This window comes from Pseudomonas sp. A-1, from assembly GCF_004801855.1.
Lineage (GTDB): Bacteria > Pseudomonadota > Gammaproteobacteria > Pseudomonadales > Pseudomonadaceae > Geopseudomonas.
This window is the reverse complement of the sequence record NZ_SSTC01000032.1, coordinates 1-46276: the sequence shown is the minus strand read 5'-3', so window position 1 is coordinate 46276 and position 46276 is coordinate 1. Positions and strand designations below refer to the sequence as shown.

The 46276-nt window shown below is 61.5% G+C and carries 35 protein-coding genes; 31 read left to right on the top strand and 4 right to left on the bottom strand.

The features are described from left to right. Positions 1–23 precede the first annotated feature (23 nt). The 9 genes from stbB (at position 24) to E5198_RS09480 (ending at position 5911) form a co-directional block, all read left to right on the top strand. Positions 24–797 carry a StbB family protein gene (gene stbB / locus E5198_RS09520; protein ID WP_168772506.1) on the top strand — a complete coding sequence of 258 codons (774 nt, stop codon included), beginning with the start codon at positions 24–26 and terminating at the stop codon, positions 795–797. Between the two features lie 5 nt (positions 798–802). Further along, on the top strand, positions 803–1351 hold the full coding sequence (locus E5198_RS09515) for a hypothetical protein (RefSeq protein ID WP_136489757.1): 549 nt from the start codon (positions 803–805) through the stop codon (positions 1349–1351). A 650-nt stretch (positions 1352–2001) separates the two neighbouring features. Then, positions 2002–2823: an exonuclease domain-containing protein gene (locus E5198_RS09510; RefSeq protein WP_136489756.1), complete on the top strand. Its 822-nt coding sequence runs from the start codon at positions 2002–2004 to the stop codon at positions 2821–2823. Beyond that, complete coding sequence (locus E5198_RS09505) at positions 2811–3233, top strand: hypothetical protein (RefSeq protein WP_136489755.1); 423 nt, start codon at positions 2811–2813, stop codon at positions 3231–3233. The genes E5198_RS09510 and E5198_RS09505 overlap by 13 nt, the downstream gene beginning before the upstream one ends. Continuing rightward, entirely contained in the window at positions 3233–3970 is a 738-nt protein-coding gene (locus E5198_RS21830) for a nucleotidyltransferase domain-containing protein (RefSeq protein WP_218569051.1), read from the top strand. Before E5198_RS09505 ends, E5198_RS21830 begins: the two co-directional genes overlap by 1 nt. Next, positions 3967–4191 (top strand): hypothetical protein, encoded by a 225-nt coding sequence (locus E5198_RS09495; RefSeq protein ID WP_090347565.1) that lies wholly within the window; start codon positions 3967–3969, stop codon positions 4189–4191. The genes E5198_RS21830 and E5198_RS09495 overlap by 4 nt, the downstream gene beginning before the upstream one ends. 4 nt (positions 4192–4195) lie before the next feature. Further along, positions 4196–4657, top strand: a complete 462-nt coding sequence (locus E5198_RS09490) for an HAD domain-containing protein (RefSeq protein ID WP_136489754.1) — start codon at positions 4196–4198, stop codon at positions 4655–4657. 5 nt (positions 4658–4662) lie between these two features. Next, on the top strand, positions 4663–5118 hold the full coding sequence (locus E5198_RS09485) for a hypothetical protein (protein ID WP_136489753.1): 456 nt from the start codon (positions 4663–4665) through the stop codon (positions 5116–5118). A 10-nt stretch (positions 5119–5128) separates the two neighbouring features. Next, entirely contained in the window at positions 5129–5911 is a 783-nt protein-coding gene (locus E5198_RS09480) for a metallophosphoesterase (protein ID WP_136489752.1), read from the top strand. A 26-nt stretch (positions 5912–5937) separates the two neighbouring features. Here E5198_RS09480 and E5198_RS21505 read toward each other — a convergent pair whose 3' ends face one another. Next, complete coding sequence (locus tag E5198_RS21505; protein ID WP_157719470.1) at positions 5938–6111, bottom strand: hypothetical protein; 174 nt, start codon at positions 6109–6111, stop codon at positions 5938–5940. A gap of 343 nt (positions 6112–6454) precedes the next feature. On the opposite strand from E5198_RS21505, the gene E5198_RS09475 reads away from it, so the two are divergent. Continuing rightward, the gene (locus E5198_RS09475; RefSeq protein WP_136489751.1) at positions 6455–10066 is read left to right on the top strand and encodes a hypothetical protein; all 3612 of its coding nucleotides are present in this window, start codon (positions 6455–6457) and stop codon (positions 10064–10066) included. After that, on the top strand, positions 10063–12141 hold the full coding sequence (locus tag E5198_RS09470; protein WP_136489750.1) for a hypothetical protein: 2079 nt from the start codon (positions 10063–10065) through the stop codon (positions 12139–12141). The genes E5198_RS09475 and E5198_RS09470 overlap by 4 nt, the downstream gene beginning before the upstream one ends. Here E5198_RS09470 and E5198_RS09465 read toward each other — a convergent pair. Both E5198_RS09465 and E5198_RS09460 read right to left on the bottom strand, forming a co-directional pair. Next, a complete protein-coding gene (locus E5198_RS09465) occupies positions 12108–13181 on the bottom strand; it encodes a YafY family protein (RefSeq protein ID WP_136489749.1) in 1074 nt (357 codons plus the stop codon). The two genes, E5198_RS09470 and E5198_RS09465, sit on opposite strands and share 34 nt — an antisense overlap. Positions 13182–13203: 22 nt before the next feature. Next, positions 13204–15441 carry a hypothetical protein gene (locus tag E5198_RS09460; protein ID WP_136489748.1) on the bottom strand — a complete coding sequence of 746 codons (2238 nt, stop codon included), beginning with the start codon at positions 15439–15441 and terminating at the stop codon, positions 13204–13206. A gap of 202 nt (positions 15442–15643) precedes the next feature. Between E5198_RS09460 and E5198_RS09455 the strand changes: the two genes are divergently transcribed. Beyond that, on the top strand, positions 15644–16702 hold the full coding sequence (locus E5198_RS09455; RefSeq protein WP_136489747.1) for an ADP-ribosylglycohydrolase family protein: 1059 nt from the start codon (positions 15644–15646) through the stop codon (positions 16700–16702). Between the two features lie 45 nt (positions 16703–16747). Here the strand turns inward: E5198_RS09455 and E5198_RS09450 are convergent, their stop codons facing one another. Further along, a complete protein-coding gene (locus E5198_RS09450; protein ID WP_136489746.1) occupies positions 16748–19468 on the bottom strand; it encodes an ankyrin repeat domain-containing protein in 2721 nt (906 codons plus the stop codon). 182 nt (positions 19469–19650) lie between these two features. Between E5198_RS09450 and E5198_RS09445 the strand changes: the two genes are divergently transcribed. The 19 genes from E5198_RS09445 (at position 19651) to E5198_RS22335 (ending at position 46211) form a co-directional block, all read left to right on the top strand. Further along, complete coding sequence (locus E5198_RS09445) at positions 19651–20568, top strand: viperin family antiviral radical SAM protein (protein ID WP_136489745.1); 918 nt, start codon at positions 19651–19653, stop codon at positions 20566–20568. After that, positions 20565–20888, top strand: coding sequence for a type II toxin-antitoxin system HicA family toxin (locus E5198_RS09440; RefSeq protein WP_136489744.1), 324 nt, complete (start codon positions 20565–20567; stop codon positions 20886–20888). The genes E5198_RS09445 and E5198_RS09440 overlap by 4 nt, the downstream gene beginning before the upstream one ends. Positions 20889–20971: 83 nt before the next feature. After that, positions 20972–21751, top strand: coding sequence for a hypothetical protein (locus E5198_RS09435; protein ID WP_136489743.1), 780 nt, complete (start codon positions 20972–20974; stop codon positions 21749–21751). Further along, on the top strand, positions 21744–22292 hold the full coding sequence (locus tag E5198_RS09430) for a DUF1788 domain-containing protein (protein ID WP_090347578.1): 549 nt from the start codon (positions 21744–21746) through the stop codon (positions 22290–22292). Before E5198_RS09435 ends, E5198_RS09430 begins: the two co-directional genes overlap by 8 nt. A gap of 53 nt (positions 22293–22345) precedes the next feature. Continuing rightward, the gene (brxC, locus tag E5198_RS09425; RefSeq protein ID WP_136489742.1) at positions 22346–25810 is read left to right on the top strand and encodes a BREX system P-loop protein BrxC; all 3465 of its coding nucleotides are present in this window, start codon (positions 22346–22348) and stop codon (positions 25808–25810) included. Between the two features lie 285 nt (positions 25811–26095). Next, the gene (locus E5198_RS09420; protein WP_136489741.1) at positions 26096–29473 is read left to right on the top strand and encodes an N-6 DNA methylase; all 3378 of its coding nucleotides are present in this window, start codon (positions 26096–26098) and stop codon (positions 29471–29473) included. Positions 29474–29543: 70 nt separating this feature from the next. Next, the gene (locus E5198_RS09415) at positions 29544–30050 is read left to right on the top strand and encodes an SMI1/KNR4 family protein (RefSeq protein WP_136489740.1); all 507 of its coding nucleotides are present in this window, start codon (positions 29544–29546) and stop codon (positions 30048–30050) included. Positions 30051–30068: 18 nt separating this feature from the next. Beyond that, positions 30069–31664 carry a hypothetical protein gene (locus E5198_RS09410; RefSeq protein WP_136489739.1) on the top strand — a complete coding sequence of 532 codons (1596 nt, stop codon included), beginning with the start codon at positions 30069–30071 and terminating at the stop codon, positions 31662–31664. Position 31665: 1 nt separating this feature from the next. Continuing rightward, complete coding sequence (locus E5198_RS09405) at positions 31666–32994, top strand: hypothetical protein (RefSeq protein ID WP_136489738.1); 1329 nt, start codon at positions 31666–31668, stop codon at positions 32992–32994. 147 nt (positions 32995–33141) lie between these two features. Further along, positions 33142–34245: a hypothetical protein gene (locus E5198_RS09400; protein ID WP_136489737.1), complete on the top strand. Its 1104-nt coding sequence runs from the start codon at positions 33142–33144 to the stop codon at positions 34243–34245. Continuing rightward, positions 34242–35459 carry a hypothetical protein gene (locus E5198_RS09395; RefSeq protein ID WP_136489736.1) on the top strand — a complete coding sequence of 406 codons (1218 nt, stop codon included), beginning with the start codon at positions 34242–34244 and terminating at the stop codon, positions 35457–35459. The genes E5198_RS09400 and E5198_RS09395 overlap by 4 nt, the downstream gene beginning before the upstream one ends. Before the next feature lie 5 nt (positions 35460–35464). Beyond that, positions 35465–37276 carry an Hsp70 family protein gene (locus E5198_RS09390; protein ID WP_136489735.1) on the top strand — a complete coding sequence of 604 codons (1812 nt, stop codon included), beginning with the start codon at positions 35465–35467 and terminating at the stop codon, positions 37274–37276. A 45-nt stretch (positions 37277–37321) separates the two neighbouring features. Then, the gene (locus tag E5198_RS09385) at positions 37322–38995 is read left to right on the top strand and encodes a DUF262 domain-containing protein (protein ID WP_136489734.1); all 1674 of its coding nucleotides are present in this window, start codon (positions 37322–37324) and stop codon (positions 38993–38995) included. Positions 38996–39082: 87 nt separating this feature from the next. Beyond that, positions 39083–40063 carry a hypothetical protein gene (locus tag E5198_RS09380; protein WP_136489733.1) on the top strand — a complete coding sequence of 327 codons (981 nt, stop codon included), beginning with the start codon at positions 39083–39085 and terminating at the stop codon, positions 40061–40063. Then, on the top strand, positions 40057–40818 hold the full coding sequence (locus E5198_RS09375) for a nucleotidyl transferase AbiEii/AbiGii toxin family protein (protein ID WP_256659020.1): 762 nt from the start codon (positions 40057–40059) through the stop codon (positions 40816–40818). Before E5198_RS09380 ends, E5198_RS09375 begins: the two co-directional genes overlap by 7 nt. 130 nt (positions 40819–40948) lie before the next feature. Beyond that, positions 40949–43267 carry a BREX-1 system phosphatase PglZ type B gene (pglZ, locus tag E5198_RS09370; RefSeq protein ID WP_136489731.1) on the top strand — a complete coding sequence of 773 codons (2319 nt, stop codon included), beginning with the start codon at positions 40949–40951 and terminating at the stop codon, positions 43265–43267. Then, on the top strand, positions 43267–45315 hold the full coding sequence (gene brxL / locus E5198_RS09365) for a protease Lon-related BREX system protein BrxL (RefSeq protein ID WP_136489759.1): 2049 nt from the start codon (positions 43267–43269) through the stop codon (positions 45313–45315). The genes pglZ and brxL overlap by 1 nt, the downstream gene beginning before the upstream one ends. Positions 45316–45352: 37 nt before the next feature. Further along, positions 45353–45937: a hypothetical protein gene (locus tag E5198_RS09360; RefSeq protein WP_136489730.1), complete on the top strand. Its 585-nt coding sequence runs from the start codon at positions 45353–45355 to the stop codon at positions 45935–45937. Beyond that, the gene (locus tag E5198_RS22335) at positions 45894–46211 is read left to right on the top strand and encodes a DUF6387 family protein (RefSeq protein ID WP_136489729.1); all 318 of its coding nucleotides are present in this window, start codon (positions 45894–45896) and stop codon (positions 46209–46211) included. Before E5198_RS09360 ends, E5198_RS22335 begins: the two co-directional genes overlap by 44 nt. Positions 46212–46276 lie beyond the last annotated feature (65 nt).

The following is a 46276-nucleotide window of genomic DNA, read 5'->3' as shown; positions in this document are numbered from 1 at the left end:
CAATGCTGAGTTCGTGGTAAGACATGGCAACACCGTACCGGAAAGGTCAGGTGTTGCACTCAGTTTTTGCCGCCGCCGGGTGTATGGCGAACTTGTGTCTCTTTAGCCTTGCGGGTAGCAATGGAAAATCAACGATCGCGGCACATGGCTGCTCCCCACGGATGCCGGGTGCCAGCTTCTTTGCGGTAGAAACGGTCAATGAGACCGCGGGATCCCTTGGGGTTGATGTAGAGAAGATTGATGGTGAGCGATTTTCGACCCTTTATAAGCAGCTGTTGGCCGCGGATGGCGCGATTATCGATGTCGGAGCATCGAATGCCGAAGAGTTTATGAATGGGCTTGTCAAGTTTGATGGTGTTCAGGCTGAGATTGATCGCTTTGTGATTCCGGTTTTGGCTGGAACGAGAGAGTTCAAGGAGGCGATCAGAGCCGTGCGTACTCTGGCCGGATTGGGTGTCTCACAGGATCGGATCCGCATCGTTTTCAATAGAGCTGGCGATGATGTTGAGGAGCAGTTCGCACCACTGGTTTCCTTCAGCCAAAAGGAGAGACTTTGTATGGCGAGCCCTCAGCTTGCCGTCTTCGAGAACGAAGTCTATGACATGTTGGCGGCGAAGAGGTTGACGATGGCGGCCGCCTTGGCAGACCAGCATGACTATCGTGCAGAACTGCGCAGCATGCGTCGTGAGGATGATCCGAAGCGTTATGCTCATGTGGGCGACATGCTGGTTATCCAGGCTCTGGCAAGAGCCGCCAACCGTAACCTGGATCGCGTTTTTGCATTGATCATGGAGTGAGCAAAATGGATCAGCGAGCACGCGCTGCGGTTTTCTATGAGTTTCTCCTGGGGGATGTGCATGAGCTCATGACTCGTACCGAGAAACTCATTGAAATCCTGGTAGGAGACCCCCAGCGTGCGAGTCCTGACGAGCCAGGGTTACTGAATCTGGTCACGCTGATCCAAGACTCTACCCGTGGAATGCTTCACGAGCTCATGCGTGACGATGGCGCGGTTGGCCTGAGCGTGCAGCGAATGAGGATGATCGGTTCGGATGTCGATGTGCTGTCCTCTCGGCTGGTAAGCCTGATAAACCAGGTCGAGGCTGCCGATGTGGCGAGAGGTGAGTTGAAGTCCCTCTTGCGTGCACAGGGAGAAGAGCTGAGTCAGCTGTCTCGGCGGCTTGAAGCCTTGCAGCGGCAGTCAGCAATGCTGGATGAGATTAGGCACGGCTTGTCGTGGTGGCCGCGCTACGGTGTACCTCTCGTACTGAACTTTGCAGTAATGACCATTTTTGTGATTGTGTTCGATTTTTCGGTGCGTAACTGGGTTATGGGTCTGTCAGGGTTTTGACTGCCTGGGAACAGGTGTTCCGATAGGGTGATCTTGTGGGGGATGTCATGGAAGGAATCGAGCTGAGATCTTGTGCTTTTCACGATGTGGATTAGTCGAACGCGGTTCCCTATGTAAAGATTGATATTGGTTTCAGTTGTGGGGCTGTCGTTCCATATATCATCACCACAACAGGTGAACACTACGAATTCAATTTTTACTCTGGGATTGGGTTTCCGTAAGAGGCTGGGGCTGGGCTTTCAGAGTTGAGTGAGGATGATCGTCAGCGGCGGGTTGGTGATGATCCTTTGGCTGGCTACGATCAGTTGTTGAACCAAATTCGCGAGGCATTTTGCGAAGAGATTCAACAAGCCGAGGATAGGATCGCCAATCTGTGGTTCGAACGTCATATCCCTGCTGGTGAGTGTTGAGGTCGGGGTCGAGGGTCTGGCGCGGCCCGCAGCCGAAGGTGAGGACTCGGGCCCTTGACGCCGTGCTCTTGAATACCCTGCCATTCCTCACCGGGGCTGATGTTTTCCATCAGCCCCGGTGAGGATGCCTTCCGGCGAGGGATTGAGCAGGTCCATCGGTCGTCACTCGTAATCGAACAGTCTGGGTATTGACCTGATATTGCAGCAGTACCTTGACGAACTGAGTTGGGAGTTTGATGAATGGCTCGGCTTAAACTCGACTGGACTGCGGTCCTGTCCCCTGCGGCACGTCATATGGTTTTAGTGGATATCGAGGCGACTACCAGTGGAGATCAACCTGCTGCCGATGAGCCGCTGATTACCGATGACAATCGCGAGATCATCGAGATCGGCGTGGTCGTGATTGATCTCGAAAGCGATCAGGAAGATCCGATTGCCAGTTTCTCGACGGTAGTTCGCCCGCTACTCAACCCGACTCTGACGCGGTTCTGTCTGGATTACACGGGTATCAGCCAGGCCGAGGTCAATGCGGGGGTGAGCTACCTCGAAGCCAGCACTGCGCTGACCAATTTCGTCGCTCAGCTCGACACGTTGCCCGGCGGGTGGTGTTGGGGAAGTTGGGGGGTGTCCGACCTCAAGCAGCTGGAGCAGAACGCAACACGCAGCGGCATCGCCAATCCGCTGCCGGCTGATCGCTATTTCGATCTGAAGGCCACATTTCAGGCCATGCGTGGGGAGCGAGGCGGAACCGGCCAGACGGATGCCCTGAAGCGTCTGGGTGTTGTGCAGCGAGCGAGAGCCCATCGAGCGCCAGGCGATGCGCTAAACCTGGCCGCCCTGTGCCGCGTGATGCGTCGCTACGCCATTGCCCAGGCTGCTGCAGCCGAGCATCTGGGCCTCGAAGCTGCGCAGGCCTGGATGCGCGAGGACAATCCCGATCTGGCTGGTCGGCGCCCGGCGGTCATGCTGCAAAACGACGACCAACTGGCTAAGGTGCTTGAGGTGCTCCAGAGCCTGGCGATCGGCGGGCCGGCTATGGAGCAGCCACCATGCAACTACTGAAAGCCTTCTGGTTTGGGGCCGGCCTCCTCGCTGGGCTCTCTACCCACCCATTGCTGATGGGCTACATCGCGATTGCCTCGACGGCGATCCCGATCCAGTACGCGCCGGATCTGGTCGGTAAGTTCTACGCGGTCACCTTGGTGCTGGCCGTCCTGAGCTCTGCGCTACTGACCGTGACAGCCTGGTGGCGATCTATTTATCGCAAGCGCTCGGCGGGGTTGCTGACGACGATCCTGACCGGCGTAGCCGCCTATCTGGTGGCTGAGGCTATTGGCAATGGCCACTTCGGAACAGCCTGGCTCGCCCTAGTGCTGATTTTCGTAGTGCTGTACGCCGGCATCGGCAGCACCCGAGAACTGGTGCGTGAGCTGAAGCCAAGCTCGACCCAAATGGAGGGGAGGGGCTTCTGATGTCGTTTCTGATCACGGCGACAGATCTGCCCGGGGCGAACCTGGTCGCTAACGTGCGCCTGTTGGCCGGTCGAGGTTGGCTATCGCTGGTGCGCGCAGCGTTGGCCGATTTGAGCGATCTGAAAATTATGGCTGTCCGCGAGGACGCTGGCGCCTTGGTCATCGACACGACCAGTGGCAGCGACGCCCAGCGCATGCGCCTGGCCGAGATTCGCGAGGCGTCGCTGCATGTCTGCGAGCTGTGCGGCCTACCCGGCGAGCTGGTCTTCGAGGGATTGATGGACGGCCGCCCGGCCGGCTGGCACCGCACCCGCTGCCCAGTACATCGAGATTGGCGTACCTGCCCGCCGTTTCCGCTTGGGCAGGCGAGAGGCCTGCTCGACAGGGAGACCGAAGCGGCAGCCCGCCGCTTCCTGAGCCTGATCGCAGACCGCTACGACATCGCGGGAGCGCTGCTGTACGGCAGCCGCGCACGCGGCACCCATCGACCCGATAGTGATGCTGACCTAGCCGTGATCCTGCCTGGCGAGCATCAACACTTCCTGTCCGCCAAGCTGGCCATGGCCGATGTCGCCTTCGATGTCCTGCTCGAAACCGGCATCCTCATCTCGCCGTTGCCGATCTGGCTCGACGAATGGAAGCATCCGGAGAACTACTCGAATCCCGCCTTGCTGCACACCATCGCAGCGGAAGGCATTCCGGTGCAGACCGAGCAGGGCAACGGAGGCACGCCATGACGGTTTCCGAACTGATCGAGCTGCTGCAACGCCTTTCGCCCGACCTTGACGTGATGGTCGAGGGATACGAGACGGGCTTCGATTCGATCCACGCGCTGGAGATCCGCGTGGTTGAGCGGAACGAGGCAGCTGATGATTGGGACGGCGAATTCGACGAGTCGCACGGCGCTGGCCGGCAGGCACTGCTGATCCTGGGGCGTCGCGGGCACCGGAGGGACTGAGATCATGATCCTATTTCTCGACTTCGACGGCGTGCTCCACCCACTGTTCACCCGTCCGGAATTGTCTCCGGAGGAATCCCGCCCGTTTTGTTACCTGCCGCGGTTCGCGGCGGTACTGCGCGACTACCCACACGTCGAGGTTGTGATCAGCAGTACCTGGCGGCTCAAGCGCGACCTCGAGCAGTTGCGTGAGCCGTTCCCGCATGACCTGCGTCTACGGGTGATTGGCGCAACGCTGCACCTTTTCGACGACGAGCGATTCGGAGCCCGGCAGCGCGAAGCGCTGCACTGGTTGGTACTTCATCGGCCAGGCTCTCCCTGGATTGCCCTGGACGACCTGACCACCTGCTGGCCTGAAATAGGGCGCCTCGTCTGGTGCGATGACGGTTTTCGCGAGCGTGAGGAAGCCGAGCTGCGTCGCCTGCTGGACGAGCTGCTTGCAGGCCCAATGGCACAACAGGAGTGAGCTGGATGCGTACCTATGAATCGCTTTTTGGCTGGGCTGATCACGATCTCATCGGCCACCCCGCCCGGGAAATCCTCGGCCTGGCCGAGCGACACGGCAGGCCACATGCATCGACCGGGATGCCGCTGGAGATCCCTGTCCCCTTCGAGCTGCCGGATCTAAACAAGCTGGTCGATCGGCCGGATGCATACATGTCCGCCGTGCAGTTGGAGGAGGCTATCCGTGTGCTGTACGGCGCCGTCGACTATCACTGGTTCCCGCATCGCCAGATTTTTGCCACGACCAGGCCGTTTGAGGTGCTTCCGGCCTGGGCCACTCCAGAGCATGGGCTCGTGATCGATCCGAACTGGCTGCCGTTCCAGCGCGAGGCGCTCGAAGTGGTGCAGCGCTTCGTGGACGAACTGGCCAGCCGTGACTTGGTTCGCTATGTCGCCCGTGAGGTGGGCAGCCTGACAGCATGAGGTAAGCTCGATGCGGATTCACCCCCTCTCTGACTTGCACAACGAATTCGCTCCCTTCACGCCGGAGGTGACGGACGCTGATGTCGTGATCCTAGCGGGCGATATCGACCTCGGCGTGCGGGGTATCGAGTGGGCCAGGCAGGCATTCGACTGCCCGGTGCTGTACGTGCCGGGCAACCATGAGTTCTATCGTGGTCACCTTGGCAAGGCGTTGCAGGCGATGCGGGCTGCCGGTGACGAGCGTGTGCACGTTCTGGACCGGGATGAAGTCGTAATCGGCGGCGTGCGTTTTCTCGGCGCGACGATGTGGACCGACTTCGCCGCCACCGGCAACCCGCCTCTGGCTGCGCTGAAGGCGCAGCAGGCGCTGAGCGATTTTCGCCAGATCCGCACGGACAACTACCGCCGCATCCGGCCGGCGGATCTGATCGAGCTGGCGGAAAAGACCCGCAACTGGCTGCGCAGCAAGCTCGCCGAGCCCAATGACGGGCCGACCGTGGTGATCACCCACCACGCCCCAACGCTGCGCTCCCTGGAGGAAAGCCCACACGCCGGCGGCCTGTTGGATGCGGCCTTCGCGAACGCTTGGGAGGACCTGATGGGGGCTGACCGTGTGGTTCTGTGGGTGCATGGTCACACGCATACCTCGGTCGACTTCGAGGTGGCCGGGACGAGGGTCATTGCCAATCAGCGGGGCTATCCAGGGGAGGAATCTGGGTTCCAGCCATCCCTGGTCATCGACCTCGAGGCCCTGCTGCCAGCGGACGATGAGCAATTATTGTCGGGGGAATAATTGCCAATAATCGAAGCGAATACAGCCTAGTCATCCCGCATCGGCGGCGGCGCCATGCGTTGTCGGCGGCCACCTTTCGATGCACGCATGACGGCCCTGATCTTCTCGGCTTCGGCCTCCAGCTCTTCGGGTGAGGCGGCTCGAATCGCATCGATCAGCTCCAGCTGCCGCCTGCGCTTGGCTTCCAGGATGTCTTTCATGGCGCCCCTTCCACGACCACAACGAAATCGGTATTTATTTCAAACTTGGCCTGCTATGCATCATGTATACAGAGGGGGATCATGTATGCAAAGGGAGGGGCTGCGGAGCTGTTGGGGCTGGAGTCAACCACCGTGGCATCGCGATTGAAGCGAATGGGCATTTCGGTCGACTGATGCTCAATCTGCGACTGTGGAGGCGCGGAAGTGGCTGCTGGTTGGAGACGGACCGCGAGGAACAGGCAGCGACGTAGATCGGGGGCTTTGTTCATGCGCGACATGAACTGTCGCACGGCCATGCCATCTTGGGCGCTCGTTTGCCTCCCCAACCCAAGGAGCGTTCGGCATGCCTACCGTCAATTCTGATGCGCAACCATCCGCCAATGCGGACAAGGTTCGCACCGTCTTTGCGAGTTTCGATTTTTCCAGGCAACCCGCCCCCACACCCCTCGACCAAGTCCTGCACGAGCTGCTGGCGCCTTGCCTCGCCAACGAGCCGGGACCGGATGCGTCTGGCTGCCTGGCCCTGCTGCCGGTGCAGACCGGCCTGGGCAAGACCCACAGCAGTCTGGGCCTGTTGATCGAGCAGATGCTGGCGCAGGTGCAGCGGCGTATCGAGGATCCCTCCGCATCTGTGTGGCGGCTGATCTACATCACCGACTCGATCGACAACACGCGGCATGCCCGCGACAAGCTGCTCGAGCTGATCGACGCTCAGACTGTCGACGGCCAGCTCCGCTTCAGCACAGAGCAGCGCGCTTGGCTTAAGGCGCAGGTGCTCTACCTGCCGAGCCAGGCCAACCAGCTGGAGAGCTGCAGCGACGAGCTGGTGCATGAGCTGGTCGAGCGTTTTGCTGGCGCAGACCGTAAGCTGCTGGCGCAGTGGGCGGAGTTCCGCCGACTCTCCCTAATGGCCAGGGAACGCCGCGAGCTGGCGAGTGCCTTGCGCGACAATCTGCAGGAACGGGCGCAGGCGATTCACAAGACCCTGCTCAAGGAGATCCAGACCTGCCTGCGCGAACGTCAGAGGCGTGGCGAGCCGCTGACCTCATCGAGGGAGCAGGCACTGCTCGACCAGTTCCTGCCCGCCGAGCGGCTGCGCCGTGGCGAGGCGCATGTGCTGTTCATGACCACCAGCAAGTACCTGCATGGCTGCGACCATGCGCTGGGCAAGTACCAGCCGCTGCTGGATCTGCAGGGCCAGTTGCTGCTGATCGACGAGATCGACCGCCAGAATGGCGAGATCCTCAAGCTACTGGTGCGGCGCAAGGCGGTGGACCTGATCGAGGTGATGCGTACCCTGCATGCCAACCTCGGCGTCCACCACCTGGACAACGGCCCTCTGTATCGCGACATCGCTCGCCGTTTCGACGAACTGGCTGCCGACCTGCGCGAATTCGCCGAAGAATGGCATCTCGACTGCGCCTACGACGTGGAAAACCTCGAGGAGCTCCAGGCCCCGCTGAGCCTGTTCTCCGACCGCAGCTACACCCATGTGCATTCGCTGCAGCACTGCTTCAGCCGGCTGGAGCATGACGAGGAACGCCAGAAGAACCTGATCCAGGTACTCGCGCGGGAAGGGGGCGAGATGTTGCCTCTGGACGAGGATGCCTTCAGCCGCTTCCTCAATGGCGCCGACCAGTTGTTCCAGCGTTTCATCCGCCTGATGGAAGTGGCGGTGTATCAGCGCCAGGCCAATGCGCGACACAGTGAGGCGGAGGATACTCGCGAGCGCTATCTGGATTCGCAGCGCCAGCAGGTGATCGGCTCGATCCTCAGCCACTACAACCTGCGCGGGCTGATCGAGCCGGTGCGCGAGGCGCTGGCCAGCCATGCGCTGAGTCCCACTCGACAGACGCAGGCGCGCGAGCAGCGCAGCTACCACGGGCGAGGCTTCAAGTTCATCGAGGTGCGCCGTCACGCCGACAGCCAGGACACGGTTGCCGCGCAGCTCAGTGGCCTGCGCTGCTCGCCCAGCGGCTGGCTGGCCGAGCTGGTCGAGGGCGGGGCCGTGGTGCTCGGTATCAGTGCCACCGCCGAGGCGCAGACTGTGGTGCACAATTTCGACCTGCACTATCTGGCGCAGCGTCTCGGCAGCGCCTTGCGGCGGGTCGATGGCGCCCAGCGCCAGCGGCTGCACGAGCACTATCACCAGCGGCGCGACTATGCCGACCGGGTACGCTTGGAGGTGGCGTTCCACTCCGCCGACGAGGTGTGGCTGTACGACCAGTTGCTGCTCTGGCGCAGGGTGCGCAACCCAGCTGTCGAGCTGGATCGCCTGCTTGGCGGCGATGAGGATTGCGTCTTCCAGCGCCAGCAGCTGAGCAAGCTGCTGCAGGCCCTGCAGCGCTTCGCTTCCAGTCCCGACAACCGTTACCTGCTGGTACTGCGTAATAGCTTCCGCAGCCTGCAGAACGACGAGCTGCGTGCCTTCGTCGAGGACTGCCTGCAGCGCTGGTGTTCGATGCGGCCGGTGCGGGTGTTCCACGAGGTCAATGCTGGTGCGCTGCGCGCCGATGTCTATGACCAGGTGCTGGAGGTGCTGCACCACACCCTGGACAAGGTGGTGGTGTTCAGCAGCTACAACACCATGGGCACCGGCAAGAATCCCGACTACCGGGTCGGCCAGCCGGCGGATCGCGAAACGCTGGTCTGGGTGGGCACGGGCGAGGCGGACTTCCGTGCTGCCGATATCGACGCACTCTACCTGGAGAAGCCTACCCACCTGCTGCCTGGCGACGAGACTGCGCCGGACAGCGAGCGGCTCATCCGCCTGCATTGCACCTTGGCTCTGCAGGAGCGCGATGAGCTGTCGGTACGCGAGGCGCGCCACTGGATCCGTCGGCTGCTGCGTAACGACACCCGGCAACTGCTTGGTGACTATTACCAGACCCGCGACTACCCGGCGGCGGTCTGGCGCATCGTCGAACAGGCTGTCGGCCGTACCGCACGCACCGCCTGCAAGCGCCGGCAGATCCTCCTGCTCGCCGACGCCGAACTGCGTGAGCTGCTCGCCGCCGACGATCGCGATCCGCGCCTGCTCTCCCATGAGTACCTGGCTCTGCGCGAGCGGGCCGGCACGCCGTCTACTCAGCAGCGCGCCGCGTTGCAGGAGCGCCGTTGCCTGAACCTCGCTGTGCGCCACACCGAGAATTCCCGCCAGTACATCCGCTCCCTGCTCAAGCACCTGTACCAGGGCGATGAGGCCACCATTGCCGCCTGGGAGGGGCTACGCCGTCAGGTGCTGACGCAGCCGGCTCTGGCCGCCGAGCCGGTCGAGCAGGCCTTGCTTTACCTGCAACTGCCGGGTGAGTCAGCTGAGGGCTACGCGTTCAGCGGCAATCCCGAGCATGCCGTCGCGGACCTGTGCTTCTTCTCCGGGCTCAAGCGGCCGCGGGAGGTCAGCGCCCGTGCCGCTGGGCTACCGGTACTGATGGCCAATCGCCAGGTGCGCGAGCACTTCATTGCCAACGACTTCGCCTGCCACTGGCCCGCCTCACCCTGGCTGCTCAATCCACTGGTGTTCCAGGCCATCTATCAGGGCGCGGTGGGTGAGCAGGCGGCCCGTGCTGTGCTGGAGGCGCAGGGTCTGCAGTGGCAGCCCCTGCCGGCCGAGCACTACGAGCGCTTCGATGCGCTGGTCGAGTACCGCGGCCAGCGGGTATTGCTCGACGTCAAGCACTGGCGTGGCGCCCAGGACAGCGAAGCGCAGGAGCTGGAAGCCTGGACAGCGAAGATCCGCCGTGTCGGCGCAGCGCTGGGCGTGCGCAAGGTGATCTACCTGCGGGTGCTGGGCCCGGCCGGACAGTCGGTGCGCTTCTGCGACGAGCAGTTCCGCGGTTGCCCGCCCGAGCAGGCGACGGTGATGGACTGGCCGGCGTTGCTCGACGAGCGTACCGGACAGCTGTTGGAAGACAACCTGATCGAGTTTCTCACCTGGCTGGAGGCCAACGCATGAGCCGTATCGAAACCACCCTGATCGAGCGCTACACCCTCGACCGCGAGCGCATCGCCGAGCGCTTCTCCCTGTGGTGCATCGGTTACCGCGACTACGCTGGTCGCGAGCAGCGGGCCCGCATTGCTACGTTGGCGCGGGATATCTATGCCAGTGGCCCGGTGCTGGCGCTGCATCGCTATGGCGGGGAGAAGGCCTGCTATGTGCTGACGCCCAGGGGCGAGTCGTTGAGCCTGGCCGATCCTCGGCTGACCTGCTCGGAGCGCGATATCGTGCAGGAGCAGCATGGCTGGCTGCTGGCCTGCCTGCTGATCAAGGCCCTGCCCAGCCAGTTGCCGGAACTGGCTTTGCAGGAGGCGAGCCGCTTCGAGGCCGAGGGCCTGTATTACCTGGTCAGGCAACGCAAGCTGCAGCGCAGCGAGAGTCCGCAACTGGTGGCTGTGGAGGTGGCCATGCAGCCGCAGAAGCTCGACATGGGCAGGCAGCAGCTGAAGATCGCCGTGCAGACCTTCACGCCATTGTCTGCACTCCTGAACCAGGACGGCGAGCTACCCGCGCGTCTGCGTCGCAAGCCGCGCTATCGGCTCGATCGCTACAGTCAGCTATTGCACAAGTCGCTTGAGGGGGACTACCTCAAGTGCAGCCTGCCGCGTCAATCGCGCCAGCGAATACCCATGCTCGACCTCGGCAAGCAGAGCCTCAGCGACTACCAGTGCTGCAAGCTCGGCATCTTCTCGCTATTCCTTGAGGATCTGCAGCGTGCCTACGCCGGGGCACTGAGCCTGGAGCTGCAACAGATCCAGGTCGACGAGCGTTACCAGCCGACTCCAGCCGTTCTCAAGCGCGAGTACGCGAAGATCGATGAGATCCTCCGCGACTGGCCGCTGTACATCATCGACACGCTCGGTACGCCGGATACCGTCGCAGCCCTGCGTGAAGCGCTGCAGGTACGTGGCTTCGCGCCGCAGCAGGTGGATACACCGAAGCCCGGCGCTTGCCATCTGCTGATCGTGCCGCCGGTCGAGCGCTTCGAGGCGGAGCCCGAGCGCGATCCCTACCGGCAGATCAAGCGCGCCCATACCGATGCGGTGATCCAGGCCTGCACCGTCGAGAAGCTGTTGCCGGAGGGGCAGGACGAAGTCTCGCCCCATGTGCTGGACGTGCTGCTCAAGGAGCTGCTGTTCAAGCTTGAGCTGCAGCAGGGCCGGCAGCTGCTGGACGGCTATCCGATCCCGTCGGATGCGCTGTTCGTCCTGCCCTGGCGGCTGCGTCGCGAGGAGGACGAAGAGGAAGAGCAGGACGAGGGACAGGAGCGGCCGGCAGCCAACCTGTTCCTGACCCTTGAACAGCGTGACGGTCGGTTGCATGTGGAGCGGCTGGAGCCGGAGGCCTGTCTGGCGCGTGTGGATGCCCTGGATACCTCGCTGCTCAGGCGTCTGCGCTCACCCTACTGGGCGCAGGCCAACATCCCGCTGGTCTACTGGCCCAGCACCGGCGACGTGCTGGCCTTCATCGACAGCGAGGCGGTCGCCCTGGCCGATTTCCGTGGCATCGGCGAGACCCTGCGGGCGTTGGCGCAGGGGCGCAGTCAGCGTATCCCGGCAGAGCTGCTCAGAGAGTTTCGTGCGGCCAATATGGTGCTCGACCAAGCGGGTGAGGCGCTGGAGGCACTGCTGGCCGAAGCTATGGATAGCTACGGCTATGCCGAGCTGCAGAAGATTTCTGCCAAGGGTTCGGGAAAGCTGTTGTTCGCCTGGCTGGAGGATGCGCTCGGTGCGCCGCTCAAGGCTGTTGGTTTGCAGGGACAGGACGGCCCCCTGGAGCGACTGACTGGCCTGAACCTGGATGCCGGCGGCCGCCTGTATTTCGCCGGCAGTGTCGGCTCGCCACAGCGCCGACAGGAAAACTTCAGCCACCTCTACCACCTGTACGGCACGCACGAGACAGTCCCTGAGGAGATCCTGCGCCTGATGCAGCCACTGCACATCAGGCACAAGGGACTGACTGTCTACCCTCTGCCGTTCAAGTACCTGCGCGAGGTCGGTCAGGCACTCGAACTGCAGCAGGGCGAAGCCTGAGTGGGCGCGTCGGCATCTGGTGCCATGGCGTCGCGATACTGCCGGAGGCTGGTTTCCAATTGGCTCAGCAACTCCTGGCGCAAGGCCAGCGGCTCATGCACCACCATCTTCCCGGCGTGCGACAACAGCCACCAACGCAGTTGCCAGCTGTCCTGCAGGGTAGCGCTCAGTCGGTAGCCGTCGCCATCGATCTCAAGGCGCATGTCGTCGGTCAGCGGGGTTTCTCGCAGCTGACGCGCCAGCTCCAAGCTGATCCAGGCCTGCAGCTTCATCATGCCCGCCCCCGGACTTGTGAACTGCAGGGCGCCGCTGGCGATGTATTCGTCCAGGCTGAAGTCGTCCGGCCGGCGGCATGGCACATCGAGCAGATCAACCTGCTGGAAGCGGTGCGCCGCGTACAGCCGCACGTCCTCGTAGGGTTCGGCGATGGCGGCCAGGTAGGTGATGTTGCCGCGCTGGATCAGCGCCAGCGGATTGAGCCTCAACTCAGTTACCTTGTTGCGGTGAGCGGCGAAGTAGCTGCAGTCCAGCTGACGATCCTCGAGCAGCGCCTGCTGGATGCGCTCGAGCAGCTCGCCGTTTATCTCGGGCGCTAGTAGCGCCAGCTCTGGCGGTACGCTGGCGATCTTGTCGATCCAGCGCGCCGCCGGCACTTGGTCGCCGAGCGCCAGCAGTTTCTGGTGAGCCTGGGCGAAGCGCGGCTCCAGGCTCTTGAGCAGGTAGGCGGGCAAAAGTGGGCGCAGGCTGTCCTCGACCAGACGCAAGGTCAGCGCTTCGCTGAGGGTCAGGCCGGGCAGCTCGGCGGTAGCGCCTGGTGTCCAGTACCAGCCATAGGGGGCGCTCTTGTCGTTGCATTGCAGCGGAAACAGATTCGACAGTTCGATCAAGTCGCGCTCGATGGTGCGCTTGCTGACCGTGAAGCCGGCATTATCGAGCAGGTCGACCAGCTCCTGCGCGGTGATGCCCGGCGGACGGGCCGGCAGACTACGCAGCAGTTCCCACTGGCGGCTGATGGTGTTGCGGGTGGCGGTGGCGGACATGGTTCTTCCTTGAGTTGGAGGTTCAGTTGCTGGTGCTGACCGGCAGGTGCGGGCCGACGTAGGCGATCACCACCTGGCCGTCGATGATATCGAAATACACGCGCATGCCTTCCAGCCCGGTCTGGTTGCTGACCCGCAGATGGCGCACGAACAGCCGCTTCTCGCCCTGCCAGTTGAACTCGCGCAGGGCGCGCAGACGGGCGTCGCTGAGGGTGGTCTCCGACTCCTTGGCGCAGTAGGCCTTGCTGCCGAAGATGCCGCGCGCCTGGGTATCCGGAGTGCCAGAGTTGATCGCGTCCAGGTAGGGGAACAGCAGCTTGTCGAGCAGATCGAACAGCCGCTCGGTGGCCGCGAACTGGCCCGGATACTCGGCTGCCGAGTCCCAGGCGCTGTCCAGCACCATCAGGCGCGAACCGGCAAGCTGGCTGAAATAGGCCAGTACCTCGCTGGGGCTGAGGCTGTCGCGGGCGCTGGCGACCCGGCGCAGCAGAGTGGTATCGACCGCAGGAGCCGCGACACGCGGGGGCAGGGCGCCGACCGCCTCGGCCATGCGCTGCAGGCGATGCTGTTCGCCGTGGGCATCCTTCAGCTCCTCGCGCAGTTGTGCAGTCGCGTGGCGGGCATCGTGCAGTTGCTGGCGCAGTTGCAGGATGACCTCGTTTTCGTTGCCATTCGCTGTGAGCGGCGTACCGAGCGCTGACTCGGCAGCCTTTTGCTCGCGCTTCTCGCTCTTGCTCGTCGGAGTGGTCTGACGCTGCAGCTTCTCGATGCCCGCGTAGAAGCCCTCCCAGAGCGCGACATAGGGGCGTGTCTCGGCCAGCGAGCGGGTGAACCAGTCGCGGTTGGCGAGGATTTCCTGGCGGGCGGCCTCGGCCAGCTCGGCGATCTTCAGCAGGCCGGAGACCGATGGCGTCTGCCCCAGCGCCACGATCTGCGCGTGCATGGCCTGCAGGCGGTCGAGACGCTGCTGGCTGGCGGCGAGCAGTCCGGGGATGTCGATGCACTCGGCTTCCTGCTCGACCAGCGCGCGCAGGCGCTGCTGCAGGGCCGCGTGGTCGGCGATACGCTCGAACTGCAGTGGCCGGCCGATCAACTGCGCCGGCAGCGCGCCGGCCTCCAGCTTGATCTCCAGGGCGGCGCTGTAGCGCACGAAGGCCTCGCGCAACTGGGCGTAGCGCGGCCCGGCGTCCTTGGCGCAGAAGTGCTGGTAGAGGCTGGCGAAGGTGCGCGGCAGGCTGCCGTGCTGGACCAGACGGGCCTCCAGCTGGCGCACCTGATCCAGCGCCGTGCGCGGGCCTTCGCTCCGGTTGCCGGCGTCGGCGCACAGCAGATAGGCCAGGGTGTCGCGGGCCACCTGCGCGTCCATCTGCTCCCAGACCGGGCGTGCCGGGGCGAACGTCTCGCCGTTCAGGCCGAAGAAATGGAAGGGCTGCGCGCCGCACTCCCTGAACGGCGAGGTATGGATAGCCAGCAGGGCGGCCAGGCGCGGCGGCAGGCCATACAGCAGCAGGCTGGCGGCCAGAATGGCGCGGGAGCGGTCGGCTCCCGACCAGGCGCCGGCCTGCAGGCGTTCGCGCAGCAGGCCCAGCTGCAGGAGGGGCTCGACCAGATGTGGCAGATAGGCGCCCTGGTCATGCAGCCAGGCCATGCACGGCCAGTGTGCCTCGATACGCCCGGCCAGCTCGACGGCGGTGCTGTCGCGGCATTGGCTTGCCAGCTCGCCATGCGCCTCGCCGAGCAGGCTGCGCAACTGGCCGGCCAGACGGCGTGCCGGATCGGCCTGTTCGCGATCAGCGGGTGGCAGTTGTCGCAGCAGACGCTCCCCCAGGCGTGGATTGCCGAGCAGCATCGACAGCACCACCGCCGGGCTGGAGCGCTGGGCGTTGCGGGCAAAGGCGGCGGTTTCCGGGGAGCGCACCTTGAGCAGCAAATCCATAACCCGGGTCACCTGGCGCTGGCTGCCGTACCAGTGATTCCAGACGATGGCTGCGCTGCCGGGATTGCGCAGGCACAGCGGCAGCTCCAGCAGGTCGCCGAAGCCGCATCCGATGCTGCCGTTGGCGAAGTCGCTGGCGATCCACTGCTGCAGGGTCTTCCGGTCGGTAGCGGACATGGGGCGCGAACTGGCGGCATCCGGCAGCGCGGCGCTGTCCTGCAATACCCCGGAAGGGGCGAGGTCGGTCAGGAACCTGTGCCAAGCGTACGTCTGCAGATCATCGTCCAGGGTGCTCGGGGGGAGTGCGGTCACTGCGTTGTTCATGGGGGACTCCTTTCTCAGGCCGTGGCAAAGGTGGGGACGCTGGCAGGGTATCGGGTGGCAGCGACAGCTTGTGTCGCGAGGCGTTGTGATGGGGGCGGGAGTCGGGCGCGACGCAGGCTGTCGCGTAGGGCGAGCATACTGATCATCCCCATCCTTCATGGAGAGATCAGTCATGCCCAGATCCGAAAGGACGCGCGCCTGCATGTCACCCCGCTCACCCGACGCCATCCTCGGCTGCCTGCTCGGCGGCGCCGTAGGCGATACCCTTGGCGCGCCGGTCGAGTTCCTCACCTGGGCGCAGATCCGCCAGCAGTTCGGCGAGTGCGGCATCGTCGATTTCGTGCCGGCCTACGGCCAGCTTGGCGCCATCACCGACGACACCCAGATGATGTTGTTCACCGCCGAGGGCCTGCTGCGCGCGCAGGTGCGTGGCGTGGCGCGAGGCATCTGCCATCCGCCGGGCGTGATCCACCACGCGCTGCTGCGCTGGCTGCTGACCCAGGGCGAGCGCGCCGCCACCGAGGTGGGGGAGGATGGCTGGCTGTTTGCCGAGCGCCGCTTGTGGTCGCGCCGCGCGCCCGGCAATACCTGCCTGTCCGCCCTGCGCGCCAGCCGCCACTTCGGCGAACTGGCCGACAACGACAGCAAGGGCTGCGGCGGGGTGATGCGCGTGGCGCCCTGCGCCTTCTTCCCCGACGCCTTCGCCAACGCCGCCGAATCCGCGCACCTGACCCACGGCCACCCCACCGGCTACCAGGCTGCCGGCCTGTTCGCCGACATCCTGGCGCGTATCTGGGAGGAAAGCCTGCCACTGGCCGAAGCCACCCGCGCCAGCCTGGCTGCCCACGGCGACAAGCCCGGCATGGAGGAAACCCGCCAGATCGTCGAGCAGGTGCTCAGGCTGCACGAAGAAGGCCTGCGGCCGACGCCGCGGCGCATCGAGCAGCTCGGCGGCGGCTGGGTGGCCGAGGAAGCGCTGGCCATCGGCCTGTGGTGCGCGCTGGCGGCGGACAGTCTGGAGCAGGGCGTTGTGTGGGCGGTCAACCACAGCGGTGACAGCGACAGCACTGGGCTGATCGCCGGGCACTTCCTCGGCCTGATCCACGGTCCGGGCGCCATTCCCGTCTGCTGGCTGGACAGGCTGGAACTGCGCGAGGTGATCGAACAGGTGGCGCGGGATATCGGCGAAGTGCCCGAGCGGTATCGGGGCGGCGGGAGTGACCTGGAGCGGGAGATCTGGGAGCGCTATCCGGGGTGGTGAGGAAGAGACGCATACCCCGTCAGGTGGGGTATGCGTCTACCAGGCTCAGGCTTTGACGACCGGAGCAACCTGCTCCAGCAGGCTTACGATTTCTTCCAGCTCCCGTTTCGATGCACAGCGCCTGCCGTTGCGCCTGAGCTCCTCGCCCAGCATCTGCAGGGCTTGCGGATTTTCGATCAGGTACTCGACCCGCTCCAGGGGCGTCATTCCCTGGGAGTTGCGCTGCCAGGCAAGCTCGGGGGCTAGCTGCAGCAGACGCCGGGTCGCATGCAGGTTCCCGGTCCAGGCCGCGGTATGCAGTGGCGACTGACCGTCGCAGGTAAGCTTGTCCAGGCGGCACGGATGATCGAGCAGAGCATCGACGCAGCTGTCCACGCCGGACTTGATCGCTGAGTGCAGGGCGGTCATGCCCTGCCAGTCCTGCATTTCCGGGTCGGCTCCAGCCTGCAGCATGATCCTGACCAGCTCGGTATCCCCCGCCTCGGCCATCAGCATCAGTGGTGTCTGGCTCTTGATGTCGGCAATGTTCAGCTGCGTCGGTGCTTGCTGTGCCAGCAGGCCGAAGAATTGCCTCCAGTGCTCCAGCATGGCCGCGAAGTTCTGTTGCTCCCCCTCCAACATGGCAGCCGGAAGCTTGTGCAGTCCTTGCGCAAAGCTCGTGCGCATCTTGAATAGGAGCATCAAGACCGAATTACCGTCGACGTCCGGCAGGCTTGATTTCAGCAGTTGGCGATTGGCCTTGACCCAGGCGAGCAAGCCGTCCTGAGCGCCACTAAAGAACAGCGGCATCAGGTCTTTGAGCATTTTCCGGCCCGCTTCGCTGGCGCGACGCTTCTGGGTCGGGACTCCCGGATAGGGCCTGTACAGGGTGTCCCAGAAGTATTCGGAAGCCCAACGAGCCGTTTCCTCGATGCTGGGTATTTGCTCGCACTCGGTCATCATGCCGCCAGCCAGCATCTCCCTGTAGTACTTTTCGTGGTTGTTCAATATCAGCTTCTGGTTGGCGACCTCTACAGCGAGGCAGTCCCGCGCCACTTCTCCGCGCAGTGAGCCGTAGCAGCGCTTGCGCCCCGCTTCCAAGGCTTCCTTGAACAGCTTGCCGGCACCCTCAAAGTCGTTGCAGGCCAGCAGGTGCTTGGCCTTGTATTGCAGGATGGCGGCTTCCCACAGCTCGTAGGCAGGATTGGACTCGGCCTCCTCGAGCAGTGCCTGTGCGAGGTCACGGACATCCTTCGGCCTGTTGCTGCGTTCGTTATTCAGGTAGCCGTCCAATTCGTAGAGAGCGGCTTGCAGGGTTTCTGAAGGCGTGGCCGCCAGTTCACGCAGGCGCTGGATGGCTGCCTGACTGACCTTGGAGCCAAGATCCCTCCGTTGGGCAATCTGGCTGACGACCCAGTAGCGGCTTTCTCCCTGCAGCGTCCGCCAAGGCGATGCGGTTTTCAGGCGCTCGGTCAGTTCCAGCTCTGCCTTGAACTCTTCGGCAGTCGCTTTCATCCGTTCGATATTGCGCTGGATGATCGGGGCGGCTGATTCCGCGTCCAGCCCGACATGATCTTCGAGGGTTGTGCCGGGTTGCATCTCGGCGAAGTGACGGGTCAAAAGCTCTGCCAGCGCGGAATTGGCAGTATTCCGTTGTGAGGGCAAAATCGAAAGGAACAACCCGTGCCTGTCCCATGGCGGCAGGTGCTCCTCGAACCAGACATTTTCAGCTGCCTCGCCCTGATCCCTGCAGTTGCGCCAACCACCAATGGTCAGGTTGTAGGCAAACTTGTAGATGGCGAACAGCTGCAGCAGCTTGTTCTGCTGGGCATCGGCACATTGCGAGTCAACATCCGGGCACAGGAGCTTGAGTAAGCGCTCATAGCCACTCTGCACCATGCGGGCAAACAGCAGGCGTTGACGGATAGTGTGCGGTGAGGGGGCGGCGTAACGCCTGGCTAGAAGTGCCACGAAAGCAGCCTTTTCGTCTTCATCCGCACTGCCATCCAGAATCGCCTCAAGGCGGCCTGGCAGGGTCATCGGGATTTCCAGGCGCAGTTGGTCGGCAGTCAGTTGCTTGCGCATCACGAACTTCAGGGCATCAGCGAATTGCTCGGCAGGCGAACGGCTGCTGTCGAGAGTGAAAGCACCCTTGAAGTCCAGCACCGTGTTGTCCGAGAAGTACTTGCGGAAGGTGTCGGGGCGGATATTGGTGTCCTTGCGCCAGTTGTACAACGAACGCCGAAGGCCATCATGTCCACCTCGCGTGACCTCGCTGCGCACGTCGGCAAACTCCTCCAGTGGCATCCCCAGCAGGTCCAGCAGCCAGTCCACTACCTGGGCCACCGGCAGATACAGGCTCGGCTTGCCGTCCACCTCGCGAGGCTCGGGCAGATACCAGAACCGTCCACCCGGCATACCTTTGTCCAGTGCTTCCTCGAGGTTCCAGAAAGCTGCGCGGCGAGCAATGCCGGGAACATAAAAGTACCCAAGCAACTGCCAGAGCACTTGGCGCTGGTCGGCGGCGAAGGTCCAGATATTCAGCTCGAGATATTTGTAGGCATCCCCGAACTCCATAAGGTTCTTCAGCACATCCGCTCGCGCCAGTGGATCCATATCCAGCGCATCGAAAATGGCGTCGAAGACTTCTTCAGCCATTTCCCTGTGATGGGACAGCTGCATTTGCCCAGTAGCAAAGTTGCGCTTCGGCTTGGTTTGGTAGGGTGTGCATCCCAGGCTCTGATGAACCTGCAGCAGGATGGACTCGATCGTGGGTAGGGTGCTCATGGCGCCTGTCCTTGGTGTTGTTGACGGTGCGGTAATCCTTGCAAAGCCCGGCCACCTTACCACTGAAAAATCCCGTACCCCCCTCGCAGGCCAGTGATGGAGGAGGGGGTACGTGGTTCTGCATACCGGGCAATCGGGTGCACTGACACCCTGCGCGGACCCCAACCCATGGAGTCCGCGTCATGCAAACCCCCACCCCGCTGGTCCTCAACTGGCACCTCACCGAAGCCTGCAACTACCGCTGCCAGTACTGCTACGCCGCCTGGGGCGAGTCCGCCTGCCCGCGTGAGCTGATCCACAGTCCGGAGCGAACCGCGGCGCTGCTGAGCGAGCTGTACCGATTCTTCCAGCCGGGCAACCGCGCCAACCCGCTGGCCAGCCGAATGTCCTGGAGCTCCGTCCGCCTCAACCTGGCCGGCGGCGAGCCATTGCTGCACGCCGGCAAGCTCCCGGCCATCGTCAGCCAGGCCCGGGCACTCGGCTTTGAAGTCTCGATGATCAGCAACGGCTCTCGCCTGACCCGGGAGCTGCTGGACCGACTGGCGCCGCAGCTGACCTGGCTGGGCATCAGCATCGATTCGGCCTGCCCAGAGACCAACCGCTCCATCGGCCGAATTGATCGTCGTGGCCGGCTGCTCGACCTGGATGATCTGGCGATCGGCCTGGCCAGTGCTCGCCAGTCCAACCCCGGCCTGCGCCTCAAGCTCAACACCGTGGTCAACCAGCTCAACCACGCCGAAGACCTCAGCCCGCTGATCCGACGTTTCGCCCCTGACAAATGGAAAGTCCTGCGCATGCTGCCGGTGGTGAACCAGCATCTGACCATCAGCGACGAGCAGTTCGGCGCTTTCGTCGCCCGTCACCGCACCTTCGCCAACATCCTCTGTGCCGAAGACAACCAGGACATGCGCGAGTCCTACCTGATGGTCGATCCTCATGGGCGCTTCTTCCAGAACAGCCCGATGATCGCCGGGCAGGGCTATGCCTACAGCCGACCGATCCTCGAGGCTGGCGCCGAGGCCGCCTTCGCCCAGATGGTCTTCGACCCCGAGCGCTTCAGCGCGCGCTACATCCCGGCTGTGGCAGGAGAGGGCGCATGAAGTACTGCTCGAACAAGGAGATCGACCAACTGATCCGCCAACTGGTCCGGCAAGGCTGGCGCTTCCATCGTGGCAGCAAGCATGGCCGCCTGACCCACCCGAGCGGTTGGCCGACCCTGACCGTGGCCAAGTCCCCCAGCGACTGCCGCAGCCTGCAGAACTTCCGCCGCGACCTGCGCAGTGCCGAGAACGCCCGGGACTGGGAACATGTTCCCAGCCCTGAGCGCGACATAAACTGTCGCGCTCGTCGGGCAATATCACATCACGACGAGACGTGCCCCTTAATGGTTCACTTCCCCGTTCCGCTAAGTGAAGACTGAGGCGATAATGCCAGCCTTTGGACATCAGTCGGGGCGGCTCTAGTCCGCGGTTCCAGGCCCGTGAAAGTAGATATCGAGACGCAATGACCAGCCAGCAGTCCCTGATCAAGTTCGGCTTCAAATTCGGCAAGAACGGCGCACATGCCGCTCGTACCATGATGCTTGCCGAGCTTCAGGAGCTGTTCGCCTACACGCCGGTGGACGCCGGTCGCGACCAGTACTGCGAGCAGATCGTCGACTTCAACCGCCTCGACAAGCCGACCAGCAATGCCCGCGTGCTGACCTACGGTCACCTGCTCGACCTCTACGGCATGAGCCCCGAGGTTCCGCTGTTCCGCGTCTTCCGCACCCTCTGGGAGCAGGACAGCGCCGCCCGCCCAGTGCTGGCGCTGCAGCTGGCCATGGCCCGCGACCCGATCCTGCGCCTGTCGACAGCGACCATCCTCGAGCGCCAGCCGGGCCAGCCGCTGACCCGTGAGGAAACCGAAGCCGCACTGGCCGCCCCCGATCCCCAGCGCTTCAAGGCGACCACCCTCAAGTCCGCCGCCCAATGCGTCAACGGCAGCTGGACCCACGCCGGCTACCTCAAGGGCCGGATCAAGAAGCTCCGCAACCAGCCGGTCATCACTGCCAGCAACGTCGCCTTCGCCCTGTTCCAGGGCTACCTGCACGGCCTCAGTGGCCAGCGCCTGTTCGCCAGCGAGTGGTGCAAGCTGCTCGACTGCCGCCTGGAGCGCCTGCTCGAGCTGGCGCGCACGGCCTCCCAGCGCGGACTGATCACCTTCAAGCATTCCAGCGAAGTCATCGAAGTCGACTTCCCCGACTTCCTCACGGACGAAGAGAGAGCCTGGCTCAATGAGTAACCGCCTCGACAAGCTGATCAACAACTACACCAGCCACATCAGCATCCCTTGGCAGCACGGCCTGGCCAACGCCCAGCGCGTCCTGTTCGCCGTCTACCACAAGGAAGACGAACTCAAGCTGCGCGCCCGCCTGGAAGACTTCCGCGTCGCCGCCGAGGCGGCCGGGCACGTCTGGCTGCCGCTCGACATCACCCACGCCTTCCCCGAGTGGATGGCCGGGCAGAAATACCGCGACGACTACTTCGAAGACCCGGAGCTGCTCGCCAGCAAATACAAGCGCTTCGCCCAAGATCTGCTCGAACGCCTGCAACAGCAGATCGCCGCCCAACAGGTGGACGAGCACAGCGTCGTCGCTCTGATCGGCTGCGGCACGCTTTTCGGCTTCACCTCCGTGGCCGGCTTCGTCGAGGCGCTGGCACCCCACGTGCCCGGTCGCCTGCTGGTGTTCTTCCCCGGCGAACATATCGAGAACACCTACCGCTTGCTCGATGCTCGTGACGGCTGGGGCTACCACGCCACGCCGCTGACCTCCGACAACTAGCTGCCGCATTGTCGGCACGGACATCCGCTTTAAACGAATCAGGGAATAGACTCATGCTCAACCGCGACATCTACCAGCTCGACCCGTTGCAGAACCGCCTGGCCAACAACGGCGTCGCTGAAGTAAAGGACGACCTCTCGGTCCAGGCCCTCAATACCCTGCGCTACGAGCTGGAAACCTTCGTTTGCGATGGCGAATACGCCAAGGGCATGGACCTGATCCTCGGCACCTACCTGCGCAACCTGACCACCGACCATGAGCAACCTGGCGTGTGGATCAGCGGATTCTTCGGCTCCGGTAAATCGCACCTGGCCAAGATGCTGCGCACCCTGTGGGTTGACCAGCGCTTCCCCGACGGCGTCAGCGCCCGCCATATCGCCCGCCTGCCGGATACAGTCAGCGACCACCTCAAGGAACTCAGTAACCAGGCCCAGCGCTACGGCGGCCTGCATGCCGCGTCCGGCACCCTCGGTGCTGGCGCCAACAACAACGTGCGCCTGGCTCTGCTCGGCATCCTCTTCAAGTCCGCCGGCCTGCCCGAGCAATACCACCTGGCGCGCTTCGTCCTCTGGCTCAAGCACAAGGGCTATCTCGACCTGGTGCGCCAGCGCGTGGAAGAGGAGGGCGAGAACTGGGAGCGCGAACTCGACGACCTGTTCGTCTCGCCGATCATCGCCCGCGCCCTGCTGGAGTCCGACCCGACCCTGGCCAGCGACGTGAAGGGCGTGCGCGTGCTGCTCAAGGAGCAGTTCCCCCAGGTCACCGATGTCACCAACGAGCAGATGGTCAAGGCCATCTACGACGCACTGCAGCGTGACGACAAATTCCCCCTCAGCCTGATCGTCCTCGACGAGGTCCAGCAGTACGTCGGCACCGACGCCGAGCGCGCCTACCTGGTCCAGGAAGTCGTGGAAACCTGCTGCAAACACAAGGCCTTCGGCAACCGCCTGCTATTCGTCTCCACCGGCCAGAACGCCCTGTCCGGCATGCCCAACCTGCAGCGCCTGATGGGCCGCTTCCAGGTCACCGTCATGCTCAAGGACACCGACGTCGAGTCGGTGATCCGCAAGGTCATCCTGCAGAAGAAGGAATCCGCCCGCGCCGAGCTGCAGGCCGTACTGACCCGGCAGCTGGGTGAAATCTCCCGCCACCTGCGCGGCACCAAGGTCGAGTACCACCAGGACGACGAGAAGGTGATGCTCGCCGACTACCCGGTGCTGCCGGTGCGTCGGCGCTTCTGGGAGCGCGTGCTGCGCATCGTCGACACCACCGGCACCGTCTCCCAGCTGCGCAACCAGCTCAAGGTCATCCATGAAGCCGCCAAGGCCACCGCCGAGTACAAGCTCGGCCACGTCGTGCCCGGCGACTTCATCTATGAGCAGATCGCGCCCAACCTACTGCAGACCGGGGTCATCTCCCGCGAAAGCTACGACACCATTGCCCACCTGTCCGCCGGCGATGCCGACCAGCAGCTGCAATCGCGCCTGCTGGCGCTGATCCTGCTGATCGGCAAGCTGCCCACCGACCCGGTGGCCGACTGCGGCGTGCGCGCCACCGCCGACATGCTCGCCGACCTACTGGTCGAGGACCTCAACCACGGCAAGGACGAGTTGCGCGCCCGCGTGCCCAAACAGCTCGAAGTCCTGGCCAAGGAAGGTCATGTCATGGCCATGCAGACCGCTGCCGGCGTCGAATACCGCCTGCAGACCCAGGAAAGCGCCCAGTGGTACGACACCTTCCGCCAGCAGGAGGCCGACCTGCGTGGCAACCTGCAGCGCGTCGACAACCAGCGCGTCGACCTGCTGCACGCCTTCATCAAGAAACAGCTCGGCCAGGTGCGCCTGAGCCAGGGCGTCAGCAACGTCGCCCGACCGATCACGCCCTGCTTCGACAGCGAATTGCCCAAGGACGCCGCCCAGAAGATCTACCTCTGGGTGCAGGACGGCTGGAGCACCAGCGAAGCCTCCTTCCACGCCGAGGCCCGTGGCGCCAACCCCGACCTGCCGACCATCTACCTGTTCATCCCGGCGCGTAACCGCTCCGAGCTGACCAACGCCATCATTGCCCAGAAAGCCGCCGACCTGACCCTCGAGCTGCGCGGCGTGCCGAGCACCGAAGCCGGCACCGACGCCCGCAAGGCCATGGAAACCCGCTTGCGCGATGCCGACAAACAGGTCGAGCTGCTGCTCAAGGAAATCTTCTCCGGCGTCCAGGTGCTCCAGGCCGGCGGCGCCGAAGCTCAGGGCAACAGCGTCGCCGCCTGCATCGAGAAGGCTGCACAGGCCTCCATGGTGCGCCTGTACCGTGAGTTCGACCTCGCCGACAACGTGCACTGGGGCAAGGTCTACGACCGCGCCCGCAAGGACGGCGGGCAGAACGCCCTCGAAGCCCTCGGCTACAACGGCGAGCCTGAAAAGCAACCGGTGTGCGTGGCCATCCTCAAGTTCATCGGCGCAGCCAAGAAGGGCAGCGAGATCCGCGACACCTTCAGCGCCGCGCCCTACGGCTGGCCGCAGGACGCCATCGACGGCGCTCTGTTCGCCCTGGTAGCTGCCGGCGTACTGCGTGCCAGTGACAGCGCCGACAAGCCGCTCGGTGCGCAGAGCCTCGACCGCCAGAAGCTCACCCAGACCACCTTCCGCCCGGAAACCATCACCATCCGCCCGGTGGATCTGATCAAGGTGCGTGGCCTGCTCAACGCCGTCGGCATCACTTGCCAGCCCAACGAGGAGCAGCAGAAGCTCCCCGAGCTGATCAGTCTCGCCCGTACCCTGCACAACGCCGCCGGCGGAGATGCCCCGGCCCCGGCGCGCCCGGATGCCAGCCTGATCGACGCCATCGCCAAGGAGAGCGGCAACAGCCAGCTCAAGCTGGTGATCGACCACAAGGACGAACTCAAGCCGTTGCTCGACGCCTGGCGCGCCCAAGGCGACAAGCTGCAGCAGCGTCGCAACGACTGGCAGCTGTTGCAAACCCTGCTGCGCCTCAGCAAGGGCCTGGCCTTCCACGACAAGCTGCACACCGAGGTCGAAGCCATCAAGGCCAACCGCAGCCTGCTCGCCGAGCCCAGCCCGCTGGAGAATCTGATCGACGGCACCATCGGCCAGCTGCGCGAAGCCATCAACCACCACGTCAAGGCCTGCCAAACCGAGTACGGCCTGCGTCTGGCTGAGCTCGAAGCCGACAGCCACTGGCAGCAACTGGACGCCGCCCGCCGTCAGGTCATCCTTGAACGCCGCCAGCTCGCCGAGCTGCCCGCCGTCAGCCTGGCCAGCCGCGAGGATGTCATCGACAGCCTGGAAACCTGCTCCCTCGAGCAGTGGAGCGACCGCACCGCCTCGCTGGCCGCCAGGTTCGAAAGCGCCCGCCAGGAGGCGGTCAAGCTGCTCCAGCCGCAGGTCCAGCACGTCGCCTTGCCCAAGCGCACCTTCGAGAACGAAGCCCAGCTGCGCCAGTGGCTGGCCGAGGTCGAAGCCAGCCTGCTCGCCAAACTGGCCGAAGGCCCGGTGATGGTCTGAACGCTCCGCTCTCTCTCCCGCTTGCGGGAGAGGGCCGGGGAGAGGGTGGTCACAGGGTGGAAAACGCCGTGCAGCGGCTTTTCCACCGCTGTCCGCCCAAGCCGAACCCGTAGGGTGGACAACGCCGCACCGCGTCTTGTCCACCACCGAATCCGTAGGTCGGGTTAGCCGCAACGCGGCCTAACCCGACGGCACCCCATCCGTAGGGTGGACAACGTCGCGCAGCGACTTGTCCACCAAGCCAGCTCCACCCGTGCCGCCTTCGCGGTGGCCAAGGAATGCCCCATGCGCCAAGCCCTCGACAAGCCGCTCCGCAAGCAACTGGAAACCACCGTCATCAAGGCCCGCGAGATCGCCGAACAGGCCGCCGCCGAGGCCCTGACCCGCCTCAGCGTTGGCGACGCAAGCGCGGCGAGCTACCTCAATGCCGACCAGCGCGCCCTGCGCAACCGCCTACGCGCCCATGGCCGCCAATTGGGCGATCTGCGCAGCAGCAACGGCCAGCAGGAAACCCGCCGCCTGTGCAGCGAAATCGCCTACGAGCACTGGCACCGCATGCTGTTCGCCCGTTTCCTCGAACAGAACCACCTGCTGATGTACGACGAGCACACCGCGCTGACTCTCGACGAATGCCAGGAGCTGGCCGCCGACGAAGGCTGTGCCGACGGCTGGGAGCTGGCCGGCAAGCTGGCCGCGAAGATGCTGCCGCAGGTGTTCCGCGAAGGCTCCCCGGCGCTGGCCGTGCCGCTGGCCTTCAACCACGTACGCGAGCTGGAAAAGCTGATCGCCGCCCTCGACCCGGATACCTTCCAGGCGGCCGACAGCCTCGGCTGGGTCTACCAGTACTGGCAGGCCAAGAAGAAGGACGAGGTCAATGCCGCCGGGGTGAAGATCGGTGCCGACGAACTCTCGCCGGTCACCCAGCTGTTCACCGAGCCGTATATGGTGCAGTTCCTCCTCGACAACAGCCTCGGCGCCTGGTGGGTCACCCACCACCCCGAGCAGCGTCATATCCTGCCGTTCACCTACCTGCGCACCGTCCCCGCTGCCGGCACGAACATCCCCTCTCCCCCTGGGGGAGAGGGCCAGGGTGAGGGGAAAACTGCCAGCACCGAAACCCCCGCCGCCGGCACCTTCGACGGCTGGCCGGAAAAACTTGCCGACTTCCGCATGCTCGACCCCTGCTGCGGCTCCGGCCACTTCCTGGTCGCCACCTTCCTGATGCTGGTGCCCATGCGCATGGCCTCCGAAGGCCTGAGCGCCGACGCCGCCATCGACGCCGTGCTGCGCCAGAACCTGCACGGCCTGGAGCTGGACCAGCGCTGCGTCGAACTGGCCGCCTTCGCCGTGGCCCTGGAAGCCTGGCGCTACCCCGGCGCCGGCGGCTACCGCAGCCTGCCAGCGCTGAACATCGCCTGCGTCGGCCAGCGCATCCAGACCCCGCGCGAGCAGTGGCTGGCGCTGGCCGGCGACAACCCGGAACTGAAGGCCGGCATGGCTCGCTTGTACGACACCTTCAGCGATGCGCCGATCCTCGGCTCGCTGATCGACCCGGCGCGCAGCCTCAAGGGCGACCTGCTCACCGCCGACTGGAGCGATGTGCAGCCGCTGCTGGCTAGGGCGCTGGCGGTGGGCGAGGCGGAGGAGGAGGACCTGCACGAAGCGGCCATTACCGCCCAAGGCCTGGCCCGTGCCGCCGAGTTGCTGGGGCAGCGTTATCAGCTGGTAGTTACTAACGTCCCATATCTGGCGCGGGGCAAGCAAATAGAAGCTCTTCGAGATTTTTGCGATCATTATTACTTCACGGCGAAAAACGATCTTGCAAATACTTTCCTTGAAAGGTGTATTGAGCTAAGTGCGGCCCCCTTTGGGGTGGCGCAAGTAGTAATGCCCCAGAACTGGCTATTTCAGGCGACAGGAGAGGAGCAACGTACAGATCTACTTAAAAAGAATAGTTGGAGGCTGCTTGCTCGTTTGGGAGCTGGTGCGTTCGGTACTATTTCTGGCGAGGTAGTGAATGTTATTTTGTTGACAGCTTCAAATGATCGTCCAAGTAGTGGGTCAAGGATTCATGGTGTTGATTGTACTGAAAGTCGAACTGCCGAGAGCAAGGCTAATGAGTTGCGCTATGGTGAAGTCAAGTCTCTATCTCAGCTTGAGATTCTTGATAACCCTAAGGCAGTCGTAACATTTGAGGATTTGAGTGTTTCGCTGCCGCGATTGGGGCAGTGGGTGGAAAGTTATCAAGGTCTTGTTACTGGAGATATAGAACGATTTTCACGTGGTTTTTTTGAGGCTCCGCTAAATTCGTTGAGAGGTGATTGGCTGCCGCTCAAAGCACCGATTTCTACATTTGACGATCAAGGGCGAACTGATGTTTTGCTCTGGGAGCGAGGAGACGGTCAGCTACATCGTTATGCTGAGGTAAGCCGAGATCAGCTTCATGACATGCATGAAAGCGGCAATCTGGCATGGGGTAGGCATGGTGTTGCCGTTAATCGGGTGAAAAATTTACGGGCTGGATTGTATTTTGGAGAGGCTTTCCATAATAGCGTTGCAGTGGTTGTACCTAAAGCAGGTTTTGAGGGTTTGCTACCAGCTATCTGGGCCTTTTTGTCTTCGGATGAGTTTTTTTCTGAGGTTCGTAAGCTGGACTCAAAGCTTAGTCTTACAAACCGTGTTCTTCTCCAGCTTCCTTTTGATGAGAAGCGCTGGAAGACTGTTGCAGCAGAGCGTTTTTCCAAAGGGCTAGAGCTTCCGCTGTCTAACGATCCCACCCAATGGATCTTCCACGGCCACCCGCAGCCCGCTACCGAGCCGCTGCAGGTAGCCGTCGCCCGCCTGCTCGGCTACCACTGGCCGGCCGAGTCCGACAGCGAGATGGAGCTGTCCGACCAGGCCCGCGCCTGGATCGCCCGCAGCGCCAGCCTGAATGCCCTGGCCGACGACGACGGCATCGTCTGCCTGCCGCCGGTGCGAGGCGAAAAGGCCGCCGCCGACCGCCTGGAGAACCTGCTGGAAGCCGCCTTCGGCAACGACTGGACGCCCCAGCGCCGCAACCAGCTGCTGGAAGAGGTCGGCGCGAAAAGCCTCGACGCCTGGCTGCGCGACAAGTTCTTCGAGCAGCACTGCAAGCTGTTCCACCATCGTCCGTTCATCTGGCACGTCTGGGATGGCCTCAAGGACGGCTTCAGCGCCCTGGTCAACTACCACAAGCTCACCCGCGCCACCCTCGAACGGCTGATCTACACCTACCTCGGCGACTGGATCCGCACTCAGCAGCACGGGGTCGAGCAGAAACTCGACGGCGCCGCCGAGCGCCTGTCCTATGCCCTGAGTCTCAAGGACCGCCTGGAACAGATCCTCGCTGGCGAAGCCCCCTACGACATCTTCGTGCGTTGGAAGCCCCTGGCCGAACAACCCATCGGCTGGGAACCCGACCTCAACGACGGCGTGCGCCTCAACATCCGCCCGTTCATGACCGCCGAAGTCCTGCGCCACAACAAGAAGCCCAAGCTCAACATCGAGTGGAAAAAGGACCGCGGCACCGACGTCCCAAGCGCCCCCTGGTACACCCTGGGCCTGCAATACGGCGAAAAGGAAGGCGCCCGCATCAACGACCACCACCTGACCCTGGCCGCCAAGAAAGCCGCCCGCACCTGAACACCAACCCGGCCCGCCCCAGGGCTGGCCGGGCACACCCTGTCAGCGTTGCCAACAAGGAGTAGTTGTCATGAAGCAACAATGGGAAAGGCTCGAAGCCTGGCTCAAGGCCAACAACCCCGCACTACTGGCCGACCTCAATCCCCCCGCCACCGACGCCGAAATCCGCGAGCTGGAGCAGAAGCTCGGCGTGACTCTGCCTGCCGATTTTGTCGCGTGTCTGAAGGTGCATAACGGGCAGAGAGGCGAGGCAGATTGGTTGTTTGATGGCCTGGAGTTCATGTCGTCAAGGAAAATATTGAGGCGATGGAGCATTTGGCTGGACCTGTTGGAATCTGGTGACTTCAGTGACTGTGAAAGCCGGCCCTCCAGTGGGGTTAGAGATGCATGGTGGTCCGCAAAATGGATTCCATTTACTTACAATGGTTCGGGTGATCATTTGTGCCTGGACCTTGATCCCGCTGCTGGCGGGAAGTATGGACAGATTATTGAGGTCTGGCATGATCAGCCAGAGAGAACACTACAGGCGCCAGGATTCAGGGAGTGGTTTTCCGCTTACGTGGATTGCCTTGAGTAGACGGCCGAGGGATTAGCTATGTCAATTTCTATTGCTGAGCTTCGTGAGCAGCGGCTTCAGAAGCTGATGGATGACTGTCAGCAGCAGGTTGTTTCCCAAATTATTGGTCCTTTCGGACTCTCTGTGGCTATGTTTGCAGAGAGAGATAAGGATGGGGGGAACGTTACAACTGTTCATAACTTTGAGAAAGGTGTGACTGCTACTGAAGAGGATCAAATACTTTCAGATAGATTCCGTGAAACTGTTAGTAGTTATGATCGAAAAAATTATGAAGTTGGGCGGGGGGATTGGAAGGCTAAGCGTCAAGAGAAAATCGATAAGGGGGTCGATGATTATAGGGGGGTGAAAATATCATCTGCGGATGATGTTGATTTGGATCATGTCGTCCCTGTTAAGAAAATTGCGACAGATCCTCGTATTCACCTCGGTCTAGGTAAGGTTAAGGATGGTAAGGCTGATCTGAGTGAGATAAAGAAAGTTGTCAATGATGACAGGAATCTGGCTATCACCGATGGGGGGTTGAATAGCTCAAAAAAAGATCATGAGTTCGAGAAATGGTCTCAGAAAGTTAGGCCTGATGGCACTACTAATGAAAAGCACTTTGGGATTGATGCGGAATCCGCCAGAGAAGTAGTGAGCGCTGCTAATGAGCACTATGAGTCCAGCGCTAACTCTGCTTGGGAGAAGCAGAAGGCTGAGCTGCTTTCTACGGGGGCAGATCAAGCTATTCGAATGGGAATGCGTCAAGCCTTGGGCTTGCTGCTGACCGAGCTGGTCAACGGCCTGTTCAACGAGTTCAAGGTACTGATCAAGCAGGGCGTCGAGGCCGGCAAGACGCTGTTCGAGGAAATCCGCCAGCGCCTGGCGCGCGTCATCGAGTCGGTCGTCAAGAAGATCCCCGACGCGGTGGGGCAGATGTTCCAGGGCGGCATCAGCGGCTTCATGAGCAACCTGCTGACCTTCCTGATCAACAACTTTCTCTCCACCGCCAAGCGCTTCGTCACCGTGATCCGCGAGGGCCTGCTCGGCCTGTTCCGCGCCTTCAAGATGATCTTCTTCCCGCCCAAGCACATGACCGGCGATCAGGCTCTGCAGGAAGGGCTGAAGATCCTGACCACCGTGGTGATCACCGCGGTCGGCCTGCTGCTCAACGAGACGGTGGCCACCTTCATGGCGACCGTGCCCTTCCTCAAGCCCTTCGCGGACCTGATCACGCCGGTGCTGATCGGCATCATGACTGGTCTGCTGTCGGCCTTCCTTGCCTACCAGATCGATTGCATGTTCGATCGTATGGGGCCTTCCTTCGACGAGAAAATGCTGGATTCGCTGATTTCGAACTCGGGAAAGCATGATGAGTATGCAGGGGCCTTGATCGACTCGGTCAATAGCGGTCTGAGGAATATCGAGTTGTACAACCAGGCGATCGTCAGTTACCAGCGGGTTGGTGAAAGCTATGGTCGGTCGGCCTTGTATGGTGCGTCGACGCTGAGTAGCTTGCGTTCATCTCTTGAATCGCGGGTTGCGCTGAATACAGAGATCGACGAAACCATGGCGCTGGTGGAGGAAAGGAAAATTAAGCTGCGGAATTGGCTCGATAACAAAGGGAAGGTTTGAGATGGGAAGCTTTGACGAAAAATCACTCGTGGTGGTGAACGCTTTTTCAAAAGTGGATATTCCTAAGGACGTGTTCGAGTCCAGCAAGCTGCATGAGCTTGTTTCGGGAATCCAGAGTGATCGCAAAACGGTGATTTCGGACGTCGAGCGGATCGAGAGGCTACGTAGAGAGGTTTCTGATGGGAACTTCGTTTCCAACCTGGTGAAAGGGAGAAAAGGCAAGCTCCAGGATGCTCAGCTAGATCTTAATTCTTCCATCGGTAGCTTGACAGAGAGATCTAGCCAGCTTTTGGTGTTGAATACTGCAATTTCAAAGCTATTGATGGATCAGCAGGAAATGCTGATTCGCCAGCAGAAATCTCTTGAGAAGCAGGCTGCTGAAATTGAAAAGCAAAATAAAGAGATTGCGGAGCATCAGCGAGCGCTGAGCGAGCAGCAGGATAAGACTGATAAAGTCACGAAAGGCTTGCTTGAACTTACGGATTTAACCTCTGAGCAGGCAGTTCAATTGATCGACTGTGTCGATCGCGTCGAGACAGCAGAGGCCCGCCTTGAGCATGCTAATCGGGAGCTCAGAGTCGATCTTGAAAATAGATTCGAGGATGCTGTTTCTGTCTGCTTGAAGCGCCTGAAAGAGATCTCTGATGGTCTATCGGGCGATTATTCAAAATTGTCGCAAACCCTCCGGAGTGAGCTTCAATCCAGTCTCCGTAGCGCAGACGAGAAACTTTCTGCGCAAGCGCTGGCGGCTGAGCAGTTCGGCAGGGCGCTCGCTCAACGTCAGGCTGAGTTCGAGCAGCAGCTGACCAGCGCATTCTCTACTCAATCGCAGCATGCTCAGGCTGAATTGGCACGTTTTGCCAGCGAAACCACCGAGTTCAAGGCTCACATCGAGCAGCAGCTGCAGGCGCATATTCAGACTGTGCTGGAGAAAACAGCTGCTCAGGATGCCGCCGCCCAGCAACTGCGCGAAGCCATCTCTGCCCAGCTGAAAAAGTTCCAGCAGGACATGGTTTCGGCCGTGGAGCAGAAAGTGCTGGCACTGCGCGAGACGGTAAAAGGCGTCGAGCTGAAGCAGGAAACCGCCCAGCAGGAGCATACCCAGGCGCTGGAGGCACAGCGCGAATCGCTGGAGCGCAACCTTCAACACCTGTCTGCCGACCTGAGCGGCAAGGCTGAAGCGCTGAAGAACGCCGAGACCCAGCTGGTCGCACTGCAGGCAGAACAGCAGAAAGGCGCCAGCAGCAATCGTCTGGCTCTGGCCGCGGTCGCCTGCCTGGCTCTGGCCTCGCTGGGCTGGCAAGCCGCGCAACACTTCGCCCTTCTCTGAGGGCTGTGAGCGTCGCCGGAGTTCATCAGTGGGCTCTGGCGATCAGCCGGCTATGATGATTTTCTGTGGCTGGGTTGTGGTTACTGTCTGCAGGGTGGTCGCAATGTAATCCTTGGAGCATGCGGCGACGATAGTCGAGGTAAATGGATGACCTGGTATCTGAACTTTATTGACCCTGGTAATGCAGGTGGGAGTGTCACGATTCCCGAGTCGCCGCCCAGGGTGCTGGCGCCCATCGTTTATGAATGCCCTCGCTGCGCGGCCCGGTTCGATAGCCCGGGGGAGCGCAGCGATCACTTTTTTGTCGCGCACCCTTACCGCAAGCCTGCTCTTTTGCTGCGGGGAGTGGAGCTGAGTAGCACGGGGACGGTCATCACTGAGCCGACCCGGGCTGCCGACTGGTTGTTGACCAGTTGCGGGGGTGTGAGTCTGAACGGTATGGCGATCCAGCCAGCGAAGCTTTTCAGCCAGCTGGCGGAGCTTCGTCAGGGTTTTCATGTGCTGGAGCTGAGTAACCGGGACGCCAGGGAGCGCTTCGAGCTGAGCTTCAGCATCCCGGAAGTTGAAGAGCTGCGGCGTCTTGAAGACGTCTTCAGCATGTTGTTTACCGATAACGAGCTGAGCGTCGATGACATCCGGCGTTTTGCCGAGGCCTGCGCGCCCCTGGCAACGGCCAGAACTTATCTCGAAGGCGTTTGCCAGTACCTCTACGGGGTGTTGGCCAAGGATCAGCGTGGCGACACCCAGCTCAGCCACGCCCAGTACAAGGAGCGTTTCAATCGAGCGCTGGAGGCCTTGCGCCATGTGAACAGGCCTATGGCCGGCACGATCCGCGCGATTATCAACTTCTCATTTAACAGCTTTGCGCAGCCGGCTGGCCTGCAACATGCGCCCGCGTTGGCATCGGCTGCCGGTCGCTTCGCAGCATTGACCGGCAAGTCGCCGTCGTTGCCTTTGCCTGCCAATCATGAGGCTCAGGCCCGCTTGCCTATCGATCATGCAACCGATCAGCTTCTGCGTTGGATAGCACTGTCGGGCGAGCGGATGGCTGAAGAGCTGAATGACCTGCGACGTGCTTGTGAAAGCGGCCTCTGGACGGCAGAGGATCGTACCAAGGCAACGGTGCTTTGGCTGGATCGGGCTTGCTCTCTCAGGCCGGAGGATGAGGTCAGGCGTATGGCGCGCAGCCTGTTGAATGATCCGATCTTTGCTGCCTACGCCGAACAGGTGTTGGAGAACATGACACGATGAATGACGAGACAAGAAAGCCTTCGGGTATCCCGATTTACAACAAGTCCACGGGAACGCGCGAAATTGGCCAGGTAGCCAAACGTCAGGACGCCAATGTTCAGCCCGCGGCTGGGCAGGAGCCTGTAGCCCCGACTGAGCCAGAAAGTGGAGCAGAGGAGGTCACGGCGGAAAGTGCCTCTGCAAAGGTGAGTGGCAAAGAAAAGGATAAGGATCAGCAAAAGATCGAGAGCCTGGCTGACTTCCTCGTGCATTTTTATGCTGGCAAGACAAAGACCCTGGGTGATGCAACGCTGCGCAAGGTGGTTAAGAACGCACGCATCGATGAGATCAAGCGTTACGAACTGCTGGCGCTTGCGGAAGAGAGCGATCCAACCCTGGAAAAAAGCCTCAATTTGATGCTGTTGGCCGCGGATTTGAGCGGGTATCGGAGCGTTGAGGACCCGTTGCGCTTCTTTGCCGCCGAGATCGGGCGACGGGTCCAGGGGCAGGGGAAGCTCTCATTGGAGAGCTGGCTGCCGCGGACTTCGGAGGATGGGTTGGGCTTCGAGGCGATGGCTGCCGAAGCCCGTGAGGCGGCTCGGAAGGTCGCCGAGTCCGAGGTCGCCTCTGCTGACAAGAAGAAAGCGCTGAAGCGGCTGGAGTGCGGTTTTTATCTGGCCTGCCAATGGCGCTTCTACCTGGGCGCGTCCCCGCGCGAGCTGGTGGGAGTTCTGCGCCGACGTTTCTTTGAACCCAATCTGTTTTATCGCGAGCGCGGCGATGGTTTGATTCGCCTGCTTGCCAGTCAGCCGTTCGGCGACGCGCCGGGGCTGGCCTGGCTGCTCGACGATCAGGCTCGCCAGGTTCAGCAGGCTGAAGCACGTGCTGATCAGCTGGAGCGCGAGTTGCGCCAGCTGGAGGTAGTGAAAAGCCAGGTCGAGGAAGAGTTCAAGGCGCGTGAAGCGTTGCTGGCCGAGCAGGGTGAGCAGCTGCGCGAGTTGCAGGCGCAGCTGGAGACGGCGAGGGAGCAGTCGCGTATTCAGGGCGTGCATTCAAATGACGATCTGTCGCGTTTGCGCGGGCAGGTTTTGCGGCTGTTCGATAGCGAACTGCCGGTACTTCAGGATGTGCTTACCGCACTGGAGCGCGATCCGCCCAAGGTCGGGGTAGCTCGCGAGTATCTGGGCAGTGTGGTCGAGAACCTGAGCAAGGAAATCAGTCGTATCAAGGGATAGTAACGATGGCGATCTACGGTTTTGACTTTGGCACAACCAACAGCCTGATATCGGTCATCGAAGGTGATCGGTGCATTTCGTTCACGGATAGTGGTCTGCCCCATCCTTCGGTGGTGTGCTACGACGGCGATGACGTGATCGTCGGCCGCAAGGCGCGAGAACGCTTGGCCAGCGCTGGGCTTGGCGTGATCGGCAATGTGGTGCGCTCGCCGAAAACCTTGTTGGGCAAGCATTCGGTGCATGTCGATGGAGTCAGCCGTAGCCCGCGGCAAATGGTAGCGGATATCGTCCGCTTCGTGACGGCGCACGCCGAAGACGAGCGACTGGCTGATTACAGCCGCGCGGTGGTGACCATTCCGGTCGACATGAATGGCGAGCGCCGGCGAGACCTGCGCGAGGCGTTTCGCCTGGCGGGGGTGACGATCGACCAGTTCGTGCATGAGCCGCTTGCCGCTCTTTACGGGCATTTACGCACGCTGCCCGACTTTGACAGCGAGATCCGCCGGCTGGATCGCCAGTACATGCTGGTTTTCGACTGGGGCGGCGGTACGCTCGATCTGACGTTGTGCCAACTGGTCGATGGCTATCTGGTGCAGATCGCCAACCACGGCTGCAGCCATTTGGGTGGCGATGTGATCGATGAGTCGATCATGCATGAGGTGGAGCGCCGACACTGTGCAAGGCATGCGCAACTGGAAAGCGTTGGAGTTGCGACCGATGCCCAGAAGCGGCTGCTGGCGCGTGCCGAGCGGGCCAAGATCGAGTTGTCGACCAAGAGTCAGGCGCAGATCTATGTGCCGAATTACTTCCGTACAGAGGAGGGTGATCCTGACCTTGACTACGTGCTACCGCGTGAGGAGCTCGAGGAGATCGTCAATGCCAAGTTGACGGAAGGCCTGCAGATGATCGCCGCTTTGCTCGCCACGGTGGATTTCGAGCCTGCCGATATCAGCCTGTGCCTGGCCACGGGCGGTATGGTCAACATGCCGTTGATCAAGACCCGGCTGTTGGAAATGTTCGGTCCACAGCGACTCTGCGTGTCGGACCGCGGCCAGTTGATCATTTCCGAGGGGGCCGCCTGGATCGCCCATGATCGGGCCAATCTGCTGTTGGCCAAGAATATCGAGCTGGCGCTGGCGCGTGATACTCGGCATATGGCGATCAAGGCGGGCTCGGAAATGCCTCGCGAAGGTTCGATTCAACAGGCCGAGCGGCTCAACCTGTACTGCACCGACCCGCGGGATGGCGTGGCGAAGATCCAGCTGGAAGTCCCCGCTCGCCGGCATGGTCGGTATGTGCAGGCCAGTGACTCACGCAACAGTCTGGCCAGCCTCAGCGTCAAGGTGGACGAGAAGAGCGCCCGGCTGTTCGAGCGGATCGAGCTGGATATGCGGGTTGATGAGAACCTCATTCTCAAGGTCGATGCGCGCTCAACCGTTGCCAATGATCACGACGCAACCGAGATCCATAACCTGGAGTTCGGACTGAGTCTCGGCGGGTTGAGTGGCAAGGGACAGTACCTGGGAGATGCTTCTGTAAAAAAGCCTAAAGACCGGAGCTCCAGCGACCATAAGGGTGCGGTGTTGCTTCGGTCGAATCTGGCTCTTCGTGAGGACAAGTCCCTGGTGCCTGGGGAGTATCTGCATGAGGTGCAGAAGCAAACACCGTACACGCGAGTCCCCCTTACGCCATTGCAGGATCGGGAAAAGCTCTACTACGCGCCCTGCAGCGGGTGTGGGCGGCGTAGCAATGATCCTCTCTGCAAGTGTGGCAGTGGTGGGACCGGAAATTTCCGTCGGGTGGTTTTCGATTTTTGATTTGGCTCCCGCAGGCTGCGGGACGTGACAGGTGAGCGATTCAGGATGAGCAAGAAGATCAGTGGTGCCGAGTACCCGCTGGCGAAGATTTTCAGTTCCGAGTTCGACTATGTGATCCCACCGTACCAGCGCCCCTATGCCTGGACGCGGGATCAAGCCGGTGAGCTATTCGACGATCTGTACGACTTCTTCGAGAAGGAGGCCGAGGACAGTTACTTCCTCGGTTCCATTGTGCTGATCAAGGACGAGGGCAAGCCGCTGGCCGAGGTGATCGATGGTCAGCAGCGCCTGACTACCTTGACCATCCTGCTGGCGACGTTGACCTCGCGGTTGAGCGGTGACAATCACTCGGCGTTCTACAGCTTCATTCGCGAGCCGGGAAACATTGCCCTGAAGCTCAACCCCAAGCCACGTCTGGCACTGCGCGAGCGGGACAGGGCCTTTTTTTCGGAGTATGTGCAGGGACTCAAGTTCGCGGCTCTGGCCGATATCGACCCTGCTCGGCTGGACAACGAGTCGCAGCGCAACATCCAAGGTAATGCCGGCCTGCTGCTGCAGCGCATGGAGCAGCGCTTTGCCGGAGATGAGGCGCGGCTGGTGGAGTTCGGCTCCTTCCTGCTGATGCGCTGCTTCCTGGTGGCGGTGACCACTCCCAGCCAGCAGTCGGCGTTCCGAGTGTTCTCGGTGCTGAACAATCGTGGCCTGGATCTGCTGCCGACCGACATCATCAAGGCCGAGGTGATCGGCAAGCTGCCGGAGGAGCAGCGCGACGATTTCAACGAGCGCTGGGAGGAACTGGAGGTCGCTACCGGCCGCGATGGCTTCACCGAGCTGTTCAGCCATATCCGCATGATCTACGCCCGCTTCAAGGCGCGGCGCATGTTGCTGGAGGAGTTCCGCGAGCATGTGCTGACTCGAGTCAGCTCGTCGGAGGCGCTGATCGACAAGGTGGTGGAGCCCTACGCCAAGGCGTATCTGATTGCCAAGAACGCGCAGTACGTTTCCACCAGCAGCGCCGAGAGGATCAATGAGCTATTCACCTGGTTGAACCGGATCGACAACTCCGACTGGCTGCCGGTGGCGATCGCCTTCCTGGCCCGTAATGGCGGTGATGCGGCGGTGGTACTGGATTTCGTCACTCGTCTGGAGCGTCTGGCGGCCTACCTGCACGTGACTGCGAAGAACGTGAACCAGCGGATCGAGCGTTACGCATTGGTGCTGGAGGATCTCGACAAGGGGATTCTCGACGATCGTATCGAACTGGCGCCGGCCGAGTGCGAGGAGATGCTCCGGGCGTTGAATGGCAACGTCTACGAGATGACGGCGCGCCGGCGCAATTACCTGATTCTACGCCTGGACTCCTTCGTCTCGGCGATGGCGGCCAACTACACGCCGAACGTGCTGACCATCGAGCACGTGCTGCCTCAGACTGTCGATCCGAGCAGCGACTGGGCTTTGACCTGGCCGGATGCTGACGAGCGTGCGCGCTGGCTGCATCGCCTGGCCAACCTGGTGCCGCTGACCCGCGCGCGCAATTCCCGGGCGCTGAACTATGACTTCGACCGGAAGAAGTCGGCGTACTTCGCCGGGAGTAGCGGGGTCACCACCTATGCGCTGACCAGCCAGGTGCTGCATGCGGACAGCTGGACGCCGGAGGTGGTTGCTGCGCGGCAGGAGGCTTTGCTGGAGGTGCTGCGGGGGAGCTGGCGACTGGGCTGAAGCGGCAGGAATACTTGGTAACGTAAAAATTGCACGCTAACGCGCAGAGTGTTAGCGTGCGGAAATTATGTTAGTAGCGGTGCTTTCATGCTGCAAGCAGAGATCGAACGTTACCTGCAGGATGTGCTTGGCCTCAAGATGGCCATCCAACCGTGGAAGGACGCTGAGAAGCTGCCGTTCTATCTGCAGGATGCTTACGAGTTCAGTTCCCTGGAGATACTGGAGCACCCGTATGTGCTGATGCAGGCTCGAGATGAGATCGGCACGGCAAGCGAACTGCGCAAGCGGATGGAGACACTGGGTCGCTTGACCGGGGCGGTGGGGATTTATGCGATTTCTGCGCTGAGCTCCCATGAGCGCAAACGATTGATCGAGCAACATGTGCCGTTCATCGTGCCGGGGAACCAGTTGTATTTGCCTGATCTTGGGCTCGATTTGCGGGAGTATTTTCGTCAGCGGCGCGAATCGCCGGACAAGAGGCTGAGTCCGGCTACTCAAGTCTTGTTGATTCGTGCCTTGCTGCAGCCTTGGCAGGAGGAGATTCATCTCGCCGAGCTTGCTGAGCATCTGGGTTATACGGCTATGACGCTCTCGCGAGCGGGTAAGGAGCTTGAAGCTGCCGGTCTGGTTCAGGCAGTGGGCAAGGGGCGCTCGCGTTGGCTTCGTTTCCAGGTCGGCAATCCGCGATCGGTCTGGCAAGCGGCATTGTCTCTGTTGCGCGATCCAGTGAGAAAACGTGTCTGGGTATCGCCGGAGTCTCTGAATTTCGGGCCGTTTCCGTTGGCAGGGGAAAGCGCCCTGGCACGCCTGACCATGTTGGCTGATCCGGCTATCCCCGTGTATGCCATCAGTACCGAGCAGTGGAAGCTGATGCAGCAGAAAGGCATTCAGGTGCTACCAGGAGGGGAGCCGGAAGCACTACAGCTGCAGATATGGCGTTACCCCCCAGTGCATTACCAATCCGGGTCTGTCGTTGACCCCTTGTCGTTGATTTTGAGCTTGCAGGCAGAGCACGACGACCGTGTCCGGCAGGCTGTGGAAGAGCTTGAGGAGCAATTGCCGTGGTAAGGGGACTGGATATTTTTCGCCAGCATTTCGCCGGCTTTACTGATCGCTATGTGCTGATCGGCGGTGTGGCGGCGGCACTGGCCATGAATGAGGCTGACCTCCCTTTCCGGGCCACCAAGGATCTGGACCTGGTGCTGATCGTCGAGGCGTTGGACGCCAGCTTCGGCGAGCATTTCTGGCGCTTCATCGAGGCCGGTGGTTATGAGATCCGCCAAAAAAGCGATGGGCAGCCGCAGTTCTATCGCTTCCAGAAGCCGACCAACCCCAGTTATCCCGTCATGCTGGAGCTGTTCTCCCGAGCCCCGGATGGTCTGCAGCTGCATGCTCAGGCCCATCTGACGCCGATCCCACTGGATGAGGCGGTTTCCAGCCTTTCGGCCATTCTGCTGGATGACAAGTACTATGAATTCATCGTGGCGGGGCGGCGGACGTCGGGCGATGTGACATGGGTCGATGCCGACCGGCTGATTCCGCTGAAGGCGCATGCCTGGCTCGATCTGAGCGCTCGTAGACAAGCAGGCGAGGGAGTTGATAGCCGCAATGTCAGCAAACATCTCGCCGATGTCCTGCGCTTGAGTCAGCTGTTGTCGCCTGACGAGCGTGTTGAGTTGCCTGAGCGGGTTGCCGTGGACTTCCAGCGCTTCCTCGAGCTGCTGCCGGAGCAGGCGCTTGACTTGAAGTCCCTGAATCTAGGCCGGATCACGCTGCCTGTGCTGATCGACCGGCTGCGAGCGGTTTATGGACTTGGTCAGTAATGAAAGTCCTGGCCAATCAATTAAGTACTTTAATTTCAATAGGTTGTGGCCGTTCGTTGGCCAGGGTAAAAAATTTTACCTTGGCTCCTGGTTGTTAACGGTAAGCCCGGCAGATGGATGAGCGTGTGTTATGAAAGTGATCGAGGCCTTGAGCAAAAGCCTGCGGGGGGCTGCGCAGTACAACGCAAGCGCCCAGGCCGCCCCTGCGGCGATTCTGTGGCCGGATAAGGAGCGGGAATGGCTGCCGGTATTGGGACAGTTGCAGGCGGTGTTGCCTGAGTTGTTCTGCCTGGGCGACTACGCTCCCGAGCGACGCCAGGGACCGGCGGTGTGGCTCAAGTGCGTGATTGCCGGAACCTTGCCGGAGGGTGTCACGCCGGAGGGTGTCACGCCGATTCTCTATCTGCCGGGTGTCAGCCGTCAGGATCTGCGGGCGATTGCGTCCTGCCCGATCGAGCTGCAACCGCTGGCCGAGTTGCAGTATCGCGGTACGTTGTGGAGTCAGGTCAACGCCCGTGACTGGACGGCCAATGCCTTTCTGGTAACTGCCAAGGGCGGCCTGGCGCTGGATGTGGCGCAGGATGCGAAGACCCAGCAGGCCTTGTTGCGTGCTCTGGAAGCCATTCTCGACTGCGAGATCAGTCAGCTGCAGGGACGGCGCCTGGAGGCCAGCGATTTCAATCAGTTGCTGACAACCGATCCGGTGCGCGACCTGCTGACCTGGTTGAGCAATGCCAAGGTTGTGCAAGGTGATTGGGTAGGGCCACGCTGGGAGGCCTTCTGTGGTGTCTGCCAGAGCGAGTTCGGTTTCCATCCCGAGCGCGACGGCGAGCTGGTAGCGGCCGAGCGGCTGTGTGCCCGTCAGGGAGCATGGGCGAAGGTGTGGCAACGCTTTGTCGAGAATCCCCTGCCTTATGCCCGTTTGTCCAAGGTGCTGGCGCTGGTGCAGCCGGATCTTGCCGCGGATGTCGAGGGCTATCCGAGCGTCAATCAGCAGGACGAGGAGCGCCTGGAAAGTGACTTGCAGGCAGGCTGCGCCATGGCGCCGGCGGCATTGCGCAAGCATCTGCTGGCTCTGGATGAGCAGCACGGTCCCCGGCGCACCTGGATCTGGGCGGAGCTGGGTATGGCTCCTCTGGCCCTGCTGCTGGAGCCTCTGGTGCAGATAGCTCATCTGGCCGGCTCGCCATTGTCCGGTGCTACGGTAGAAGAGATGGCCAGGCATTACCGTGAACAGTACTGGCAGGTGGATGACGCGGCTTTGCGTGCATTGGCGCAAGCGCGAGAGGTAAAGATCCAGACGCTGGTGCAGTCACTGCTGGACATCCTCTATACCCCCTGGCTGCACGAGACGGCACTCAATTTCCAGGATCTGGTGCGCAACCAAGGGTATCCGGGTAGCCAAGGGGTCAACGAGGCCGTGAGTGGCTATCAGGCAAGCGGCGAAGTGGTCTTCTTTGTTGATGGCCTGCGCTTTGATATCGCCCAGCGCCTGCTGCAGCGTCTGCAATCCTTCGGTGAGGTGCGCCAGACGTTCAACTGGTCGGCTTTGCCCTCGGTTACTGCAACGGCCAAGGCGGCAGTGATGCCGATTCATGCCCAGGTAACCGGACGTAGCAGCGATGCTGACTTCCAGCCCAGCCTGTTGACAGAAGACAAGCCGCTGTCGAGCCATTATGCCCGCAAGCTGATGGAAGAGGCCGGCTGGCAGGTGTTGGATGCGTCCGAGACGGGGAGTCCGGCGGGCAAGGCCTGGGTGCAGACTGGAGACATTGATGGGGAAGGGCATGCTCGCCAGGTCAAGCTGGCCAGCCGTATCGATGCGTTGCTCGACGAAGTGGCGGCGCGTGTCGAGGAGTTACTGCAGGCGGGCTGGCGCAAGATACGCCTGGTGACTGATCACGGTTGGCTGCTGACGCCGCAGCCGATGAGCAAGGTAGAGTTGGCCAAGCATCAAACCGACAGCCGCTGGGCTCGTTGTGCCGAGATCAAGGAGAGCGGGCAGGTGGGGCTGCCGACAGTGAACTGGCATTGGAGTCCCGAGGTGACCATCGCGGTTCCTCCTGGCGCCAGCGCGTTCCAGGCTGGAAATCATTATGGCCATGGTGGTTTGAGCCTGCAGGAGTGTCTGACTCCGGTGATCGAGGTGATCAACACGCGCCCACCGCATAAGGCCTTGGCCAAGGCCCGCATCACAAAGTCGCGTTGGGTAGGGTTGACCTGCAAGGTCGAGATCGAAAGCGAAGCGCCGGGCTTGTCTGCTGACTTGCGTACCAGTCCAGCGGATGCTGATAGCTCGATTGTGCGAGCCAAGGCTTTGAAGGACGGCAAGTGCAGCCTGATGGTGGCGGACGAGGACCTGCAAGGTTCTGCAGCGGTTTTGGTGGTGGTTGATGACGCCGGTACTGTGCTGGCCAAGCAGGCGACAGTGGTAGGAGAGGATGCGTGATGGAGCTTGATGCGCTGGATGTGAAGGCGGCTGAAGTTCTCGAAGGCTATATCGTGCGCAAGGATCTGGTGCGTACCTTTGCCCGCCAGTTTCCGGTACCGACCTATGTGGTGGAGTTCATGCTTGGGCGCTACTGCGCCAGTACTGATCCGAACGAGATCGAGGAGGGGATCGAGATCGTCGAGCGCCAGCTCTCGTCGCGCACTGTGCGCGCAGGCGAGGAAGAGCTGTTCAAGGCGCGGGCTTACAAGAACGGCACAGTCAAACTCATCGATCTGGTCAGTGCGCGCTTCAGCCAGAAGGACAATGGCTATCTGGCCACGCTGCCTAGCATCCAACTCACCAACGTACGCATCGCCGACAGGCTGGTGGACGACAACGAGCGTTTGCTGACTGGGGGCTTCTACGCCGAGGTCACCCTCGAGTACGACGCTGCCATTGCCGAAGAGCGTGGCAATCCGTTTGGCATCCAGGATATCCGTCCGATCCAGCTCTCCAAGCGCGATGTGCTGGACAGCCTGGGAGCCGCTCGCCAGGCCTTCACGACCGAGCAGTGGAAGGAATTTCTGCTGCGCTCGATTGGCCTGGAGCCTGATCGGCTCGACAGCCGGGCCAAGGATGCCTTGCTGCTGCGCATGGTTCCCTTCGTCGAGCGCAACTACAACTTGGTCGAGCTGGGGCCGCGCGGTACCGGCAAGAGTCACCTGTTCCAGCAGATCTCCCCCTATGCGCATCTGATTTCCGGCGGCAAGGCGACTATCGCCAAGATGTTCGTCAACAATGCCAGCGGACAGCGCGGCCTGGTCTGCCAGTACGATGTAGTGTGCTTCGACGAGATCAGTGGCATTTCCTTCGACACGAAGGAAGGCATCAACATCATGAAAGGGTACATGGAGTCCGGCGAGTTCAGCCGCGGCAAGGAAAGCATCCGTGCCGATGGCTCGCTGGTGTTCGTGGGCAACTTCGATGTCGATGTCGAGCACCAGCAGCGCGTGGGGCATCTGTTCGGACCCCTGCCGGCCGAGATGCGTGACGACACTGCCTGGATGGATCGCATCCATTGCTATCTGCCTGGCTGGGATGTGCCAAAGATGAATCGCGAACTGACCACCGACCACTTCGGCCTGGTCAGCGACTTCTTCTCCGAATGCCTGAGCCGTCTGCGTTACCAGAGCCGGGTCAGTGTCCTGCAGAACCGCGTACATCTGGGCGGAGCCCTCAGTGGCCGCGATACCAATGCGGTGAACAAGACCGTGTCCGGTCTGCTCAAGCTGCTCTATCCCGATGCCTCGACTCCGGTCAGCGATGAAGATCTGGAGTGGGCGGTGCGCCTGGCTCTGGAGGTGCGTCGTCGTGTCAAGGAGCAGCAGAAACGCATCGGCTCGGCCGAGTTCCGCAACACCCACTTCAGCTACTTCATCGGCGACGATGGCGTGGAAAAGTTCGTGGCCACGCCGGAGCTGCGTGCCGACAACGAGATTGGCGATGACCCGCTCGAACCTGGACAGATCTGGACGATCAGCGAGGGCGGGAGCGATATCGATGACAACGCAGGCCTATACCGGATCGAGGTCAATGAAGGTCCCGGATCGGGCGTCAAGATCCTCAACAATCCGGCGCCTGCCGCGTTCAAGGAATCGGTCCGTTACGCCGAGCAGAACCTCTATGCCCGCGCCGGCCAGCTGATCGGCGACCGCGACCCGCGGGCCCACGAGTTCACCATCCAGCTGCGTGCCTTTGATGCCGCCAAGCGTGGCTCCAAGCTGGGCGTTGCGGCGCTGATCTCTATGTGCAGTGCGCTGCTGAAAAAATCGGTGCGCGGCGGCCTGATCGTGGTTGGCGAAATCAACCTAGGTGGTTCCATCGAACCGATCCGCAATCCGGTCAGTATTGCCGAGCTAGCGGTTGAGAAGGGTGCTAGTACACTGCTGATGCCGGTGACGGCGCGGCGTCAGCTCTATGATTTGTCCGATGAGATGGCAACGAAGATCGATATCCAGTTCTATCAGGATGCTCGGGATGCGTTTTTGAAGGCGATTGTGGAGTGAGTTTTTAAGTTGGGGTGATCTTTATAAGGAGTTTTTGGTGTCTGTTAAGATTAAAAAAAGGATTTGTCCTTCAGAATGGTTTTCATTGGATAATTATAAAAATGTTTCTGACTTTGGAATTCTTGAATGGCGAAACGAGCTATTGCTAAGGGCTTTGATTTTAAAGTATTTGGGTGTTTCGGGGTTCAGTTTATTGAGTAGTTCCGTCTTGGCATGTGGCGTGAGTATTTCTGAGTTTGAGGGCTTCCTTAAGGTTTCAAGGGGACTTGTGACTGGTGGTTTTTTTCCTCGAGAGATTTCTGGTTATGCTCCACTTGGGACTGCGAAGATGAAGGATCTTAGGTTTCAAGCTTATCGTGATAAGGAGGCTTTTAATAGTGGTAGTGCAAGCCATGATCTTGTTGAGAGATGGAAGAAGGTTTTGCCAGTTGTTTTCTTGGAGAAAGACTTCCTTAGTACTATGGAGCTTGATATATCTATTGAGCATGAGGAGAAAATATTTTCTCCTCATTTGTTGAAGGTTAACTTGGGGGCTCCTGATTCCGTTCTTATTAAAGCTTTTTCTGACTGGATTTCATGTGCTAGAGCGAGCAGAAGCGGAGGGGGAGATCGAGGTTGTTAAGTCGCCAAGTACTGGCAGTAAAACGTATAGATTATGGAAGGATTATGGTGTTCTCCCCTATCTAGATTTGGTTATTTGGGCTGCGCAGGAAGATATTAAATTGCCTCTGGATTTTCTCGCCGAGGCGGTTGTTCCTTATAAAAGCTCGGGGCGTGAATTTATAGCAAAAACAACAATACCCAAGGCGCGCATTCTGATACAGGGCTTGGATTCTATAGAGTTGATCTGTTTTCATGAATTCGCCTCTAAAAAACCAACCGCCCTAGGTGTGTAGTCCCGGGATGAGGTGGTGCGGGTCAAGCTTGAAACAGTCCGGTGTTCGAGTCCAGGCATCACAGA

What these genes read in the sequence shown, in the direction of transcription:
- stbB (WP_168772506.1), top strand. Translation starts at nt 24, where the DNA reads ATGGCAACACCGTACCGGAAAGGTCAGGTGTTGCACTCAGTTTTTGCC.
- E5198_RS09515 (WP_136489757.1), top strand. Translation starts at nt 803, where the DNA reads ATGGATCAGCGAGCACGCGCTGCGGTTTTCTATGAGTTTCTCCTGGGG.
- E5198_RS09510 (WP_136489756.1), top strand. Translation starts at nt 2,002, where the DNA reads ATGGCTCGGCTTAAACTCGACTGGACTGCGGTCCTGTCCCCTGCGGCA.
- E5198_RS09505 (WP_136489755.1), top strand. Translation starts at nt 2,811, where the DNA reads ATGCAACTACTGAAAGCCTTCTGGTTTGGGGCCGGCCTCCTCGCTGGG.
- E5198_RS21830 (WP_218569051.1), top strand. Translation starts at nt 3,233, where the DNA reads ATGTCGTTTCTGATCACGGCGACAGATCTGCCCGGGGCGAACCTGGTC.
- E5198_RS09495 (WP_090347565.1), top strand. Translation starts at nt 3,967, where the DNA reads ATGACGGTTTCCGAACTGATCGAGCTGCTGCAACGCCTTTCGCCCGAC.
- E5198_RS09490 (WP_136489754.1), top strand. Translation starts at nt 4,196, where the DNA reads ATGATCCTATTTCTCGACTTCGACGGCGTGCTCCACCCACTGTTCACC.
- E5198_RS09485 (WP_136489753.1), top strand. Translation starts at nt 4,663, where the DNA reads ATGCGTACCTATGAATCGCTTTTTGGCTGGGCTGATCACGATCTCATC.
- E5198_RS09480 (WP_136489752.1), top strand. Translation starts at nt 5,129, where the DNA reads ATGCGGATTCACCCCCTCTCTGACTTGCACAACGAATTCGCTCCCTTC.
- E5198_RS21505 (WP_157719470.1), bottom strand. Translation starts at nt 6,111, where the DNA reads ATGAAAGACATCCTGGAAGCCAAGCGCAGGCGGCAGCTGGAGCTGATC.
- E5198_RS09475 (WP_136489751.1), top strand. Translation starts at nt 6,455, where the DNA reads ATGCCTACCGTCAATTCTGATGCGCAACCATCCGCCAATGCGGACAAG.
- E5198_RS09470 (WP_136489750.1), top strand. Translation starts at nt 10,063, where the DNA reads ATGAGCCGTATCGAAACCACCCTGATCGAGCGCTACACCCTCGACCGC.
- E5198_RS09465 (WP_136489749.1), bottom strand. Translation starts at nt 13,181, where the DNA reads ATGTCCGCCACCGCCACCCGCAACACCATCAGCCGCCAGTGGGAACTG.
- E5198_RS09460 (WP_136489748.1), bottom strand. Translation starts at nt 15,441, where the DNA reads ATGAACAACGCAGTGACCGCACTCCCCCCGAGCACCCTGGACGATGAT.
- E5198_RS09455 (WP_136489747.1), top strand. Translation starts at nt 15,644, where the DNA reads ATGTCACCCCGCTCACCCGACGCCATCCTCGGCTGCCTGCTCGGCGGC.
- E5198_RS09450 (WP_136489746.1), bottom strand. Translation starts at nt 19,468, where the DNA reads ATGAGCACCCTACCCACGATCGAGTCCATCCTGCTGCAGGTTCATCAG.
- E5198_RS09445 (WP_136489745.1), top strand. Translation starts at nt 19,651, where the DNA reads ATGCAAACCCCCACCCCGCTGGTCCTCAACTGGCACCTCACCGAAGCC.
- E5198_RS09440 (WP_136489744.1), top strand. Translation starts at nt 20,565, where the DNA reads ATGAAGTACTGCTCGAACAAGGAGATCGACCAACTGATCCGCCAACTG.
- E5198_RS09435 (WP_136489743.1), top strand. Translation starts at nt 20,972, where the DNA reads ATGACCAGCCAGCAGTCCCTGATCAAGTTCGGCTTCAAATTCGGCAAG.
- E5198_RS09430 (WP_090347578.1), top strand. Translation starts at nt 21,744, where the DNA reads ATGAGTAACCGCCTCGACAAGCTGATCAACAACTACACCAGCCACATC.
- brxC (WP_136489742.1), top strand. Translation starts at nt 22,346, where the DNA reads ATGCTCAACCGCGACATCTACCAGCTCGACCCGTTGCAGAACCGCCTG.
- E5198_RS09420 (WP_136489741.1), top strand. Translation starts at nt 26,096, where the DNA reads ATGCGCCAAGCCCTCGACAAGCCGCTCCGCAAGCAACTGGAAACCACC.
- E5198_RS09415 (WP_136489740.1), top strand. Translation starts at nt 29,544, where the DNA reads ATGAAGCAACAATGGGAAAGGCTCGAAGCCTGGCTCAAGGCCAACAAC.
- E5198_RS09410 (WP_136489739.1), top strand. Translation starts at nt 30,069, where the DNA reads ATGTCAATTTCTATTGCTGAGCTTCGTGAGCAGCGGCTTCAGAAGCTG.
- E5198_RS09405 (WP_136489738.1), top strand. Translation starts at nt 31,666, where the DNA reads ATGGGAAGCTTTGACGAAAAATCACTCGTGGTGGTGAACGCTTTTTCA.
- E5198_RS09400 (WP_136489737.1), top strand. Translation starts at nt 33,142, where the DNA reads ATGACCTGGTATCTGAACTTTATTGACCCTGGTAATGCAGGTGGGAGT.
- E5198_RS09395 (WP_136489736.1), top strand. Translation starts at nt 34,242, where the DNA reads ATGAATGACGAGACAAGAAAGCCTTCGGGTATCCCGATTTACAACAAG.
- E5198_RS09390 (WP_136489735.1), top strand. Translation starts at nt 35,465, where the DNA reads ATGGCGATCTACGGTTTTGACTTTGGCACAACCAACAGCCTGATATCG.
- E5198_RS09385 (WP_136489734.1), top strand. Translation starts at nt 37,322, where the DNA reads ATGAGCAAGAAGATCAGTGGTGCCGAGTACCCGCTGGCGAAGATTTTC.
- E5198_RS09380 (WP_136489733.1), top strand. Translation starts at nt 39,083, where the DNA reads ATGCTGCAAGCAGAGATCGAACGTTACCTGCAGGATGTGCTTGGCCTC.
- pglZ (WP_136489731.1), top strand. Translation starts at nt 40,949, where the DNA reads ATGAAAGTGATCGAGGCCTTGAGCAAAAGCCTGCGGGGGGCTGCGCAG.
- brxL (WP_136489759.1), top strand. Translation starts at nt 43,267, where the DNA reads ATGGAGCTTGATGCGCTGGATGTGAAGGCGGCTGAAGTTCTCGAAGGC.